Genomic DNA, 57,671 nt, shown 5'->3' with positions numbered 1-57,671 from the left:
GGGGGTACGGGTTTGTCCCAAACACATATTTCACACCTAAATATTGCTTCGCTTTAGTGATCAGAGCATCTGCATCGATTGGTTTGATAACTGGGATAGCTTCATCCTGACTAGCCGGCGACCAGACTTGTTGATCTAGACTGACATCGTCACTAGAATTGACGGGGTGTGTCGCTCCATCATCTCCAAAATCAAGCTCGGACGAGACCCCGCCTGAGTCTGTGCTGTCCTCCCGGTCAATCGTCTTCACAGAAGATGGATAAATGACGAGTTGTCCATCCTTCACGTTAAACGACATATCTTCTTTAAATAGATCTCCCAGTGTATCCGTTGGAATATAGGCAATATCCCCTTCTTTTACAAATGGCCGGCTCACTTGAATAGGATGACCTTCCTTGCTGGCATTCGTCGAATTCATGGTCATTTCATAATTGGCATCATTGTCGCCAATCAATAGCTTTTTATTGGATGCTTCCCACTTAGAACGAAAATCAAGAACTTGCACAAGTTCTGTCGCAGAAACGTAGCTGATATTGCCTATTGTTTTAAGGGGAATCACCGCGTTTTCCGTTTTCAGCAACGTCTTTACTTGCTCATCCAATGATAAGCTCTGACTCGTTTGACTGTCTGTATTCCCATGTTGTACAGAGGGTGATGATGCTGAAGGGTTGGGCAGCGTGTTGTCGCTCCCACAAGCTGTAGTCGTTGCTAAAATAACGACCATACCTCCTACTGCTGCTTTCAGCCTTTTCCACATGCGCTCTCTTCTCCTTTTGGGGACACGTTATTATCCTCTTTAGAGTGAGACAAGCCAGTCACAAATATGCATCAGCAAACAGCATTTACCTCATAGGATCCTATTGGGAATTCGTATTCAAAAGGGACTCTATGGTATGATGAGCATGTAAATACGATGCAAAGCTGGTGATTTGTTTGAATGAAAATAAAGCTGGTTCAACCTTACCGTTCTATGCCATTATTTTCGGCTTAGTTGCGGTTGCCCTCAATATATTCCTCATCCCTGTACCACTTGGCCTCCTATTTGGAATCGCGGCTTTTATATGCGGATTCATAAGTTTTATGCGCTATGGGAAAAAAGACGGGTTTGTTCTATCCTTAGTTTCCTTTTTACTGGTCTTGCTTTGGATTTGCTCCATAGTCATCCCCATTTGGGTAGATCCTACTTTACAAACCAAGTGGAGCTAACATTAGGAGAGTTTAAAATAGATGGACGATCCACTTCATATAATCTGCGGATTTAAAAAAACTAGCCAAAGATCAAAGCCCGTTAGGTTACTGCAACTGTATTGCGACGGCTGTGATTTCATTTTATAGATATTCCTTACAAATAGGCAATCATCCCTTACTGGACAAAGGTCGCGTTATTTATACTGTTGTTGTTGCCAGAATAAATAAGCATGACCTATTTTGTTAGGAAGGGATTGTTACTATGATAAATAAAAAACTAACTCTAAAAAGCAAAACGAAAATCAAACAGGCGCAAACGCATGTGCATGAGTTTGAAGGCAGTACTAAATTAGCAGAACAAGGCGCTGATCGCCACAATCATCGTTTTGCCGGGGTTACCGGGCAAGTCATCCCATTTGGGATAAGCCATGTTCATGAAATCGATCTTACGCACACTGATTTCTTAAACCATTTTCATAATCTTAAAAAAATTAGAACTGGACCCGCAATTCCGGTTGGAAATGGCAAGCATGTACACTTTGTTACTGGACTGACAACATTAAATGATGGTCATAGGCATAGATTCAACTTCGCAACATTGATTCAACAACCTCTCGTATGATCTACCAGTATTGAGTAAAAATATATGTTGGAAATCTTTTGCAGCGCTATGAAAATCGATTGCTCAATAAAAAACATCAAAGGAGCAGCTGCGGCGCTCCTTTGATGTTTTTATACAAATGTCGAACCAGACCCAGTCATGAATGGCATAAAAACAAAATGAAAAAATAAGGGCTGCCCCGGAGTCATTTTGTGACTTTGGGACAGCCCCTTTTTCAGAGTATTAACCGATGGAGCCTTCCATCTCGAATTTGATCAACCGATTCATCTCAACGGCGTATTCCATAGGAAGTTCTTTTGTAAATGGCTCGATAAAGCCCATAACGATCATTTGTGTAGCTTCCGCTTCTGTAAGACCGCGGCTCATGAGGTAGAACAACTGGTCCTCAGACACTTTGGATACCGTTGCTTCGTGTTCCAGCGTAATATTATCGTTCATGATTTCGTTGTAAGGAATCGTATCCGAAGTCGATTCATTATCAAGAATCAAGGTATCGCATTTGATATTCGCTTTGGAGCCTTGGGAGTTGCGTCCGAATGAAGCCAATCCGCGATATGTCACCTTGCCGCCATGCTTCGAAATCGATTTGGATACGATGGTCGAAGTCGTTTCAGGCGCCAGATGCGTCATTTTTGCACCAGCATCCTGATGCTGCCCTTTACCTGCTACAGCGATGGAAAGAACCATCCCTTTAGCGCCGCGGCCTTTCAGCACGACAGCCGGGTACTTCATCGTCAGTTTGGAACCGATGTTGCCATCGACCCATTCCATCGTTGCATTCTCTTCAGCAACCGCACGTTTGGTAACGAGGTTGTAAATGTTCGGCGCCCAGTTTTGGATCGTAGTGTAACGAGCGCGAGAATTTTTCTTACACACGATCTCAACGACCGCACTATGAAGCGAGTTTGTGCTGTAGATTGGCGCTGTACAGCCCTCTACATAGTGCACGAAGCTATCTTCGTCGGTAATGATGAGCGTGCGCTCAAACTGACCCATGTTCTCGGAGTTAATACGGAAGTAAGCCTGCAGCGGAACTTCACATTTTACACCTTTTGGCACGTAGATGAAAGAACCGCCGGACCATACGGCACTATTCAAAGCAGCAAACTTGTTGTCGCTTGGTGGAATAACCGTTCCGAAATATTCTTTGAACAGCTCCGGGTACTCGCGAAGAGCCGTATCGGTATCTGTAAAGATAACGCCTTGGTCTTCGAGTTCCTTTTGCATACTGTGATAAACAACCTCGGACTCGTATTGAGCGGATACGCCAGCAAGGAACTTTTGTTCTGCTTCTGGAATACCAAGCTTGTCAAAGGTTTCTTTAATTTCCGTAGGTACTTCTTCCCACGTTTTACCTTGCTTCTCTGATGGCCTCACATAGTACTGGATATCGTCGAAATCCAGGTCATCCATGTTTCCGCCCCAACGCGGCATCGGCATTGCAAAGAACTGCTCCAACGATTTCAAGCGGAATTGCAGCATCCAGTCAGGTTCGCCTTTAATTCGGGAGATCTCCTCCACGATTTCACGAGTTAAGCCTTTACCGGATTGAAAAATCGATTTGTGCTCATCTCTAAAGCCATACTTGTAATCTTCGAGATCTGGCATTTGTTTCGCCATGGTCATTTCCTCCTTCAAGTTTTGCTTCTGCAAAACGGACTCCTTAAGCTTTACTTATCCGTTCTGTTTGGATTGATCGATTCCTTTGCGAAGTGCGTTCCAAGCAAGAGTTGCGCATTTGATCCTCGCCGGAAACTTATTCACGCCAGATAACGCCTCAATGTCTTCATATTCGAACTCGGGATGCTCGCCTTTCATCAGACCGGAAAAATCTTCCGCCATCCTCAGCGCCTCTTCGAGTGTTTTGCCTTTCACAGCGTCGGTCATCATGGAAGCAGATGAAAGGCTGATCGAACAGCCTTCCCCCGTAAACTTCGCAATCTTGACGATGCCGTCTTCCACCTGCATTTGCAGCGAAATCTTGTCGCCGCAAGTCGGATTATTCAAATCGATGGTCACTGACTCATCCGACTCGAACTTTCCACGGTTGCGTGGATTTTTATAGTGATCCATAATCACTCTGCGGTATAAATCATCCAATTGTTGCATGACCGAAGTACTCCTTTGTTTTTTGTAAGGCTGCCACAAGTCGGTCAATATCGGCTTCTGTATTGTACAGATAAAAGCTCGCACGTGCAGTAGCGCTCACTTCCAGCCATCTCATCAATGGCTGGCAGCAGTGATGTCCAGCCCGTACAGCAACTCCCTCCGCATCCAGAACGGTAGCCACATCATGAGGATGGACATCGCCCAGATTAAACGTTACGAGTCCTGCGCGGTCTTTCATGGGGCCGTAAACCGTCAGATCTTCGATCTGTGTCATACGTTCCAGCGCATAGTTCGTGAGCTGCATATCATGTTTATAAATATTGTCCATTCCGACTTCCTGCAGAAAATCAATAGCCGCGCCAAGGCCAACAGCTCCAGCGATGATTGGCGTCCCGCCTTCAAATTTCCATGGCAGTTCTTTCCATGTAGCTTCATATAAATCCACATGATCAATCATCTCGCCGCCAAACTCGACAGGCTCCATATTCTCTAGCAGGGCCTTCTTCCCATACAATGCCCCGATTCCGGTAGGGCCACACATTTTGTGACCGGACAGCCCGTAGAAATCGCAATCCAAATCCTGTACATCAATCTTCATATGCGGCGTGCTTTGAGCGCCATCCACCACCATCTTCGCGCCATGCTTATGGGCGATGCGGGCGATCTCCTTGACCGGATTGATTACTCCGAGCACATTGGACACATAGACAACTGAAACGATTTTGGTGCGATCGGTAATGACCGTCTCTACGTCAGCAAGCGAGATCGTGCCGTCAGGCTGCAAGGGTATATATTTTAAGGTAGCGCCTGTTCGCTTGGCGACCTGCTGCCAAGGAATCAGATTTGCATGATGTTCCATCGGCGTAATGACGATCTCGTCGCCTTCCCTGAGCACCGATTGTGCATAGCTGCTCGCTACGATGTTAAGAGCTGTTGTTGTCCCTCTGGTAAAAATAATTTCCTGCTCGCTGGACGCGTTGATGAATTTGGCCACTTTTGCACGTGCCCCTTCATAAGCGTCAGTCGCACGAGATCCCAGTGTATGAACCCCACGGTGAACGTTAGAATTGTCCCACTCATAATAATGCTTCAGTGCTTCAATCACCGAGATAGGCTTCTGGGAAGTAGCTGCGCTGTCCAGGTAAACCAGAGGATGACCGTTCACTTCTTGCTTTAAAATAGGGAAAAGTTCACGTATCTCCGAGGTATTCATTGTCCCAGCTTCCTCTCCACTAAGCTTTGCAGTTGCTCTTCAATGCTCTTGATTGGAATTACAGAAACGACTGGCGCTAAGAATCCATAGATAATTAAGCGTTGAGCCTCTTCTTTTGTAATACCACGAGACATCAGATAATGCACCTGTTCTGCGTTAACTTGGCCTACGCTCGCTGCGTGACCAGCTTTTACATCATCTTCATCGATCAGTAGAATCGGGTTAGCGTCTCCACGTGCTTTTGGACTCAGCATCAACACTTTCTCTGTTTGCTGACCATTACAGCCTGTCGCGCCCTTCTCGATCTTCGTAATTCCGTTGATGATCGCTGTTGCGCCATCTCTCATGACTGCGCGAGTAATCATATCACTCGTCGAAGCTTTCCCCCAATGAACAGCACGTGTGGTCAGGTTCAGCTTCTGTTCTTCAGTTCCAACACAAATGACTTTCGCATCGGAATCAGATCCATTGCCTTTCAAGATTGACGTCGTATCGGACAACGAATTCCCATAGTTCATTTCGCCTACAACCCACTGAATGCTGGCGTCATTATCAAGAATCGCGCGGCGGTAAGTCAAATCCGTAACGGAATCTTCAAAATTATGCACGGATGCATAACTTACTTTAGATCCTGGCTTCGCGAAGATTTCAACGATGCCGTTCTGTACCAAAGAAGCGCCAGAAAGCGAAGAAACGAAATTATCTACGTAAGTTACTGAACTGAAGGACTCAGCTACGATCAGAACGTGCGGAGCAAAGGTCGCTTCCGCATCGTCAGCAACGAACAGAGCTTGAAGCGGAATGTCAACTTGGACATTCTTTGGCACATAAATGAAAATGCCTCCGTTCCAAAGTGCAGCATGCAGAGCCGTCAATTGATTCTCATTCGATTCAACAGCTTTCATGAAATAAGGCTTCACTAAGTCCGCATGCTCTTTAAGAGCCGTTTCCAAATCAGTGAATATAACGCCTTGCTGCTTCAACTGCTCAGCAACTTGCTTGTGCACGATGCCGGAGTTTCGTTGCACGATTAAGTTGTCTGGACTTGCCAATCCTTTAGCTGCTTCAGGCAGCTCATCCAAGGAAGCAAGCGGGGCTTGCGCTTTATAGGAACCGTAAGAAGATATGCTCCAACGGTCAATTCTCGTCTTTTCAAGCTTCGGTAATTCCAAGGATTGAGCTAACGAAAGCCCCTCGGAACGAAGGGAAGTCATCCAGTCCGGCTCTTGCTTGCTGCGGGAAAGCGTGATGACCGCGTTAGAATCTATGGAGAGTGTAGTTTGAGTGCTCATGGTTTCCTCCTGATTAGTACTTCGGCGCAGTCGTGTTCATAGGAACTTTGAATTCTTCCGCGTCTTGACCAACGGTTTCATCCACGATGCCGAGCTCTTCTTTGATCCAGTCGTAGCCTTCCGCTTCCAGACGCTCAGCAAGCTCTGGACCACCGGATTTCACAATACGACCTTGCATCATAACATGTACAAAATCAGGATTAACATAGTTCAGCAGGCGCTGATAGTGCGTGATGATCAGGAAGCCGCGCTCTTCGCTGCGCATAGCATTAACGCCTTCAGCTACGATGCGCAATGCGTCGATGTCGAGACCGGAGTCAATTTCATCCAAAATAACGATCTTCGGCTCGAGCAGCAGCATTTGCAAAATTTCATTCCGCTTTTTCTCGCCGCCGGAGAAGCCTTCATTCAGGTAACGATGCATGAATTCCGGATTCATTTCCAGTTGTTTCATTTTCGCTTCCATTTGACGGATGAACTTGATCAAGGAAATTTCATTGCCTTCGCCGCGACGCACGTTCATCGCGCTGCGCAGGAAGTCAGCGTTCGTTACGCCAGTAATTTCACTTGGGTACTGCATCGCCAGGAACAAGCCTGCGCGTGCTCTTTCATCAACAGCCATATCGAGAACATCTTCGCCATCTAACGTTACTGAACCCTCAGTTACTTCATATTTCGGGTGGCCCATTAATGCGGAAGCAAGCGTACTTTTACCAGTACCGTTCGGTCCCATGATCGCATGAACTTCTCCACCTTTGATCTCAAGGCTGAGGCCTTTCAAAATTTCCTTTCCTTCGACGTTCGCTTTTAGCCCGTCTATTGTAAATGTTGGTGAGTTTGCCATTTCTTAAGCCTCCATAAAGTGAATGTACTTTTTTAAATGAAAATCATTATTAAATGATTCTCACTGATTCTCATTAGAATAATTCTATTATAACTTACTCCATCAAATCAAGAAAGGGCATTTCCATGAAAAAAAGCACTTCTTTGAAAATGTAATTTCTATGACAATAAAGTAAGGCTTTGCTTGATTTGAGCGATTTGCTGAGCAAACTCCTCATCATCAAGTACAGGGGTCATTTCGAGTTGTGCAGGGAGATCAGCCTGAATCTCAATCCATGATTTGCAACCCAGATAGGCCTGTTCGATTGGTATCGTCAAGGGACTGTCCAGCTTATATACTCTCAGCACCATAATATGCAGCGGGTTTTTACGCTTCCACTTCAATCTTTCCTCAGTGAAATTCTCCGTCCAAATATGGTAGGGATACAGCTTATTCAGCTGATCCTGATCAATGATCTCGATATCTTCTACCAGCTTGGCGTAAAGATAAACCTCGACGTTCGGATTCTCAGGATTCCAACCGGCGAGTGATTCGTCGATAACACTTTGGTAGCTAAGCTTGAGCAATTCCTTGCGCTGGTGCTCGTAAGTCGGGTAGAGGAAGAAAGCCTCAGACTGCACCTCAAAATCTCTGGTTTCTTCAACAATTCCTCCCTTCCTCATAATAAAAGTTTGTGCGCCATCCGCCAAGGCTTTGACCGCTGACGCCCACTCTTTAAGAGCTATTGGTTTCGTATCCATATTTTATACACCTCACTACTCGCATAATTGTTTAATTATATGAAATCTTAAAAAGTAAAACAATTATGAAAACAAAACAAAAGGACGGCTCTACGGCCATCCCGTTGTTTTCTTATTTAGAAGTTTCCGCGTAAAAGGCAGGCTGCGTGCGGGCGAACTGTTCTTGATTGGACTTCATCGGATTCGGATCTTTTGGCGTGCCAGGAGAATCCGCATCATAAGCTACGAGGAGCAGTACGAGGCAAGCGGCGCAAATCAGCAGAAGATTTAGGATTTTCATCACGATAGAATCCTCCATAACTCTTTTGCTTTCAGTATAGCCGGGCACCATTAACCGCATGTTCGCGCAGATTAAAGAATTTGTAAATACGCCTTCATCCGAGGAACGATTGCAGCATCCATCGATGCTTTTCTAAAGCTGTTTGGATGGCTAGCAGCATGTCGGAGGTTGTCTCATCATCAATTTCTTCACCTATTTTAATTCCGGCTTTCAGCTCTTCAATCACAATACTGAAATCTTGAATAGTTGCTTCCACCATCTTCGTTGCAGTTTCCGCTCCAGAAGCCTCTTTCAGCGTGGATAGCTCCAAGTAAGCTTTCATCGTTGCGGCAGGTTGGCCGCCAATCGCGAGCAGACGCTCCGCAATCTCATCCACATGCAAAGCAGCTTCATTATAGAGTTCTTCGAATTTAACGTGCAGCGTGAAAAATTGGTTGCCTTTCACATACCAGTGGAAATGATGCAGTTTAACATAAAGCAATCCCCAATTTGCAATTTGTTGATTCAAAACGACCTGAATGGATTGTGATGTTGCGACTGCCATTCGTTACGCCCTCCCTCAGTTGATTCATCTTCTTCTGATTTGTGAAACATAAAACCATCGCCATACATGCTAATTTGCCAAGATGGGCCTGATAATATGTAAATTGTGTTGCTTTTCTGAAGTAACTATTTAAAGCTGGCACTTTTTATCATATACTAGGAAAAGATGAACAAAACATAGTAAATTGGTTGGAATTAAACCAAAGCATAGAGGAGGCTCTTCCCATGTCCACATATCACCCGCTTACCGAAGTGCAAGCAATTGAGTACGCGCGCAGCATTCCAGACTTGTTCCAAGCTGGTTCCGAGCTTGCTAGCCGTGAAATTGGCGACGGTAATTTAAATCTTGTCTTTCATATTTCCGAGCCAGCCACTGGCAAAAGCATCATCCTCAAACAAGCGCTGCCTTACGCCAAAGTCGTTGGGGAATCCTGGCCGCTAACGCTTGACCGCGCACGAATCGAAAGCGAAGCACTGCAAATTGAAGAGGCCCTCTGCCCTGATCTTGTGCCTCATGTTTATGCCTACGAACCAGACCTTGCTCTTACCGTCATGGAAGATTTGAGTGATCATATCATCATGCGAAGAGGGCTTATTGAACGCAACCAATACCCGCTGTTTGCTGAGCATATTGGACGTTTTCTTGCTAACACGCTGTTCTTCACTTCCGACCTTGGAAAAAATCAGCAGGAGAAAAAAATCCAGCTCGGACGTTTTATTAACCCTGAGCTATGTAAAATTACGGAAGATCTGATTTTCGACGATCCGTATCGCGATGCGGAAACCAATAACATCGAAGCTCACATCCGGGATGCTGCCGAACACATTTGGCAGGATCGCGAGCTTCATCTGGAAGTTGCGATTCTACGAAATAAATTTTTGACCAGCGCGCAAGCTCTGCTACATGGAGACCTGCATACAGGAAGCATTTTCATAAAAGCCGACTCCACGAAGGTTATCGATCCGGAATTTGCCTATTATGGTCCGATGGGTTTTGACATTGGCGCTGTTTTGGCTAATCTGTTGCTGAATTTCGCCGCTCAAGAGGGCTGGAGTCCGGATGAAGAAAGCCGTGCATCCTACCGCCAATATTTGCTGCAAACGGTAAAAGACGTATGGTCAAAGTTCGAGGCTCACTTCCGCGCTTTGTGGAATGAGCATGGCGTTGACCGTGTATTCCAATCACCTGGCTATCAGGATTATTTCATAGCACAACTGCTTCAAGATACCTTCGGTTTCACCGGCGCGAAAATGGTACGCCGCGTTTACGGGCTTGCACATGTAGCCGATATTGATAAAATTGAAGATGCAGCAGCTAGAGAGCGCGCAGGACGCCTTGCGCTGGCCATCGGAACGAAGCTAATTCGTTTCAACCGTCAAGCATCATCAATTGATGAATTGATTGAAATAGCCACCCAAGAATCGACGAAAGAAAGAGGATCAAATCAATGAGCGATGGAGTAAACGAAATAACGAGCGAGCAAGGCGCTTTGCAATCCTTGCGCTGGAACGGCCAGCAGCTTGATCTGTTAGATCAGCGGTTGCTGCCGGAGGAAATCGTCTATTTGCCGCTGGAAACACCAATTGAAGTGTGGGAAGCGATTCGACACTTGAAGGTTCGCGGAGCACCTGCGATTGGGATCGCCGCCGCGTATGGCGTGTACTTAGGTATTCGCGGACTGGACGCGGATACGGCAGGGCTTCTGACAGAAGTCCAGAAGCAAGCGGACTATCTGGCGACGTCGCGCCCGACGGCCGTGAACTTGTTCTGGGCGCTCGACCGCATACGCGCGAGAGCAGCAGCTTTAGCGGCAGCCGGAGAAAGCCCGGATGCCTTCAAGCAGGCGCTCCTGGACGAAGCGCGGAGCATCCAAGCGGAGGACGAGGAGACGAACCGTCTGATCGGCGAACATGCGCTCACGCTGTTCGAAGACGGTTTCGGCGTGCTCACGCACTGCAACGCCGGCGGTTTAGCGACAGCCAAGTACGGCACAGCGCTAGCGCCGTTCTACTTGGCGAAGGAAAAAGGCGTGAACATCAAGGTGTTCGCGGATGAGACCCGGCCCGTGCTGCAAGGCGCGCGGCTTACAGCCTTTGAACTGCAGCAAGCCGGCGTCGATGTGACGCTGATCTGCGACAACATGGCCGGCGCGGTCATGTCCAAGGGCTGGATCCAAGCCGTAATCGTCGGTACAGACCGCGTTGCGGCAAACGGTGATGTCGCCAATAAGATCGGCACCTACAGCGTCGCTGTTTTGGCTAAAGCGCATGGCATCCCGTTCTATGTGGCATGCCCGTTGTCTACGATCGATCTGAACACGCCGACAGGCGCAGATATACCGATCGAAGAACGCCACGAAGACGAGATTACGCAAGGCTTTGGCAAACGCACAGCGCCTAAAGGCGTGAAGGTATACAATCCGGCTTTTGATGTCACGCCTAACGAATACGTAACTGCAATTATTACCGAAAAAGGCATTCTGCGAGCGCCTTATAACGAGAGCTTGCGCAGCCTGTTCGAATAAAAGAAAAAACTACTCGCCCATGCTTCATAGGGCGAGTAGTTTTTTGTATAAGAGCCATTTACTTCGCTACAGGGACAGCTTTAAAATATTCCTCCAGTGTACTCCCTTTGTCTGCAATCTCTTTAGCTATCTCTGTTCCGACATAGCGAATATGCCACGGCTCATACTGGTAGCCTGTAATGTCTGCCTTGCCTTTCGGATACCGGATAATGAAACCATATTCCGCAGCATGCTGCTCGATCCATTTGGCTTCTTTGGTGCCCCCGAAGCAGTCCTCTGCTGCGCATTTGCCATTGCTTCCCGCCACATCGATGGCGAGTCCCGTTTCATGCTCGCTCGTTCCGGGAACAGCGCTGTAGGTTTTAGCTTTCTCCTCCCCGTCTTTCGCTACGTATCTTTGGAAGACCGATTTCTGGGTTGCATACGATCGATAAGCAGAAACGCCAGCTAAGTGAATCCCGTCCTTGTCAGCTCCGGCAAACAGCTTTTCCAGGGCATCGGCAGCGGTTTTGCGCATTTTTCGCTTCTCCATTTTTTCTGAAAAAACGAACGGCACGTCCGGATACACTAAATCCGTCGGTTCATAGTCAGAGGGAAGTGAATTTTGTTTGTTCACAAGCGCGGTCAGGCTCTCCGGCTTCGCGATAACCTGGACAGCTCCATTTTTCCCCGTCCCTGCTGGAGCAGTTGGTGAAGCTGTTGGCGGTTGGGAAGCTTTCGCTGCTGGAGTCCCGCTCGGTGCCTTCGTTGCAGTCGTTGATGGAGTCGAAGCGCTTGTTGCGCTTGCCGCAGGACTAGCTGTGGCTGATCCGCCAGGCGTAGGTGATGGTTCACCCTGGTGGTTTGCACACCCAGTCAATATCGTAAACGCCGCAGCCAGTGCAAGCGTGCATGTCATCTGATGGTTCATGTTCGTAAAAGCCTCCTCGAAGTTTAAAAAAAGCAATCATGGAATAGACTGCTCAGATCCTGAAAAAGTTTAATTGCCCCCATAAATAGAAAAAAGCTGCGAATCAGCTTATTGCGCTTCATTCGCAGCTTTTTCCTTTTTTCATTTTATGCCTTCGCGCGGAAGCTTTCAAGTTTAGAATGCCTTTTCTTTGCGCTAGGCTTGACTTGCCTGAATCGCCTGCTCTAAATCAAAAATAATATCTTCAATCGCTTCTGTGCCTACAGATAGACGAATAAGTCCTGGCGTTACACCCGTTGCCTCTTGCTCCTGCTCATTCAGTTGAGAATGCGTCGTGCTAGCCGGGTGGATGATAAGTGATTTGGAGTCTCCGACATTAGCCAAATGAGAGAACAATTGGACGGCATGAATCAATTTCTTGCCGGCTTCAGCCCCACCCTTGATACCAAAACTAAGAATAGCGCCTTGGCCTTTAGGCAAGTATTTTTTCGCTAACGAATGAGAAGCGTGGCTCTCCAATCCTGGGTAGCTTACCCATTCTACGGACTCGTGCGCTTCCAGGTACTGGGCAACCTGCAAAGCATTCGAGCTGTGGCGTTCAACGCGCAAATGCAGCGTCTCAAGGCCTTGCAGCAGCAAGAACGAATTGAACGGTGAAAGCGCAGCACCCAAGTCTCGCAGCAATTGAACGCGCGCTTTTATTATATAGGCGATTGGTCCAACCGCTTCTGTGTACACAACCCCATGATAGCTCGGATCCGGCTCGGTCAAGCCGGGGAATTTCCCGCTGGCTGCCCAATCGAACTTCCCGCTGTCCACAATGACACCGCCTATGGAAGTCCCGTGACCGCCAATAAATTTCGTGGCCGAGTGCACGACGATATCCGCGCCATGATCAATCGGCCTGAGTAAGTATGGGCTTGGGAATGTATTGTCAATAATTAAAGGAAGGCCATTTTCATGCGCAATAGCTGCCACGGCTTCGATGTCGAGAACATCCCCTTTGGGATTGCCGATCGACTCCGCAAAGATAGCTTTTGTCTGATCCGTTATCGCGCCACGAAAGTTCTCCGGATTGCTCGGATCGACAAATTTGACCTTGATGCCCAGTTTCGCCAATGTTATCGCGAACAAATTGTACGTCCCGCCGTATAAGCTGGATGCCGAAACGATTTCATCGCCTGCACCGGCGATATTCAAGATGGAATAGGTGATGGCGGCTTGACCAGACGCAACACCAAGCGCGGCCGGAGCTCCTTCCAGTGCTGCAACTCTCTGCTCAAATACATCCGTCGTCGGATTCTGAACGCGGGTATAAATATTGCCGAATTCTTTGAGCGCAAATAAATTGGCTGCGTGCTCCGTATCGTTAAACACATAGGAGGATGTTTGATAAATGGGCACCGCACGCGAATTTGTTGTGGGATCAACGCTTTGCCCCGCATGAATGGCTAGAGTTTCAGGTAAATATTGACGTTCTACTTTATCTGACATTTGACATTCCTCCTCGATTTTTTAAGCACATTGGAATCCTTATAAATTTCATTAGCGGAGCAAAAAAAGACAAAGTCCATCTTGTTTCAGATAGACTTTGTCTCCAGTGAACTGGTCAACAAAATGGGTCGGTATGAACGCCCGAGAACTAAACTTGATTATTCCTACTGGATTAATATACAATAATCATAATGGAACTTTATTCATAAAGTCAATACACAATTCATCAAATATTCAGATAGGATGTGAGCTTCATGCTGTTTAGCCCTTATACCATTAAGCAAGTCACATTAAAGAATCGGATCGTGATGTCGCCAATGTGCATGTACGCGTCAGACGAATCCGGTGAAGTCAAGGATTGGCATCACATTCACTACGCCACGCGTGCCGTTGGTCAGGTTGGTCTCATCTTATTGGAGGCCAGTGCGGTAACCAAGCAAGGCCGCATCTCCACGAAAGACTTGGGGATTTGGAGCGACGATCATATAGAAGGCCTTAGCCGCGTTGTCGCGAGCATCCATGGGCATGGCTCGCACGCAGGCATCCAACTTGCTCACGCAGGGCGGAAAGCCGCATTGGAGGGTCCCATTCTTGCCCCGTCTGCGATTCCTTTTTCAGATGCGTACAAAACGCCAGATGCCGCAACACACGCGCAAATTCAAGAAACCATCAAAGCATTCGCCGATGCTGCATACCGCGCCAAAGAAGCTGGCTTTGACATTATTGAAATTCATGCGGCTCATGGTTATCTAATTAATGAGTTTCTCTCCCCGCTCACCAATCACCGCGATGATGAGTACGGCGGGGATCGCGATCGCCGTTACCGCTTATTAGGCGAAGTGGTTACGCGCATTCAAGAGCGCTGGGATGGCCCTATTTTTGTACGTGTCTCCGCACATGAATATGATCCAAATGGCTTGACACCAGAGGATTACGTATATGTGGCATCCAAGCTTAAAGCGCAAGGCGTCGACTTCATCGATGTGAGCTCCGGCGCCAACGTTCCCGTCGTCCCGCAAGTATACCCAGGGTATCAAGTTCCATACGCTGAGACGATTCGCTCCAAAGCTGCAATCGCCGTGGGTGCTGTGGGACTCATCACAGAGCCGGAACACGCGGAAGAGATCCTGCGGAATGAACGGGCTGACCTTATCTTTCTGGGCAGAGTTCTCCTCCGAGACCCCTACTGGGCTAGAACCGCTGCGCTCAGATTAAAAGCCGAAATCACTCCGCCTACGCCGTATACGCGGGGCTGGTAAGATCCTAACGGAGTTTGTCCTGCTCGTTAAACATGGTCTGGCGAAGCAGGGCAATTCTCCCGTCTTCAACCGTGACTCGAATTTCATTCGTGTTGGATGCGCAAGATCGATTCAAGGAAGCCGCCTCATCATTTGAATAATCCTCATCTGTTCTACTTTGGGCTGCCTGCCACTTCTCTTTTCCATCACGGGTTATCGCCCAGTTGTACCGACGGAACTACGGTGCGTTATCCCTTTAAATTCCATGTTTTTTTACCATGACGAGGAACTCTGATGCGTTAAACAGGTGATTGCTAGCGTGAAATCCCAAATTTCAGATGCATAGCGTACTGTAGTTCCGCGAAATGCCCATTCAAGCCAAAATGACTAGCCATAACGCACCATAGTTCCGCTAGCCCACTCATGATAACGTCAAAGGAAGATCGACAATCGATCTTCCTTCCTAAAGTTTCCCCTATAATACTTTTGAGAGAAAGGCTTGAGTTCGCTCCTGCTTCGGATTTTCAAAAAGTTGCTCCGGTGTCCCCTCTTCAACAATAACACCTTGTTCCATGAACATGACACGGTCGCCAACTTCACGGGCAAATCCCATTTCATGGGTAACGACAACCATGGTCATGCCTTCTTTAGCCAACTGCTTCATAACAGCTAAAACTTCACCGACCATTTCTGGATCGAGTGCCGAGGTAGGCTCGTCGAAAAGCATGATTTTCGGCTCCATAGCCAGTGCTCTGGCGATGGCTACTCTTTGCGCTTGGCCGCCTGATAGCGAGTCCGGGAGGGCATTCGCTTTATCCGAAAGGCCAACTTTTTCTAACAGTTCAAGGGCTTTCTTACGCGCTTTCTCAACAGGCCATTTTCTCACCTGAATGGGTGCATGAGTAATGTTATCGATGACCTTCATATGCGGAAACAGATGAAACCGCTGAAAGACCATCCCCAGCTCCATGCGTATTTCATGAATCTTGTTGCCAGGATCCATCAGTGACTTGCCTTCAACAAGAATCGTCCCCCCATCCGGCTGTTCCAACAGATTCAAACAACGAAGAAATGTGGATTTCCCAGAACCGGAAGGACCGATGACAACCAGCACCTCTTGGCTCTGGATATTCGCATTTATATCTCGGAGGACGACATTGTCGCCATACGCTTTTTTCAAATTTCTGACTTCGATCATGGCACTCATGCTCCTACACTTTCCTTTCCAGATAAGCAAGAAGCTTGCTTAGGGAATAAGTAAGAATGAAATAAATCAAGGCGGCTGTTAAATAAGGTTCCCACACTTTGAAATATTGGCTGCGCATTGCATTCGACCAGTACATCAGCTCTGGCGCCGCAATAATAGCGAATAGCGATGAATCTTTTACGAGCACAATAAACTCATTGCCGAACGGAGGAATCATGCGCTTGATGGCTTGCGGCAAAATAATCGATTTCATCGTTTGCACATGCGTCATGCCAAGCGAATAGGCCGCTTCCGTTTGTCCCTTATCAATAGACTGAATCCCCGCTCTAAAAATTTCCGCCATATACCCGGCTGAGTTCAAAGAAAGCGCAACGATAGAAGCGACAATCGCATTCGTCGTTCCCAGGAATAAGGGAACGACGCCAAAATGAACAAGAAGAATTTGCACGAGAAGCGGCGTGCCGCGAAAAAAATTCACATACATGCTTGCCGGCAGGCGCAAATACCAGCGTGCAGACAGTCTGCCTAGACCGACGCCTAGTCCAAGAACAGACCCGAATAAAATCGATAGAATGGAAATACCTATAGTCCAAAGCGTACCCTTTAGCAATAAAGGAATGTATTCAACAATGATATCAAAACGAAAATCCATACACACTTCCCTCTCATGACCTATTGTGCTGTTTACAGAACAAAAGCATGCGCAAGGTTGAAGTCGCGCATGCTGTCGCAGTTCTTATTTTTGTTCCAGAAGCTTCTTGGTATCCGGTTCTTGCCCAAACCATTTTTTATACACTTTCGCATAGGCACCGTTCTCAATCACTTTTTTAATCGCCGGATCAAGCTTAGCCTTCAAGTCGCTTCCCTTAGGAAGCAAAATGCCATAGTATTCGGAATCAAAGTTTTGAGGATCCAAAATCGTGACGAATTTCTTCTTCGGGTTATTTTTCACATATTCGCGAACGATGGCAATATCAGCAACAACCGCGTCAACGCCATTCGTATCAAGCTCCATCAAAGCAAGCGTGTTATTGTCCAGACGCTTCAATGATTTATTGTCTGCGCCCATAATGTTGGTCATTAGGGTATCAGCCGTCGTTGAAATTTGAACCGCAACTTTCTTGTCCTTTAAATCCGCAGCGCTCTTAATCGGGCTTCCTTCTTTAACCAGAATCATATTCGTGGATTCGAAATAAGGAATCGTGTAATCGTAGCTTTGTTTGCGTTCGTCCGTTATGGAGACAGAGGAAATGCCCCCTTGATACTCTTTACCTTGCTGAACGCTGGTTAACATTGTATCCCAACCCGTGTTGGTTAAATCATATTGAAGTCCGGCTTCTTTCATGACCTCAGCAAGAAAATCAGCATCAAAGCCAGTCAATTTGTCTTTATCCATAAATTCCATCGGTGCATACGCCGCATCTGTGGCAAATTTGTACTTGGGGCCACTGCTTTCTTTAGCGCCACAACCTGTAATAGCAAGTATGAAAACAAGCGCCAAAAGTAAACTATTCATTTTCTTCAACTTAAGAACCTCCGCTAATTAAATGTATGAATTTATATTTTAACCTGTGGTTAATAAATTGACAACAGGCTGGGCTTACTTATTCTTGAGGAATATACAGGAAATAACCTGTTCCCATCACGCAAAACACCCATCTTGAGTGCTTTTGACCTTCATCAGGTTTAACAGATGGCCCAAAGATGAACTTTCATACAAAAAACGCTGGAATCTGCGGATTCCAACGTTTCTATTTTGACTATGAGATTGACGATTACATCATTTTCAAAATGGCTTCCCGACCTGTCATTCCAGCTTCAATGCCTAAATCCTCGGCCGTATGCGTCACGGATTCAAGCGGTGCATCCAGGAGCTCTTCAATCGTCCGAACACCCGTTGCCCGTGCTGCCACAATGTTTCTATCCCTCAACCGTTCGTTTAGCAGCGCAACGTCCAACGCCCCGCACATGATATATCCTTTATCCGTTGTGACAACAAGCAGCGTTGTCTTGGGCAGCTTCACTTCTATAGCGATAGCCGTATGTCCTTCAAGGAGAATGGGTTCTACGCGCATCATGCTCTGCACAGCTCCTCTTTGCAGTCTTACGGTAGTATATGCGGAAGGAGCCCGTACGGTGTAAAGGAAAGCACTTAGTTAACGATAATCTGAACCTTTGTTCCATCTGGATACTTTTCAAGTTGTAGGCCCATATATTTACAAATCCGCAAAATTTCCAAAATCCTGTGAAATCCGAGCTGTTTTTGGTTATAATATAGTGATATAGTTACATAATGAGAAAAATTATTTGGGGCAAGGAGGCCGTATGAGTCAAGCTAAAGCAAATACGAATCAGACTGGACATTTATTCACCGTAGAGATATTAATCGAAGATGCCACTAATGGCCTTGCTTTGGAAAAGCTCCTCCATCTTTTAAACACGGACACAATTAAAGATTATCAAATTATAAAAGGAATCGAACTCGGCAAGCTGATTGAGCTCAATGTTAAACATGTTAGCGATATCCCGAAAGACGCTCCCAAAAAAGCACCCATGCCGCCAGCTCCGGTTCCAGCTCCTGCCGCGGCTTCTGAGAGAATCATCGCCCAGTTGGAAGAATTCAAAACGAATAACACACTGATCCGGTTAACGGTCATTAAGGGCCAGGGCATTAAATTGAACCTGCCTTGCCGCATTTTAAATTATGACAACAGCAGCCAGAATATCACAGTGTACCATGTGGATGAAAAGAAAGTATATTTGTTCAAACTAAACGAAATTGACGATTACGTGGCTTTTTAATCACCCAAAAAGAGTGTATCCCCTGACTGCAACAGGGGATACACTCTTTTTGGGTTTACTCTGTGGAAACTGCTGCTTGATCGCTTTTGAGAAGCATGCTTTCCAGATGGTCGGCGGTTACTGGTGGAGAGAACCAGTAGCCCTGCACTTCGTTGCAGCGATTTTCATGAAGGAATTGAAGCTGATCTTCCGTCTCTACACCTTCGGCAATGACCTTCAAGTTCAAGTGATGAGTCATCGCAATGATCGTTGCAACAATGGCAGCGTCATTCGGATCTACCATAATGTCACGGACGAACGATCGGTCAATTTTGAGCTTATCAATCGGGAATTTTTTCAAATAATAAAGCGAACTGTAGCCTGTTCCGAAATCATCGATGCTGACGTTAACTCCCAGTTCTTTCAGTTCAAGCAAGGATTGGATCGCATGATCGACATCCATCGTCATGCTCTCTGTAATCTCCAACTCCAAATATTTGGGGTCAAGTCCGGTTTGCTCCAACACGTAACTGATTTTCCCAATCAGGTTATACTGGAAAAACTGCCGCATCGAAAGGTTAACCGAGATCGGAATCATCGGATAGCCTTGATTCTGCCAAGCTTTGTTTTGCTTGCACGCGGCGCGAAGCACCCATTCTCCAATCGGTACAATAAGACCGGATTCCTCTGCAAAAGGAATAAAATGATTCGGCGCCACAAGTCCACGCTCTGGATGATTCCAGCGAATCAATGCTTCAACGCCGACGATGCGCCCCGTTTCGATCTCTACCTGCGGCTGGTAATAGAGAATAAATTCTTCTCCGGCAATTGCCTTGCGAAGTTCATTTTCAAGCTTTAAACGATCTAGGGAAACCGATTTCATATCGGAGTTAAAGATTTGAAAATCATTGCGGCCCTTTTCTTTCGCCCTTGCGAGAGCAATATCCGCATATTTCATTAGCATTTCTGCATCCTCGCCATCATCTGAAGAAATGGCAATTCCGATGCTTGCTGTTACATGAAGTTCGTATTGTTCAAGCCGAAACGGCTCCTCCAGGACGCGATTTATCCCTGCAATTATCGCTATAGCATCGTTAGAATCGGCTACATTCGTGTAGTAGAAAGCAAATTCGTCACCTTCTGTACGAGCGATGAAATCATTTTCCGTTACACATCGCGTGAAGCGTTCAGCCAACTGAAGCAGTAGCATATTACCGTAATCATGCCCAAAACTGTCATTGACTAACTTGAAACGATCAATGTCCAAATAGAATACAGCAACTCTTTGCCCAACTGCCCTCGTCAAGGTTAACGTTTGATTGAGATGATCTCTGAACATTCGGCGGTTAGGCAGCCCCGTCATATCATCATAATAAGCCATGTACCGGATTTGCTCATCTCCGCGCTTACGCTCTGTGATATCTTGACAAATAAGAATGCTGCCGTTCACCCCGGGCTGGATACCAACAGGAACCGCTGTCGCATGCAGATCCACGCGATATCCCGTCTTATGCAGCACCGCTGTTTCAAAGGTTACTGGTTTGCCTCCCATCACTTGTTCCAGACTGCTCTTCGTCACTTCCGAAGATTCTCCAGTTACATACGATATGAAAGACTTATGCATAAGCTCGTTCGCCGTGTAACCCAGTATGCTCTCTGCCGCATAATTAATTCGAATGAACTCGCCATGCTGGTCGGTAATGCCAATCGCATTCGGGTTATGCTCAAATAACGAATCCAGAACCGATTGATGATCATGATTTTGAAGCCTCTTATATTCTGATGTATTCGTATTTGCAACGTTCCTAAGCAGCAAGATGAGCAGCATCAGGGAAGCAAGGATACAGATCCATGCAGCATACGGCTTTATGTATAGGCTTCCGAAAACGACGAGAATGAGATACCCGCCTATATATACCCGCTTTTTCACAGTTGTCCTCCTTCTGCTGCTCCATCATAGGTGAATGGGTAGGATCACAGTTACTATTGTGCCTTCACCGACTTTGCTTTCTACACGTAAATATCCCTGGTGGTCTTCAATAATTTTGTGTGTAATCATCATACCCAGCCCCGTACCTTTTTCCTTCGTCGTATAGAAAGGTTCACCCAATCGTTCCAACACTTCATCCGGAATCCCGTCCCCCTCGTCCTTAATCACGATACGGATATGACCGTAACCCTCATCTTGTAAAAGAATATGAATTTGACCGCCGGTCGGCATCGCTTCCATCGCATTTTTAATGAGGTTGATAAAAGATTGCTTTAATTGATTTTCTTCACAAAGGATCAGAGGCAAATCGCGGTCAGTTTCTACAATGATTTGGATATTGCTCATGACCGCCTGTGTTTCCAATAAAGTAACTACACTGTTCACTATCGTCTCGATGCTTCTCGGCTGGCGGCCTACCATCTGCGGCTTTGCCAGCACAAGCATCTCTGTAATGATCAATTCGATGCGGCTTAACTCAGCCATCATAATTTCATAATATTCCTGTTTATTTACAGCCCCTGATTGCATAAATTGTATGAAACCTTTAAGCGATGTCAGGGGATTGCGAATCTCATGAGCAACGCCGGCAGCTATTTGTCCAACTACGGACAATTTTTCTGATTTTCGCAGCATTTCTTCCGTTTTACGGCGCTCTGTGATGTCTTTAAAGGTAATCACCATACCCACGACACTTCCGTGATCGTATATAGGCGATGCCATGTATTCAACGGGGAAGGACTCGCCATTCTTTTTGTAAAAGATTTCGTTGGCGTCGTGATCATAGACCCCGTCCAACATACTTGTATGCAGAGGCGAGCGGCTTGCCAAATTCAGCGACTCTTCGGCTTCACACGCATGCGTAAGAATCAAATAGGGATTTTTACCGATCATCTCTTCATATGAATAGCCCGTCAGACGCATCGCGGCATCATTCCAGAAGATCGTTCCGAACTGCTCGTTGATCCCAAAAATACCGTCTGATACCGCATTCAGAATGAGCTGATTTTTTGTATGTAATTCGTCAATTATGGCTTCGTTCAGCTTGCGTTTTGTAATGTCCTTCGCGATGACATAGATACCGCTTACCTGCTCATGAATGATCATGGGTATAAAACCCACTTCAAGAATTACAGTGTGACCTTGTTTATGTACCATCTTAATTTCGGCGTTTCCAATTAAACCCTGCTTCGCTTGATGGAGCATGTCCCACAATTGCCGCCAATGCTCCTGCATCACGATGGACAGAAGTGAGCGGCCGACAAGCTCATGCTTATGATAGCCCGTCAGTTTGCTCGTTGCCGGATTCACACTGATAATGGCCCCTGTTTCTTCGAGAATACAAATAATATCCGGATTATGCTGCAGCAGAGATTGGTAGCGCAACTTGCTCTCTTCCAGCTTCTGCTCCATCCATTTACGCCCGGTAATATCTTGAAATTGGCACACAAAGTACAGCGGGCTTCCTTCCCTATCCCGGATCAGCGAAACGCTAAGAATTCCCCAAACCAAAGATCCATCTCTGTGAACATAGCGCTTTTCCAATTGATAATTTTCTCGCTCACCCTGTAACGCTTGTCTCTGCAAGCGCTGATCAACCTCCAGATCATCTGGATAGGTGAATTCACTGAAATGGACGCCTACAAGCTCAGCTTGAGTGAAACCGATCAGGTTGCAAAACATCGCATTCACCATAAGGAGTCTGCCGTCCTGACTGACAAGCGCCATTCCGATCGCCGCATAGTCAAAGGTGTGATGAAACAGGTCCTCACTTGTAAGAAGTCCAAGCTCTTTTGGAATCATTTTCCTAATACTCGATGGATTCCCTGTGAATTCAGTCAAGCTACCCATCCTTTCGATAAGGAAGAATGAACTTTTCAATTGTTAATAAATTCTACGTGAGTCACGGTTTCTCCTGCTTGAATCAAGAAGAAATGAAAAAAGAGTCGGATTATCCCGACTCCTGTCATTCGCTATTGTGCAGATGTTTACTTATATGCGGCAATTGCCAAAAGAACCCAGCCTACCAAGAAGCTAACGCCTCCAAGCGGAGTAATCGGGCCGAAGAATTTGATCCCTGTTAAGCTCAATGCATACAAGCTGCCTGAAAACAAAATAATTCCGATAAAGATCAGCCAACCAGATGCATTCACCAAGGAACTGTGGCCTAATTTATCCGATAATATCGCAATGAGGATAAGCCCTAACGCATGAATCATGTGATATTGAACGCCTGTGTGGTAAACCGCGAGCTGATCCGCCGTTATCTTTTCTTTTAAATAATGGGCACCAAAAGCACCAAGTGCTACAGATAAAAAAGCATTCAGACTGCCCAGCAGCAAAAATAATTTCATCATATGCGGCTTCTTCTCCTTCAACGATGTAGATATTTCTTCCTAATCATAGCTGATTTGCAAGAAGGAATCCACCTCATGCATGAAGTCCATATGATATTGTTTAGCCGATTTCGCCAATATCATGCTGCCCGACGATGAGTCTGACCGGTTCAAGGAACACGCTGGATACCGTCGGTTGTTGAATGAGATCAATTTCAATATCTTCAACCTTGTAGCGGACCGTTTTTCCTTCTCTTTTGTCATACACGACATCGAACTGCCTCAAGCCTAGCTGATAAATGACAACGGAGGAGCCGATCGATAGAGCGGTAGACTCATATTCTCCATGTTCAAACAAAACTTCGGACAAAATTTCTTCATTCATATCTACAATAGTAACCTTTTGACAAAATTGGTATCTCATTAACGATCCTCCTCAATAAGTTATATGTGACTGTATTCGAGGAAACTTGTCGAAATTCCTGCAAAAAATAAATTTATCCGCTATCATTCACATAAAATCCAATAAATAGATAACAATCGGCAAGGTAAACATGCTGAATAATGTCGAAGTGAAGACGGCTTGGGAGGAAAACTCCGGTTCATTATTATACTCTATCGCAAGCAGCACACTACTAAGTGATGTGGGTACGGCGCAGGATAGGACGAGCGCTTTGGCGGTAAGCCCTTCAATACCTAGCAGCCAAACAATAAGGAAGCCAAGCGCGGGACCCGCTGCAAGCCTCAACGCATTCGAAAGCAGCACGTTGGAGAAATGAAATTCCCATTTCATGCCTCCCAACTGCACGCCTAGCGTCAGCAAGGCTGTCGCCATGAAAGCGCCTGATATATACTGCAAAGGCAAATAAACGGAATGCGGCACAGGCAGGTGAAAGTAACGCAGCAGCAGAGCAACAGGGATGGCATAGATAACAGGGAGCGAGAAAATCGTCTTCATCGTCGCTTTCCAGGTGGATTTGTGCGCATTCACCGTGTAAATGCCGTATGTATTCGGAATCAGCGTTTGCATGATCATGATCACGATTTGAATGGAGAGCGTGTACGAATTGCCGGCAAAAACCGTCTGATTCAGCGGTATCGCATAGTTCGCACTATTGTAGAAAATAACGCTGTTGCGCATTGCGCTGCGCATGCCTCCCTGCATCTTTCTCACTCGGATTACGACTTCAATGAGCGCAAAAAGCAAGGAGAAAAACAAGACGAAAAATAAGAGAACCTGCATGAGAACGTGTAAGTTCATCTCGGATTCATAGAGCTTCACGAAAACTAGCGCAGGCGAAAACACGTAGAAATTCAGCTTGGATAATGTTCGAATATCCACTTTAAAAGCCCGATACATCGCGGCGCCGATAGCAATCATAATAGAAATTGGCACAATATTATTAATAAGAATGTAGAGGAAATAAGTCATGTTGGCCTCTCTTTTTTCTAGTTGTTAGGATGACCTCTATTGTAACATACCTATTTTGTAAAAAGGCCCCCAGACAGAAATTATCTGCCTGGAGGCCAAAGGTTTTGACTAATTTTGTGCTTGCAGCAAATTATAGATAACCTGCGCGCTTTCCGCGCGGGTCGTTTGGCCCTGTGGCGCAAACAAGTTGTTGTCTCTGCCGTGAAGCAGTCCGGCGGAAACTGCCTTCTTCACGAAGCCGTCCGCCCAGGCGCTGATAGCTGCTTGATCCTCGAAGGATGCGTTCGCCGCTTCAGCTGCCGGATGACCCGTTTTGAATTCATAAGCGCGGACGATCATCGCGGCCATTTCTTCGCGTGTGATGGAATCATTCGGCGCGAAGGTTTGTTCGTCGCGTCCACTTACAAGGCCCGATGCATGGGCTGCCGCAACTGCACCGGCAAACCAGTCTGCTGTGTTCACATCTGTGAATTTCGAAGATGCGCCCGTTTTCAGCCCTAATGCTCTCACCAGCATCGCGGTGAATTGTGCTCTGGTGACCTGCTGTTCAGGAGCAAATGAATCAGCTGTAGCACCCTCGATGACATGCTTCGCCGTGAGCGTTCGGATGACGGGAGCAGCCCAGTGGTTAGCCTTTACGTCTTGGTAGGTTTTGGTATAGGCCAGTGCAGCATATGAACTAAAGTGGAAGACTTCAGCCTTGATTACACCGTCAACCAGTGTTCCTCCGACATATTCCAACTGTCCAGCGTCGGAGATGTAATAAATGCCGACGAGTGACGAATCAACGCCAGGAGCAACGGTAAATGTCAAAGTAACTGGTTTTTCAAAGCGCTCCAGCTTCGTCGCTTTTCCATCTTTACTTACGACCGATAGCGTAAATGTATAGGCTGTGCTTGCAGACTTCACAAGCTCGCCTGCCTGAAGAGCCGAACTATTTAATAGTTTCTGGACATCTTCAGCTTGAATCGGGCTAACTTTAAATGATAATTGCGCGTCTTTCACTTGCTCAGCAGGAATCAGTTGTTGCAGAGCTTTCAATACCTGAGCAGGCAACTGTGCTGTAAGATCGCCTTGCTTGATTTGCAGCGAATTAGCGTCTAATGACCTGATATCATCCAGCGATACAAGTACCTCTTTCTTGCCTTTCTCTACTTGAATAGATGCAGTCCCATTTCCGTCTTTCTTCAGCGATCCGGATGGAACGACAAAGGTATCGGCAGATGAGCTTGGCGCAGCTGGCGTGCCTCCTCCTGAGGAGACGCTTCCGGTTGACGGGCTGGATGGATTTGTATCCGTTGGATCGACTGTATGCGGCACCAAGACAATTGTACCGCCGTCATCACGGCTTGGCAGTTGTACTGTCACTTTCCTGTCTCCATCAACTGTCAGCACTTGATTGCTGTAAGCATCCAACACGCTGCTTCCGGCAGCAAATGGAACAGTAAACTTGATGGTTTTAGCTGTATTCGTTGTATTTAATCCAATTGCGAGCTGTTGATCTTCGTAGTTTTTAGCAAACACGAGATAACCTTCTGCATTCGAGCCTGCTAACTTGGTTCTTGTGCCCTTCGAAATAACTTTGGAATATTTCGCACGAATTTGCAGCAATTTCTGGTAGTGATCGTGCAGCGCTTTTTCTTTGGGATCAGATAATTTATCCCAAGGCATATCATTGCGGTTTCCACTGAATTCACCCTTGCTGAAATCACCGCCTGTCTTACCGGATTGCCCTAATTCTTCCCCATAGTAAATGACAGGCTGCCCTTTGGAAGTGATTTGCAGCGATGCGGCTACTTTCAATTTTCCTTCGTCATTGCCGATTCTTTCGGAGAGGAATCCGTTCTCATCATGACTGCTTAGGAATTGTCCCAACATCGCCGTGTTGTTTATCTTCGTATCGCGGTCTTCCAAATAGGTCTCAACGCCGTCAACATTGCCATTTTTGACAAAATCCTCTGCTTGCCCTTTAAATGCAAAATCCAATACGGAATCCATTTGACCGCTCTTTAAAGTTCCACCATTATTCTCCAGACTGGCTCCGAAATACTCGCCGATCATTTTGAAATTTGGATTAAGCTTTGTTAAAGCGTTCTTGAATGCCTTCCAAGTCGTATTATCTACATTGGATACCGTATCGACGCGGAAATAATCAATGGTATTGCCACGATCCGTGGTGGCACGTTTTAACCAACTCGTTTGCCATTCAATGAGCTTGGCGCGAACGGCAGGATCTTCCGTTTTGAAATCAGGAAGCCCTGCAAGTTCGCCCTGAACCGCCGCTTGAACGCCATCGGTCCTCAGCATGCCTGCAAATCGGTCTTTATCTGCTTGCGTAATCCCTTCTCTGTTGTCACTTTGCTTTAGACCGTATCCGGTATGATTCAAGACTACGTCAACCATAATTTTAATGCCCTTGTCATGCGCAGTATCGATAAGCTCTTTAAACTTGCTGAGATCGCCAAGATGCTCATCAATTTGCGTAAAATTCTTAGCCCAATAACCATGGTATGCATACTGAGTATCCCCGAAATCCACACCTTTGTTAAAATCAATATTATCAACAATCGGTGTGATCCAAATCGTATTGATGCCCAGATTTTTCAAATAATCGATTTTATTAATAATGCCTTGGAAGTCGCCCCCATGATACGCCTCTGGATGCTCTTTCTTTACATTCTGGTTATTCGTGCTGTCCCCATCGGAAAAACGATCCGTCAACATGAAATAAATTCGTGCTTCATCCCAGTCGAAATCCAGACTTCCGCTTGCCGTTTGTTTGGACTTAATCGTGACAGGAACAGTCTTATGTGTCTGATTGCCATACTCGTCGATAATTGTTACCGTCAAATTCTTTAGTCCTGCCGGTGTACTTTGCGTAGCCGCAATCGTCAGTGCTTGAAGTTCCTTATCTATGGCTACTTTGGATGGGCCTCCAAGTGGAGTCAAGTCCACATACATTTCCTTATAATTGACTGACTCTGAAGACGACAGCTGCACGTTCAGGACAGCATTTTGATCGTACGAAAACTCATTCGGCGTTACCGCAGCGTTAACTGTGATCACTGGATTGTGATATCTGACCGTCGATACGCCGTCAACCGTGTTCTTGGGATCAGTAATTTCCGTTGTTTGCCCTGCCTTGGTCACAAGGAAGGTATACGTATATGTTCCAACTTGTGCATCTGACAACGTATAACTAAAACGTTCCTCCGCTGTGCTGTACGCCATCGGATGCAACTGTCCATTGATTTTCACCCCAACACCCGTAATATCACTCATTTGCCCACTCTGGAACAGTGCGTCATCTCGGTAGTAGAAGGTAATCTTATGATCCGATAGCACAGGTCCTTGAACGGAAGGTAGGATGTTCAATTCATTGACCATACTGGTCAAAATAACTTTGGTATACACATCATCCGGATTAACAAGGATGGAACGGTTATCTGGGATGTCTTGTTTCGCTGTTGCCCAATCCGTTCCTTTGCGCAGAAGAAAGCCGACATTCGTCGTTTCAGGTGCGACTTCAATCCGTGCAATGTCAACGCCGTTTACAACGCGCTCAAAATTGATCTGACCGTCGCTCGCGCCAGTGTTCCATACCCATAAGTTCCAGTCATCATATTTCTGATCCGGCCTTACATATTGAACTTCAATATAATGCTTTACATTTGGCTTAACTTTAATTTGTTTAGTTGCTGTGATAACTCCGGCACCGCTTCCTGCAGAGGCCTTAATCGTCACAATGCCCGCGCTTTGCCCCGTGACTAACCCACTGGCATCCACCGTTGCGATACTACTGTCCGAAACTGTCCATGTAGTGTTCTCTCCAAGCATATCCTGACCGAATTGATCTTTCACCTTGGCTTCAAGCTGTAAAGTTCTAGTCGCATAGACGGAGCTGCCGCCTGAAACGGAGATGTTCGTTGGCACAAGCGGTGCCACATGGACAGTAATCGTTGCGGTTGAGGCACCGGCGATTGCTGTAATATCTGCAGAGCCGTTTGCGATCGCGCTAATTTTCCCGTTGCTGCTAACGGTTGCTACCGCTGGGTTGGAAGAGAGCCAGGTTACCTGCTGCCCAATCATGGCCGCCCCTGCCTGATCTCTTACGACTGCGCTTGCGAATTTGTAAGTTCCCGGGCTCAGCCCTAGTCCTTCAGGCGTTATACTGATGCTTGAAGGGACGGACTGCGAGCTGGTTTCTTCGTCGTATAGCACCGTCATAGACAACCCGGCAGCGTCAATTGAGCTTCCACTTACTGTGCGAAGCGTTGTATTGCCTGCTTGATTTCCGTCGGCAACGACATGCCAATTGGCCGCAGATGGAAGTGCCACAGGCGAAGCTGTGTTGTTCCCATTATAAATAACTACAATGTTTTTCCACTTGTCGCCGCCTGCGTTGTTCTTCAGTTGGAAGGCTACGACGTTGCCATCTTGTCTCAATATTTGCAGGTTTTGATTAATAGCTGCTTTCGTGTCCAACCGGAAGGCTGGGTGTGATTTTCTAAGCTCAATTAACCCTTTGTAGTAATCAAACACGGGCTTATACTGTTCCTTTTGCGCCCAGCGAATCTTATTGATTTCATCCGAGCTTGCATAGCTGTTTCTATCGCCGAACTTACTGCGCAGGAGCTCATCTCCCGCGTTGAAGAGCGGTACGCCTTGGGATGTAAGAACAATTGAATTCGCTAAGAGTGAGCGTTTGACTGTTTCATTGTCCATCACGTGAGCCGCGTCCACGGTGGCGAATGGATTCGTTTGCGCGTCGATTCCTTGCGTCGTCAATACCTTATCCCACAGGTTCAAATTATCGTGAACCGTCACATAGTTAACCGTTTCCGTAGGACTGTTCGTGAAATCTTCGATAGATCCTCTGACCCCTCTGACAATCAACGCCTCTCTGCCGGGCTCGCCCGTGGCAAAGCCTTTGCGGGTACCATCATTGTCGCCTTTGATCGCATCGCGGAAGTTATCGTTGAACACGGCAAAATCCGTATCCTTCTGAGCACCTTTGAGCGTTTGCATGGATATCGGCAGCGCTGTATTCCCGCCCGTCCATGGCTCACCGTAAACGATCATCGTTGGATCGATCTGGTCCTTCAGTTCACTCGTTATTTGCTTCATAGTCGTTGTATCAATCAACGCGAACAAATCGAAGCGGAAGCCGTCCACATTGTACTGTTCAGCTAGATATTTGACCGAATCCTTCATATACTTCCGCACCATCGGTCTTTCAGACGCCACGTCGTTTGTCACACCCGAACCGTTCGTATAAACGCCTGTCTCATCAGTTCGGTAGTAATATCCGGGGACAACTTTGTCAAAGACCGAATTGTCCGTAGACAAGCCGGACTGTCCTGTTTGGTAGGTGTGGTTGTAAACCACGTCCAACACCAATCGTATGCCTTTGTTATGCAGCGACTGAACCATCGCCTTGAGCTCAGTGATCCGTCTTGCCGGATCCTCGACCGCCGATTGGGTCGCATAGGATCCTTCCGGAACATTGAAATTGACGGGATCATATCCCCAGTTGAATTTGCGTTCCGTGCTGTTCGGATCATCCACCTTGAACTCGTTGACTACGCCGAAATCATAGAACGGAAGCAAGTGCACATGGGTGATCCCCAGCTCTTGCAAATGATCGACGCCTGTTTTGACATCGGGATGTCCCGTAAGCGTTGTGCCCGTTTCCGTGAATGCCTTGAATTTGCCGCGATCGATCGCAGAGATGCCGGAATTCTCATCCATGGAGAAATCGCGCGTATGCAGCTCATAGATAACAGCATCCGTCGCATTCATCGCCGGCGGCTTAAAGCTTGGATTCCAGCCGGCTGGGTTCGTCGCCGACAGGTCGACAATGGCCGATTTAACGCTATTGACCGACGATGCCTTCGCATAAGGATCGAGTGGGTACGTTTCTGTTCCGTCGGCAAATGAGATGTGGTATTTGTAATACGTACCGGCCAAATTTTTATTGACAACGGTCGACCAAACGCCATTATCGGCTCTTGTCATTGCTTGATCTGTACCCGAGGCATCCGCTGCTGATGGATCCGTGTACAGCTTAAGCGTAACGTTCACTGCCGTAGGCGCCCATATTTTAAACGTGCTTGCGGCGGCGTTATACGTCACACCGAGGTCATCACCGCTATAGAAATAGCGAGGATCATCCAGGATGTTCCGCATTATGACCGTCTTCGCTTGAAATCTGTCATTCGCTACCTGATACAAATGTCTGACATCGAAAGCGCTCGTATCTGAAAGCGTCAACTGCACTTTGTTATCGCCGATTTTGCGCGCAACTAGTGGGAATTGTTGGTCATTGGCGCTTTTGTCAATAAGTTTGAACGTGTTCAAATCATCCTCTGTCACAGGCGATGAGGTAAAAGCATGAATCGTGTTCGGAGAATCCATTAAAGCCGATGTTAAGCGTCGATCCACGATCGTGATCTGTTTTTCATAAGAAATATGATCCTTGGTTGCCAACAAAACGAACGTATCTCCGTCGTTCAGCGTCGATGCACGGTCAATGGTCAGCTTGTCGTCTTGAATGCTGACACCCGAGACAGGCTGCTTCAGCGACCATTCCGGTGTAACGGAAGAAGCATTCCCTTGACTGTCATACGATGTCCCCTTTAACTGGACCGTATCCCCTTTCGTTGCTGTGGATATATTGGTCGAGATGCCCGGAAGGATCAAAACAAAATTCCCACCGTTGTTCCCTATCCCATTATCCCAAGACTTGGATACAGGCACATATTTATATTCGTGTCTCCCCGCACCCAGGAATAATGTTTTTGTAAAATAGCCATCCTCGCCTTTGGTCATTTCAATCCCTGTGTTGTCCCAGTTATTAAATGAGCCGACTACGAACAGCTTACTGCTGTTGTTCGCATAACGGAACGTATAATTCCCATCATTCGTACCACCTACAACTGAAATCTCTTTTTTCACCGTAACGCCCTGATACACAGCGGAGATCGTTGCCTTCGATCCGATAACGGCATCCGCAGCTACAGAAATAACGGCTCCGTCGATCGTGACTTTGGCAGAGTCAGATGACCATACGGCATCGGCTGTTAAATCGACTTTGCTATTGTCTCCCAGATAGCGGGAGGCTTTCACTGCAAGTGTACCGCCTGGTTTGACTTGGGCTGACCCGGCCTCCAGATCCATGAAGTGAACAATCGAATTTCCATCTGAGGTTTTACTCGATTGGTTGCTTTCATCCGCATGCCCGTTATTCCAGCTTGCCCCTTGGAAAAATTTATAGGCCAAGCTTCCATTCGTCTTATTGAGATCATCTTTCGTAAACGTATAAGAAAGCACATTCTTGATTGTGCCATTATCGTCAACCAGACCGGTGTAGACCAATGGTTTGAAATTCTCAGCGGACCAATCAACAAAGTTTCCGTTCACATAAGTATCGTATGTAACAGAGGTTACAGAAACCGTCACGCTACCATCTTCGTTAAAAATCGGACTTTGAACAGTTGATGACGCGACCGCCGATGCGACCGGAACTGCTGCAAGGTTTGCAACCAGCCCGAACAGCATCGAAAGCGTTAACAAAACAGAAATGCCTCTAAGCCGAATCCGCTTCATAAGTGATACTCTCCTCTTCATAGTAGACTAAATAACATCTATGCAAACAAAATGCAAACGTTTGCATATAAACCTGAGCTCTTTCCACCTCCCTTGAAAAATAAAAACAACCCCGCTATCTCAAAAAGAGATAACGGGGTTGTTTTCGGTCAGCATCCGAAAATCAGTGCCCTTAGGTTGTCAGTATTCTTATTTCAAATATAGATTGAAAACGCTTTTATGTCAATTTCGTTTTCTTTCCTTTTCGCTTATTTGATGCCCGAGCTTTTCACATATTCAAGCCATTGTTTTTTATACTCCGCCTGAATTTTCTCTAGACCGGCTGCTTTTGCTTTTTCCATGAAGGTTTTAAGTCCGCTATCCACATCAGCAACCAGACCCGCTTCAAGCGGATAGAGGTATTGCTTCTCCACTTGCTCAAGCGCCGCTCTTTCAGCTTGGTAGCTTGTATAGTCTTCAGCGAAGCCGGTGTATTTGTCAGGCGACTGCAGTTTATCGAGTTGTTGGAAAATTTGTTTCACGCCGTCATAACCTTTGTCGAACAGCATGAATTCAGGATTTCTCCATGCCCAGCCTTGCATGGATTCTCTCGGGAAACCATTGCTGTTCGTATCGCCGATCATCGTGTAGTAGCCATTATCGACCTTATAGTTCTTTCCTTCGATGCCATATTCGGTTAATTGATTGTAGGTTTTATCCAGAACCATTTTCTCGTAGAATGCCAGTGCTCTTTCCGGATTTTTACTTCCTTTAGGCACTGCGAAGCCATTGTGAATCGGATGGACAGGCTCTGCATGCCCTTTAATCAGCGGTGCGGCATAGTATTCAAGCTGCCAATCCGGATGTGTGCCGGCAACTTTAATCTTTTGATCATTGAAGCGGCTTGGATTATCGCCTATATTAGCTGCGGCTTTGCCGCTTGTGATCAAATCTGTCATCGAATCCTTGACATTGAGCACGTTTTTCGACATATAGCCGCTATCCTGCCATTTTTTCATCGTTTTCAGCTCGTTCAGGTGCTCCGGGGAACCCCAATACGAAGTTACTTCACCAGGATTTTTATACGGAATTTGAATGCCGTAAGGTAATGCTCCGATAGGATCGACGTTTAAGTTTTTGTACAGGTCGGACAGATTTGTTTTAACATCGCTATTAGCGGCGAGCGGAATGATATCGGGAACATTCTTCTTGATACCTGCAAGATACGCCTCAAAGTTGGCAAGCGAGTCCGGTTTGGGAAGATTGAATTTCGCTCTCAAATCCTCCCTCCAGACAAAGCCTGTTGTCACGTATTCTTTGTAGGTTGCTGGAACTGTATAGATTTTGCCGTCGATCTTCACTGCATCCCACATATCTTTCGGAACAAAACTGTTTAATTTCGGCGCTGCTTTGGGAAGCAGGTCGTCTAGCGGCAGGAAAGCCCCTTTCTTCGCATAAGCCTGGTACTGCGTCCAGTCCGCTGTGAAAATTAAATCAACTGGTTGGCCTGAAGACAGCAGCAGCTTATACTTCTGATCCCAATCTGTCCATGTGGTGAAATTAAACTTGACTGTCGCATTCAAATCTTTCAGCGCCAACTTATTAATTTCAGCTTCAATAACAGGTAGGTCCTTTGGCGCATCCCCTAGCATATAAAATTGCAATTCGACTTTCTTCGACGTGTCAAGACTGCCAGGTGCTTTCGTAGCCTCAGCCGCACTCGTGGTTTGTGCTGTCGTTGTTGCGCCAGGACTTGTCGCAGGAGCCGTTGTGCTGCTGCATCCGGCAGCAACGGTGCCTGCGAGTGCGAGTGTCATCGTAACGCTGTACATCTTTTTGGCTTGGCTTTTCATCTTAATCCTCCCTTTTATATCATACCTCATCTATGTTAGCTGACGGAATAAATCCGAATCAGTTCTAACCTTTCACAGCGCCAATGGTTAAGCCTTTGACGAAAAACCGTTGAACGAAGGGATACAGGAATAGGATCGGACCTGTGACAATCATAGCCATCGCAAGCTTCGTCGATTCCGATGGAATTTCATGTCCTAGCGACACTCCTGTGCTTACGCCCAGCTGGGATATAAAAGAGGCAGCATTGATGATGTTATACAAGAAATACTGCAACTCGTATTTATTCGGATCGTTAATGAATAGCGAAGAAGAAAACCAGCTGTTCCAATAGTGCAGCGCTAGGAATAAGCCTACTGTCGCTATGCCTGGCATCGATAATGGAAGCACAACACGATAATAAATCGTGAAATCATTCGCCCCGTCGATTTTCGATGACTCGGTCAGTTCCTCCGGTATCGAGGACTTTATAAAGCTTCTCATCAAAATAATTAAGAATGGGGTCATCAGCCCTGGAAAAATAAGCGCCGCATACGTATCCGTCAGCTGCAAATATTTCGTCATCATGATGTACCAAGGAACAAGGCCGCCGCCGAAAAGCGTCGTAAAATAGATATAAAATGAAAGCTGATTCCGATATTTGAAATCTTTCCTTTGCAGCACGTATCCGGCCATCGTCATCATAAACAAGCCGAGCGTTGTACCGACAACAGTAACGATAATCGTTACGCTGTAAGCCTTTAACACTTTCTGCGGGAATGTGAGAACGGCGTCATAGGCCGCCAAAGAGAACTGTTTCGGAATCAGATGATAACCGTCGCGAATAATGGATTCATTATCGGTGAACGACCCCGACAGCAGCAGCAAGAAGGGAAATATGCAAATCACAGAGATAGCCATGATAATGAGATACGAAATGATGTTGAATGCAAGAGAATCAGTGCCTTTAATCTTCATTTGGAATCCTCCTTCCTAAGGCTAGAAAAGCGCGTAATCTTCGTTCGACTTTTTAATCAGATAATTCACCGTCATGATCAAAACGAAACCGAAGAAAGACTGGAACAGACCGGCAGAAGTTGCCATTCCGATATCAAAGGTCACTTTGAGCGAACGAAAGACGTACGTATCCAAAATATCTGTCGTGTTGTACAAGATCCCGTTGTTGCCAATAAGCTGATAAAATAGATCGAATTGACCTTTCATAATCGTGCCCAAAGCAAACAAGAGCAGAATAACAAATGTCGGTTTCAACATCGGAAGCGTAATCGACCAGATTCTCTGAAAAATGTTCGCTCCGTCTATTTTGGCCGCTTCATAATATTCGTCGCTAATGCCTGTAATCGATGCCAGATAAATAACCATGGTATACCCCAGATTTTTCCATACGTAGAAGATAACCAATAAAAAAATCCAGGCAGCAGGCGTGTTGTAAATATCAACGGGGTTTGACTGAAGCGCTTTCAATGTTGTGTTAATAAAACCTGTTTCATAATTGAACATGTTGTATGCGATCGCATTCACGAGGACGAAAGAAATAAAATAAGGTAAAAACATAACCGATTGCGTAATCTTTTTAAACACTTTGCCTCTCATTTCACTTAGCACAATTGCACAAAAAATCGCTGCGCCATTCACCAATAAAATGAAGGCAAGATTGTAGCTCACCGTATTTCTTGTCAATGTCCACAGCGCTCCTGATTTCCACAAGAACTTAAAGTTGTCCAGTCCGACAAATGGACTCCCGAACAATCCTCCGCTGAAATCAAATCGGGTAAAAGCGAAGTAAATCCCAACCATAGGTACATAAGAATTAATGAAGAAGAACAGTAAGGTTGGCGCTATCATGAGAAACAAAATTTTGTTTTTGTTTAGCTCGTATAAGAAACCATTCTTCCGTAGCATGCTGCGAAACCTCCCCTATCTCATTTTATAGATGGTGCTGTTTGTGTGCCATGCTCGCATTATATCCCCATCGATTCCATTCGCGAAACTGAAGTTATTCGCACAAATATGAACGATTTGCAGACAGAATCATTCATCAGGCTATGCACATTTTAAACATTCATGGATTTATCGGATTTTTATACGGTTTTTCTGTTATTTTACCGCTTGCTCTCCATTGCAACCGTAAATTGGGTACGATATACTTTTCCTACGAACCAGGGGGAGGCTGTTCATATGGGCAAGCGCACTAGGGACAATAAGCGGGTATATCGCAACATTTTAATGAGCATTGTCTTATCCATAGCTATCACCCTTCTTGTATCCTCGACGATTCTATACGTGAATTTCGATCATATTGCGTTAAAGCAAGTGTACGAATCCGACTCTAACAGTCTGACGCAAACTTCTCAGGAGATTCTGAAAGTGACTGAAACGGCAACTTCTCTCTCTTTCCAAATTTATCGGGATTTCGTTGTGACCAGGTTGTTGTTTTATGACAAACCTGATATCTATGACGTCACAAGCGCCATGACTCAGCTTAATAATTATCGCTTGGCCATGCCGTTTATCGATTCCATCTATGTGTATAATGGCAAATCAGAGCTCTTCTATGTCAGCTCCAACAATTTTCAAAGCGGGATTCAAACCAAATCCACCTTAGGCGACCGGAGTATGGTCGATATTCTGGATCATTTCCAGGATTACACACCTTTTGTGCCTGTACCGAGGACATTCAATCCCACCAATATCGATCAGCCCACGGTTTCAAAAGTCGGTATTTATTCCTATCTTTGCTATGATGCGATAAACATAAACAAATCTCTAAACTCAGCCATTATCGTAAATATCTCGGAATCGTTCATTAACAATTCCCTGAAAAACATGCCAAACAGCCATTTCAATAGCGAATTCATTATAGATAAGGAGGGCCTGCTCCTTTCGACTGATGGTACTAATCCGGTATTAAGCGATTATTCGAATAAAAATTATATCCGCAAGATCAAGGAAAATGCCTCCTTGCCCGGTTATTTCGTAGATAATGTAAACGGTGTCAAATCATTAATTTCATACACTGCTCCCGATACCTTGGGTTGGCGCTATGTGCGAACAACGCCTTACGCCATTATTACCCAGGAAATTACAAGCATGAGAGCCAAGACGATTTATATCGGCTTAAGCATTTTGCTTGCCGGATTGCTCATTTCGATTTTCACTTCACGGAAGCTGTTTGATCCGATTGATAAAGTGATACGCAAGTTGAAAACGCTGGAAATCGAGAAAAGGGATCATTTGCAAATCCTCCGTCAGGATTTTCTGCGGAATATGTTCTCAGGTCGTGAAATTTACGACCCTGTGGCTTTGCAAGGGAAGCTGCGTTATTTTGGCTCAAGCATCAATATTGCTCACCCTTCCCTGTTACTGTTAGTCAAAATCGATCAATTTGCCGAAAAAGTGGAGCAATTTCAAGATCAGTTTAAATTATTAAGATATGCCGTGATGAATATTGGCATTGAAGTCAGCGGCCCGACCTTTCAAACTGAAGCCATTGACATGGGCGATGATCATATCTTGCTGCTGCTAACGGCTCAAGATGCCGAATACGAGTGGCATCACGACGCTTTTCTTGACATACTGCACAGTATGCAAGCTTCCATTGCTACTTATATCAAGTTGTCTGTCTCCATCACGATAAGTCCTATCCAGGCACATTTAGGAGCTTGCACGCATCTCTATAAACAGCTTTTGGAAGCCTCTCACCATCGATTATTCAAAGGCCATGGCTGCATCATTTGGTCAGAGGAAATCATGAGCTACCGGTCCAAAGAGTATAAATTCCCCGTGCAAAAGGAGAAGCAATTGATTGATTGCTTAATGACCGGAGACTCGACCGAAGCAGAACATATCTATGCCGAAATCGTACGGGAGACCGCCGACTACCCTTATTCCGTTATTCAATTAGCGATCTCCCATTTAACCTTAACCGTCAATAACGTGCTCACGACGATCAATAAAAACAATGCCATCGCCGGTTACCTCTATTTGGATACGACGATAGCTTCTTTGAATCAAGTCGAGACGATCGAAGAAATCCATGTGCAATTCCGCCGCTTGTTCGAGCAGCTGCAAAAAAAGTTGGATGAAAAAAGAAGCCTGAAGCACGTGGAATTAATTAAAAAAATGAATGATATTATTGAAAGAGAATATGCCAATCAGAATCTTTCCTTGAATGCCATTGCCGATGAACTGGATATGTCGCCGATTTATATCAGCAGGCTATATAAACAGCACACGATGATAGCGCTTACAGATGTTATGGCTGATGTACGCATGAGAAAATCTAAAGAGCTGCTCATGCACTCAACTTTCTCCGTGGCTGAAATAGCGTTAAAGACGGGATTTACCAGCGATTCTTATTTTTATCGAATGTTTAAGAAGCATAACGGCATTACGCCCAATGACTTCAGGAGACAGTACACACAGCATTCGGGATGATTTCCCTAAAATAAGAAGGGCTGATCCGATAACAGATCATATCTGTCGGACCAGCCCTTCTGTATGAACAAAACCAACTACTACGGCATTGCATTGTTTTCGCCTGCACGTTATTTATCCGCAGGGCTTTCCGTTAATATAATACGCCTCTTTCTCATAGGTGGTAAATGCGACTTCAACCTCCGGAATGCCCAGAGCACGTACATGGCCTGTTATAGAACCGGCCACCAGGTCGCGGATCGCAGAACCCCTTTCGAACCAGGCAACTTCGATAAATGGATAGGTTTCGCATCGTTTCCCGGCAAATACCGAAGTATGACTGACACATTCCAACGTAAAATTATCGGTTTCGCAATCGCATATGCCCGCAAGCTGTTCGATCAATGATTCACTTAGACTGCAAACCTGTTCCACCGTTAATCCTCTTACCGTTATTCTCGGCAATGAAAGCCCTCCTCCTGCAGCAAAAACTAATTGTGCGCATTTACACTGTTGATAATTCGTTTCAGCTGATCATTAAAGCTATATATTTCTTCGAGCGACAATCCACAGGAAGCAAGCAGCGCCTGCGGGATGCACAACGCTTTCTCCTTGAGGGCCATCCCGGTCTCCGTAATCCGTATGTTGACAATCCGTTCGTCTTCCGCTGATCGCTGCCTCAAGACGAGCTGCTGCGCTTCCATCCGCTTCAGCATAGGGGTCATCGTGCCTGAATCCAAGTCAAGTTTCTCGCTCAGCTCTTTGACGGTACTTTCCTTCTGATCCCACAAAACCAGCAGAACTAAATATTGCGGATACGTAATCCCCAGCTCCTCAAGATATGGCCGATACATCCGCGTAATTGCCCGCGAGCTTGCGTAGAGACTGAAACACAGCTGATTTTCGAGCTTCAAAAACTCATTGCTGCTCATAAGATCTGTTTCCTTTCCAAGAGTCATATTGTGAACAATCGATTTGTTTCAAATGTATAGAATAATCGAGCCTCTGTCAATGCGATGCATATTGTAATATTGGACAGGCCATCCGATGACTTTTCAACAATTTTAACGTATGCTTGAATAGATGTATGCATATTTTGGGAGACCCAGCATTGCCAGGTCAATAAAGTTAATCATGCAAGGGAGTGCAAATGGATGAGTAGTCAAGTAGATAGATTCGATAACATGCTGAAGATTACAACAGAACTTTTTTATCCGATAGAGCAGGAATTGTTTCTTTCTGCGATTGATCTTCATGGCAAAAGGATTCTTGATGTTGGCTGCGGCAATGGCGCTTACATGAACAGGATCCATGACAGCTTTCCGTCCGCTCGACTAACAGGCGTCGAATATGAGGAAAATATTTACGAGAGAGCTGTACGAAGAACGAATGAGAAAATGACCTTTCACCATATGAGCTATGAGCAATTACCAGTGAATCAGCTCTTTGATGTCGTTATTTTAAGACTGGTTATTCATCACATTCCAGATAAACATCACTTTTGCAACTGGCTTAAAGGTGTTACTCATGATCAATCCAAAATCGTTATTCTAGAAGTCGATAATGAACAATTAAATGATAATCATCAATTGCCTTTGTTCAGCACGCATTACAAAAAATCACGTCAAACGCTTCGAAAAAACCATTTCCTCGACGTAAAAGACGCACTTAAAATTGAAATGGAGCACTTTGGACTGCTTCACCAACGAACAACCACTTACCGTATTGACGCTTCGACTTCCGGCAACAAGATTAAACTGTATGATTACATGTTGTTGGTAGCGCAGAATAATGTTACCTCTTCTGTTCCCAATGATATTTCTGAGGAACTTGCTGTATGGTTTCATGATTTATCCAGCACGCATGAGATACATATGTTTGGTATGGTGTTTCAGAATTTGTCGAAAAACTTAAAATAATGATAGATGTCCTTGGTATCTCATGATATGATTATCCACATAGGTAAATATACCCATTTTTTTAGAAATAAATAACGTCTGCTGATTCAAAACACAAGTACAAGCTTCTCCTCTAGAAAGGAACTGATCACAGATGAACTGGTTCGATGCCTACAGACCTCAACTTTCTGAAGTATTTAGTGGATCTGAAATTATCATTTCCAAGTTTCCAACGCCTCTGGACCGGCTTGGCCTCGATTATCTGGCCAAGTTCGATGCTTGTAAAGAAGACAGCACGAAAAATTATATTTGCTATCTACTGCCCTTTTGGATGGAAGACTTGGCCCCATTACCTGCGGAAACGATTAGAAAGCTTTCCATTGCAAACGTTTTTGTAATGCTCTACTTCTTCATCCAAGATGACATCATGGATTCAACGACGCACGAGCATAAAGCCAAACTTCCTCTTAGTAATTTATTCTACTTACAGTTTCTTTCTATTTATAGGGAATTGTTCCCCCCAGATTCGACTTTCTGGATCTACTTTGAGGAGTACATCATCGAATGGTCAGAGGCAGTTACGAATGAAAACAACGCTAACTATTTTATTGACGACATTGGCAAGGTAGCTAAGAAAGCGAGTCCTATTAAATTTGCTAGCACAGGAGCCTTGCTGCTTTCCAATCAGCCCCATTTGATCCCAAGTACCAGCCGCGCTATCGATCAAGTGCTTGTAACTTTGCAAATGCTAGATGATTGGGCAGACTGGCAAGAGGATTTGAAAGACGATGCTTATAACTGTTTATTAGCCATGTTGTCATCCCATCTTCAACTCGCTCCAGAAAGCCAACTATCAGCTGAAACGGTCAAACAATATGTGTATGTGCATGATTTTCTGCTACACTATTCCCAAATCGCCTCCTCCCAACATCAGCAATTCATACAGTTGGATCTTGAAATACCTCAGTTATGGTCGTTCCATGATTCGTTAGTCAATAATTTGCTGACCGCAGCAAACACAATCAAAAAAAACAGGAAAACGCTGTCACTTGGAGGACTTTACTATTTTTTGTCGAAAAACAATGAAAATTGATAGATGATATTGGAGATTCATGGTATACTTTTATTTGTAGGCAAATATACCCAATTCAGGAGTGATCATGATGTCAGCAGAAGAAATTTTAAAAGAAAAAATTATTCAAAAAGCTTGGGAAGACGAATCCTTTAAAAAACAGCTTCTCTCTGATCCCAAAGCCGCTCTAAAAGAATCCTTTGACATCGTGATTCCAGATAACATCAAAATTAAAACCGTAGAAGAAACTACAGAGCAACTAGTTCTCGTCATTCCTGCGAACCCGAAAGTAGCGTTAGACGGTTCAGTTCGCACATTAGGAGAATGGTAGTCATCGCATAAGCAAAAAAAAAAGAGGTAACTCACAAATTATTGTGGATTACCTCTTTTATTTGCTCGGACTATGATTGATTGCCGGGAACCGGATAATAACCTCTGTCCCTAAATTCTTTTGGCTTTTAAATTTGATGCTTCCTTTCATAACTTCGATAATTCGAAAGGTAACCATTAATCCTAGCCCAGTCCCCTTAGTTTTCGTAGAAAAGTATGGTTCACCTAATTTGGCTAATTTGGACGGTTCAATCCCTTCTCCGTTATCTTTTATATGGATGAAAACCTCACCACTCTGCCCATACGCCCAAATATGAATCTGACCTTCCTCACGAAAAGCCTCAATACTATTTTTAATAATATTGATTAGCGCTTGCTTTAATTTTGATGAATTCCCACGAATATGAAGGTCTTGCGGAATGTTTAAAAACACTCCTCCTCCATTCAAGGTTGCTAATGGAACAATAATTCCCTCAATTGACTTCAACTCTTTCGAAATGTTCAGTTCCGTCGTTTCCTCTAACTGCGGCTTAGCAAACGTTAAGAAGTCTGTTATGATAAGTGAAGCACGATCCAACTCTTCAATAGCAATTCCCATATATTCTTTGTTTTTATCGTCAGTCTTCTCAGCAACTAACTGTAAGAAACCGCGAGTGACTTGAAGTGGATTTCTTACTTCATGTGCAACCGATGCCGCCAAAGAGCTTATCATCTCCATTTTTTCTGAAAGCTGTAGCTGATGATTGTAAAATTCCAGTTCTTTGGAATAATTGACCATGAGATCTTGATAAGCAGCGAATTTTCTGCCTAGAATAACAATGAGGGTAAGAATAAATCCCACAATGCCCCATTTCCATAAAAAGATCTGATAGGTCTGTGAACTAAGATAAAACCAAATGAGATCAATAATTGCCATAAAGGAGAATATCGAAAATCCGCATGATAAAATAATCGCATCTTTATTTCCTCTTACTGCATGCAGAATAGAGTAACCTATTAGTAAAATAAATTGAACCATCATTATGCAGCCTAATATCGTGACAGTAAAAAAGAAATAGCTCTTGTAAAACTTGAAATCATAAGCAACATTAGTGATTGTACACAAGATAGCGAATATGGAGTATACAACTTGAAACTTTCTAAACCTTCGAATAATTGTAAGCTTGCCACCTTCGAAAACTTGTTCAAAAAAGAAGCTCAAGGTAGGTAAAAAAACAGCTAATGATATATCAAACAGAACATGTAATAACATTCCATATTCACTGAAATTTGCAGTCATAAATGGAGAGTAAGTAATAAAAATGATTCCCATCGCCAATATGACTACACTCAAAGAAATCCAAATAGGAATCTGATTTTTCTTCAACAATATGGAACAAATCAGCATAATCAATGCTATAAAAAGAAAACCAAACCCGAGTATAACACTACCCAAATCCTGAGTAACATATTCCCGTAAGCTTATTGAGAAATCATCGATTTTTATTTCAGAATGAATCCCCAAGCGTTCCATTGTGGTTTCCATTTTTAGGTAGATTGTTTTACCAGCATCTTTACTACTAAGCGGAATAAAAACCCTCTGCACATCCTTCGGAAAATGATAGTTAGTTTCATCAACTAGCTCACTTCCTATGTACACCTTAAGATGTTGTGCGAAAACTTCACCTATCAATAAAGCATAATGATTCGGAATTGTTGGCGGAAGCTTCAATCTCACCCAAGCGGAAGATACATCTTCCGGATTCATTGGGTACGATTTAGGATCAGTTACGGTCATCCATTTCTCAGACGGAAAATCCTTAACTAATCCCTCTACCGACTCTGGCTCATCCCCCCACATGATGCTCCACTCCGGTATTGTCTTACCTACCGTTTCATCCTCGGCGTAAGCCTGAGGCAAAAATAAACCGCCACTAATAATAACAACTAAAACAGAGATCCAGAATAATTTATATATCGATTTCACAAACTCTCACCTACTCAAGAGAATTACAAATAATAACAAGATAATCTAAAATTCGACGTTTTTCGCCACAATCCTGCTAATGATTAAGTAAACATTAGGAAAACTATACTAAACAACCCCCTGCGGGAAAATTCGCAGGGGGTTCGCTTTATTGCTCAATGAAGTTATTCTGTAATTATAGCAGAAAACAACTCACTTGCAGCAGGTTTTGTTGCTGCCACAACACGCCCGTGGCTCACGACATACCGGCATGCAGGCTGCTGCCGCACAAGATCCATCGCACCGCTGCCAGCCAACAGAATAAAGCTGGCAGGGTTCCCTACCTCAACGCCATATGTCTCTATCTGCAGCGTTCGTGCTGCACGCATTGTAATCATACGAACAAGCTCCGCTACGTCCTCGCGTCCTGTCATATGCGCGAGATGCGCAGCCATATGGGCGGCTTGCAGCATATTGCCGGTACCGAACGGATAAAACGGGGTCTGAATATCGTCGTGCGCGATACTCACATTAATCCCCGCTGACCACATTTCTTTGATGCGTGTAATCCCGCGCCCTTTGGGGAAGCTGTCGAACCGTCCTTGCATCGCGCTGTTAATGAGCGGGCAGCACACCACGTTCATTCCCGAGCGCGACAACAAGCCAAGCAGCTTCTGAAAATAAGCCTCGCCATAGTAGGCTGACGCGCTCGCATGCGCTGCGGTTACGCGTTCCCGCAATCCTGAACGAATCGCGAGGTGAGCAGCCGCTTCCAGAAACATGGACTGCGCATCGTCGATTTCATCGCAGAAAATATGAACGAAGCAGCCGTATTTCTCAGCAAGCTTAAAGCAAATATCAAGCGAGGCGATGCCCTCCTCGCGTGTCGATTCCAAATGCGGAATCGCGCCGATGCCATCCGCGCCGAGCAGCAGCGCTTCTTCCAGACGCTGCTCATTATCCGGACATGCACGGATGCCGTCCTGCGGGAAGGCAATGACCTGCACGTGCATGTAGGGCTTCACGCGCTCGCGCAGCGCAATGAGCGCGCGCAGTGCGGTAAGCTTCGGGTCCGAGATGTCCGCTTGGGTTCTCACGTGGAGAACCCCACTGATCATCTGCATCCGAAGCACCTGCCCGGCACGATGAAGCACGTCCTCGTAGGTGAGTACTTCTTTGCGCTTTTGCCAGAGGCCGATGCCTTCGAAAAGCGTGCCGCTTTCGTTCCAGGCGGGCTCTCCTGCCGTCAAGACCGTGTCGAGGTGAATATGCGACTCGACGAAAGGAGGGAGGAGCACATGCCCGCTCCCGTCAATCTCTCTTTTCCCAGCTGCTGCAACGCTGCCCAACATCACAATTCGGCCATCCTTAACGCCGACATCAACAAGTTCGTCATTGTCTAACAGCTTAGCTTGGCGAACCACAAGATCCAACATGTATCTCACCCTCTTTACCTCGCGGCTCATTAATTGTCGCGTTTCATTTCAGATTCGTGCCAGGAGCTTAATACCCATTTGGCAAAGGCATTGACCAGCAGAAAGAAGAGAATGCCGAGCGCAGACGCCGACAATCCGCAAGCGAACAGATAAGGAGTTTTCAAACGGGCGGCTGCATACGTAATCGCATAGCCGAGTCCGCCTTGACCGCCACCGATACCGGCGATATATTCACCGACAATGGCCCCTACAACTGAAAGCGTACAGGAAATTTTAAGACCTGCCACGATATAAGGCAAAGCGGCTGGTATACGCAGTTTCCACATCGTTTGGATGGGATTGGCATTGTACAAATAGAACAGGTTGCTCATATTTTGATCCGTCGAGTTCAGACCAATCAGCGTGTTGGAAAGCATCGGGAAAAACCCGATCAGGAACGTAATAATAACAATCGCATTCATACCGGCATCGAACCAAATCACGATCAATGGAGCTATAGCGACAATAGGAATGGTCTGTAAAATAATAGCGTAAGGATACACGCCCTTCTCGATCCATTTGGAAATCGCCAGCAAAATAGCTCCTGCCACGCCCAATATAATGCTCAGGAAAAATCCGAAAACAGCTTCAAGAGTCGTCGTGGATACCGAAACCCATAATGCGCTTCTATTTTCGATGGCTGCCGTAACAATATCCGACGGCTTAGGCACGAGATACACAGGGGCCTTGACCAAATAAGCAATCAACTCCCAACCTCCGATGAAAACTATAAACGCTATCAATGGCGGAGCGATATGTCTTAAAAACAAGATAAAAGCACGCGCTGGCGAAACGCCGTCCTCAAATCGATTCGCCCAAGCCGCTCGTTCCCGGGCCGGGAAAATTTCATCTGGCAAGATTTGCAAATATTTATGATCAACGGCCATTTCAATCCTCCCCTTTCATTCACATTTCATAAATGATTTTCCCTGGATTCAGCAGCCCTTTAGGGTCATTCTGGCGTTTTTTCCGTTCCATGCTTCCCACTTCTCCGCGTCCGCCATGATCTAATACCCACGTATGGGGATCAAATATTTCCACGCCAATGGATTCGCAATAGTCAATAATTTCATACAAACGTTCCTCGCTTTGAAAACGGACGATTGGCAGCGCAGTTGGAATAAGGGCTCCCCCGCCTCGCACCCACTCGAAGTGTAAATAGACTTCATCTCCATACTTTGCTTTGATCATGCGCACTTGCTCCAAATAGCTGTCCAGTTTGAAGCCCGCTTGCAAATACGTCATCGCGGGGTCTGTTTTCATAGCCCATAACGTCGTGTGGTTCCATGTAAAGTCGGAAACGCCAATTGTTTTGCGATATTTATCCGCTTCAATGACATGTCCGAGATGGCCATCAAAGCGCTGAGCCAGCTCTTGAACTTGCGCCAGCGCGGATTCTGCGAATTCCAGCATAACCGCAGCCCGCCCCTCCTGAATGACCTTGCCAAACGGAACAAAGTAGGAAGGGATCGGCCATTCCACCGGTGAGATGAGGCGTTTATGAATGGAGTCCTCTGCCGCTAATGCCTCGCCAAAGCGCATAGACTGCTCGAAAGATTCGAATTGAGCAATCGCTTGCGCCCACTCCGTACGGGGAGCCAGTGGAATCGTCACCTCCGTCATAATGCCAGTTGTCCCGTAATTATGAATGTAGTCGAATAAGTCCGCCCCTTTTATAACTTGGCGCTGAGGCTTTTCTTCCATCGTATAAATGACAGCTTCCAAGACATTGCTATCCCATAAGTTACCGTAAGAAATGGAACCGATCCCGCCGGAACCGCCGCTGACAAACCCGCCAACCGTTGCCTTCACATAAGTGCTTGGATAGATACGAATTTCTTGTCCGACTTCACGGGCCGTTCTATCGATCGTAGCCATTCGGACGCCGCATTGCAGCCGAGCATAGCCAGGGCCGATTTCCATAATCTCATCCATTCGGCTTAAATCCAGCACGATGCCTGCTTGCAGCGGAACCGCCTGACCGTAATTGCCAGTACCCGCTCCGCGGACCGTGACCGGAATTTGGTTCCGGTAGCCGTAAGCAAGGATTTCAGCAACCTCCGCTTCATTTCTAGGGAGCGCTGCAACATCGGCAGCTTTATTGTTTTTCAACTGGCGATCCAAGACCGGCGAATACCAATAATAGTCCTTGGACAGCTTTTCTCTGGTTTCTCCATCCAGCCGTATAATCGCATCGCCCAACTGGTCCTGCATCTCTTTTTCCCAACTCATATTCACAGCCATCAGCCTCTTCCTCCTTGACTTAATGTTCTAAAGCAGCCGAAACTTCGCGAACGAGTTCACCGAATTGCGCATTCGTCCGATAGCTTTCATCCCGCGGGAAAGGAACAGGAATGTCAATCATCGCGGAAATTTTGCCGGGACGCGGCGTCATCACCACAACGCTCGTTGACAAAAATACCGACTCGAACACATTATGCGTGACGAAGAGTACGGTCATTTTCTTATCCTGCTGCCAAATATTGAGCAGCTCCATTTGCAGCGTTTGCCGGGTAATCTCATCAAGTGCCCCGAAGGGCTCATCCATGAGAAGCAGCTTCGGTCTGGATATAAGTGCGCGCGCGATGGAAACGCGCATTTTCATGCCGCCCGAGAGCTGTCTCGGCAATACCTTCATATAATCCTTCAAGCCGACCAGTTCCAGAACGCGTTCCGCTTCTTCCTTTTGCGTCTTCTTATCGACGCCCTTCAGTTCAAGCGGCAATCTCACATTGGCTTCAACGGTCGACCATGGCAGCAGCGTGTGATCCTGGAAAACGAACGCGATATCGCTTTGCTTTCGTGCCTCTTTAGGGGTCGTTCCAAACACATCCAGCTTCCCGCTGCTGGGGCGCCCGAGGCCTGTGATCATTTTAAAAATCGTCGATTTCCCACAACCTGACGGTCCAACGAAACAAAGAAACTCGCCTTCGTTGATCGTTAAGTTAACATCTTGCAGGGCAACCGTGCCATTCGGATACGTTTTCGACAAGTTTCCCATGGATACGAAAGCGGAATTCGATAACGGGCTGCCGTTTGCTCCAATCAATGAAGAGTTCACGCTCATCTCCATCAGCTCCTACTCTAAATATTCGACTACTCTCCTGTGTTCATTTGTGCCTTCAGCGTCTTCATGTCAAATTTCGAAAATTCAAGCAAGGCCTCCGCCATATCTGCGCCGAACTTTTCGACCATCGCCTTGCCTTTTTCACTTGTCGCTTGCGTAGCGTCACCTGAGATGCCCGAGTCGGACAGATCCTTCATAATCCAAGCAAAACCACGGCTTTTCAGCGCTAAATAACGCGATTTCGGGTAATTGGGAAACTCTTTCGGAGCCACCTCCATATGAACCCAATGTGGCATTGCGGACTTCACAACGGAGGTTTCCATATCGCCGGCATGAATGCCGAACTGCTTCTCTTGCAGGCTCAACCATTCATCCGCAGAACCTAATCCGCCTGGATCCAGCCGAAACACGGCCATTCCCGTTTCAATGCGTATTTCCCGGGCCATCATGCTAAGCAGGTCGGCATTGCCACCATGCGTGTTCACTAACACCAGCTTCTCAAATCCGCTGACGCGCAGGCTTTTGGCAATATCCATCACGACCGCCATCAGCGTTGTAGCCGATAAGGATATTGTTCCAGGCTGACCCAGATGTTCCGTGCTTTTCCCGTAAGGAATGGCCGGAAGCAGCCATATATTCGCCTCATCAGGCAGCTGTTCGAAAGCCTCTGTTAGCATCACTTCAGAAATCAATGTATCTGTAAAAACCGGCATATGCGGTCCATGCTGTTCAATCGCTCCAACGGGCAATACGATTAACGCGTCTTTTTTCGGCATTTGAGCCACTTCCAATTTACTCAGACGAGGGAAAAAACAGAGATCCCACGCTTTGCCTACACCTGTATATCGTCCGAATGCCAATGTCAACGCCTCCATTATCTGTTAGAATAAACGGACATTTCGCCTATAAGAAAAAGATCCTGCTGCTTTATGGAGCGGATCTTCGGCTTTCATTGTTATTGCATGCTTGCCTGTTGTGCTATGCCTGATACATCTGTAAAGCAGCAGCTACATGCGCAACCTTTTCGCCCAGCCGTGCCGCCATCAGCAATTCACGAGGATCCGGAGATAAAGAGCTGTCTGGTCCCGCTAATGTGGATGCGCCATAAGGTGAGCAACCGATAGCATCAGCTGTTAAATATTCGGGATTTTCCGAATAAGGCAGCCCCACAAAAATCATGCCAAAATGAAATAATGGCACCATGGATGTTAAAATTGTCGCTTCATGCCCCGTGTGAATCGAAGCCGTGCTATTGAAAATTCCTGTCGGTTTTCCCGTAAGCGAACCGTCAATGCACAGGTCGCCGGCGAGTTCAAGGAACAATTTAACTTGCGAAGGCATCATGCCGTAATACGTCGGAAATCCCCAGAGAATGCCATCTGCCCAACGCAAATCGTCATTCGTTGCCCAAGGTATATCCTGTTGCAAGATTAGGGTCGCCTCATATTTGCTGTAGCGGTCGGTCAAACGAAACTGCTTAGACAATGTCCGGGCGGAGACCACATCTTCCTCTTCTGCCTCCTGTCGATTCTGATCTCTCTGAATGACCCGATTTTCGCTAGCTGCCAGTTCAGGAATTCGAACGATTCGAACCTGATGCTGACTCGACTTCCCCGCTCCCTCCGCAACAGCTTGCGCCATTTGGAATACATGCCCGAATGCGCTGTAATAGATGACCAGAATGTTAGCCATAAGCGGTTGTTTCCCCCTTCGCGAATTCATGTTTGCGGAAAGTCACCGTCTCACTGGCCTCGTTCCAATATGCCGCCAAACTTGGATGCTGCCACTCCGCTTTCTTTGCAGCCATTCGTACCCAGCTTCCTTGACTGAATACCCACCTGCGTTCCGACATCAGCGTGAACAGCTCTTCAGGTGACTGACCGTCAATGATAACGAAATTCGCCGGATTGCCAACGGATACGCCATAATGTTGAAGATCAAGCACCTTGCTTGGAATATCTGTGATCATATGCAGCAGTGTGCGAAGATCCGCCGGTCTTCCCATGTGAGCCGCATAAGAGCTGATTAATGCGATTTGCAGAAGATCTCCGCGCCCAAAAGGGTGAAACGGATCATGAATGTTGTCTGAAGCGACAGCAATCGGAATCCCCGTTTGCCATATTTCTTTCAACCTTGTGACACCGCGTCTAACCGGGAACGTGTCCCGCCTGCCCTGCAGATACAGGTTCACTGCCGGCAAGGAAACTGCCTTCAGTCCGGCATCGGCCATTCTTCCGATGATGCCATGCGCATCCGCGTCTGTCATCGAGGCTAACGCACATAAATGGTCGACGGTCACTCGGCCCCCATACCCTTCTTCCTTCGTACGCAGAGCAATATGCTCGATCGTACGCATCGTAGGGTCATCCGTTTCATCGCAGTGGAGATCAATGGGCAAATCATATTTCTCAGCCAACTCGAAAATGCGATTGATATCCTCCTTGGGCGTTGCCGATATATGAGGGGCGCCGCCAATGCCATCAACCCCCATTCGCAAGGCTTCTTCCACAACCTCGACATCCGCATCCGTCAAATAGTAGGGACACATCGGGAATAGTTGAAGCGTCATGAATGGCGCCAACATTTCTTTGGCCTCCAAGGCGGCCTCAACCGTACGCAAAGCAACTTCACGGGAAGCTCTTAGGTTAAAATCCAAGTGCGTCCGAATATGAGTCGTGCCAAAGGACAAAGCTTGCATAGCAGAACGAATAATCCTTGATTTTATTTCAGATTTGCTAAAAGAAGGAGCCGCCTGCGAATAATTGCGAACCGCTTCTTCTAGCGTACCGCTACTATTTCCAACCGAAGTCAATGAAAAGGATTTGTCCAAATGCATATGCGCATCGACGAAACCCGGCAGCAGGATTTTCCCCTGAAGGTCAATCTGGGCGATCTCATCTCCCATCGCTCCCTTCTGAGGCTCCCACTCCTCCAATGTGTGAAAATCAGGTTGGGCGGCATAAGCCTCCTGCCTCTGAATACGAGTCCAAGCCCCACCCCGAACCGATATCTGGTACAGATAGCCTTCATCCTCCATCGGCAAACGAACATTGTTTAGCTCCATATTCCGTATCGATGCCATTGCCGCCACCCCCTGATTGCTAGTTATTTTTTAGGCAAAAACTGTGTCGTGAACACTTTATTAATATCTTCAGCCGACTTCAGAATACCTGCATCGACGAGTTGCGTTTGCACTTCGGTCCAGCGCTCTTTCGTCATAATCCCTGTCCCCTTGGTCGCCGCATCGCCGCCAAAAGCAAAATCCATTTCTTTCGCTGCGCTAAACTTCATCATATCAAGACCCATATCCGGATTCTTCTCTTTAATAGATGGATTAATTTCTTCGGAATGATCCTTGTAATAATCCCAGCCTTTCACTGTGGCTTCGACAAACGCCTTCACTTGATCCGGATGTTCTGCGATCATTTTCTCCGTGGTGAAGTACACGCCGGCATAAATGTTGTATCCTGAATCGGCATTCAGAAGGGTGCCGTATTCGACCTTTTGCTGGTCCAGCGTGAAGGGTTCGGAGGTCACATAACCTTGTGTCAGCGCATTTTTATCGCTAACGAAGTTAACTAATTGGCCTGTATATTTCATCTCTTGAGCGCCATCTAATTTATACTTTTTCTTCATAAACTGCCAGAAGCTTGCCGTAGATGCCACGTATACCTTATGGCCATTCAAATCGCTGAAATCTTTAATGCCGGAGTCCTTATGGTAGAATAGCGCCTGCGGACTCTTCTGAAGCGATGTCGCGATCGCCACGATCGGAATGCCTTCTTGTCTGGCTACGAGAATATCATCTCCATTCGCCATCCCGAACTGCGCTTTGCCAGAGGCAACAATTTGTGTAGCAGAAGTGGACGGACCGCCAGGCGTGAGCGTGACATCCAAGCCAGCGTCTTTGTAAAACCCTTTCGCGACAGCTGCGAAATTCCCGCCATGCTCAGGCTCTGCGAACCAATTTAGAATCAGCGTAGCCGGTACGGCAGCTTTCGGAGCCGCAGATGCCGCAGGTGTCGCTGCAGTTGTTGCTGTCGCAGTCGCCGCCGCTGTAGTCGGGGCTGAAGTTGCGCCGGATGAACCCGCGCTGCTGCCGCAGCCCGCGAGCAAACTCATGGTCAAAACCAAACCTGTTGAAATAACTGCCGGACGTTTCGGCGTAAACGGGATAGCGTGATGGATTGATTTCATATTCAACTTCCCCCTCTAATTGGTTTTCTACACAAAGCTTTTCGTTCATGAATTCAATATAGAATTTATGTCATGTTTAAGTCAACGAAAGTGACAATGATTTGTAATTTCCCACAAAGAATGATCGGATTTTTATTGATTTTTAATTATCTTATGGATTTCAACGACAAAAATGACACGAAAATCCGAACATTCAAGTTCGTTTCAATAAAACAACTAATATTATGTTATGAAATATAACGAACGATTTAATCAAATCGTTCCTACCATAACACCCTATTCCCTCAATCAACGGCGATAGGCAATCGAAAAGCAGTCAACTTTATGATTGAGCTCAACCTAAATCGAGCGAAAGCTGCTCCGGCTTTTGCGTTTCGATCACTCACGATTAGGTGCTTCATACAGGGAACAGGGTTGGAGTTATGAAAAAAAGACTGCGTGAGCTTATTAGGCTCACACAGTCTTTTTCCATACTATCTCTCTAAATCTTCAATCGGTAAATCGCCTTATTCTCCAACCCTCGGATCATCGGAGTCCACGGTTCGCTTGCTGGCGTAAGCTCTAACGCATCCTCGACCATTTGTAATTTCGCATCCAGCGAGTCAATATAATGCAGCGCGACGGCCTCGGCGATCTGCGGCTGCACCGGGCTCCCCCATTCCGCCAAGTTGTGATGGGCTAGAATGATATGCTGCAACCCGATGACCAGATCGGCATTCAGATCGATTTCGTGATGAATCGCCGCCTCCGTAATCCAATTCGATGCCATCGAAATGTGCCCGAGCAGCTTTCCTTGCACACTGTAATCGGTCACGATGCCAAGCTGCGCAATCATTTCCTCGGGCTTCGCAATATCATGGAGAATAATCCCTGCTTTGATCAAATCTTCATTCAGGAACGGGCGCTGCTTGCATATAAATTCGCCAAGCTCCAGCATTCGAACGATATGATAGGCAAGCCCCGCGAAATAAGCATGATGATGGGTTTTGGCAGCGGGATAATGCGTCAGTTTCTCATCCACTTTGGTGACGCAATAGGAAACTAGCTTCTTAATAGTAGGGTCAACGATGCTTTCCATCACCCCATTTATCGTTTGAATAAGATCATTCGGACTGATCGGGGCTGAACGTATAAAATCTTTGATGAATACCCCATCCTCAGGTGCAGCTTTACGCAGTCGTGTGATTTTTACCTGCAGTTTCTCCCGATAGGTCTGAACGATGCCTTGTACCTTGACCAATCCCATGGGGAAAAAGGTTTCTTTATCTGTCGCGCTAGCGTCCCAGTACTTAGCAGAGATCTGTCCACTGGCATCGCATAGGACGATATCGAAATAATCTTTGGCAGGCGTTGCATTGGTTTGTTTGACCTCCAGCTCCTTCAGGAGATAGAAGCCGACGAATTCGTCTTGCGCGATGAGTTGTTTGATTAAAGTCATTGTCGTATAGTTCCTCTCATATATATACCTCCATTATATATCGAAAAACTCTTTTACAATAGCATTGCGTTGTCTTTACATACAATATAAAATTGTATGTAATTGGAATTGCTAGAAAGCTGATAGCGTCAAATCCATATCACAATCAGGGAGGTCAAACTATGGCAATCGTTAAAGATTTTAGCGCTGATATTAATGTTCCTTATTATTGGCCCTGTTCTTTCCCTCTCGTACATGCCAAATTGGAGCACGAAGGCAGACAAAGTTCGCAAAGCCTGCAACTCAATCTATGCTTGTTCAGCTTGCCCTCCTATGCTAAAAATTCGCATGATTCCAGTAGTTTTGTTAGCATCTGGGAGGCTAGGCGTCTTGGCTATCTAGGTGCAGGCAAGTATCTCGGTTACACGTTTAACACGAAGCAATACGATACCCTGGAATCTGGCATGAATGTGCTTCATGCAGCGATCGAGCAGCAAAGGCCTTTCATTGTATGCGGTACGACTTACCACATCCCCCATTCAAAAGACTACCATAGTGAGGATTATTTTAGAGATTATATGAGCCTATTTCTGTATCCGAACGCTCACTGGATTCTCGTGTATGGCATCGATGACCAGGATGTTTTAGTTTATGACCCAATACCAAATAAATACCAGGGAAGGATGCCAATCTCGGATTTCCAAAAATTCTGGGAGGGCGACCGCGTTATTCCGCAGCTAATTGATTATCCAGGCATAGAGCAGCTGAGCATTTTCGGAACAAGTGAAATTGAAAGCATTCCCGGACATATCGATTTGCCATTAGAATATCTCATGCAGCAATGTTTGAAAACAATCGCCTACGAGTATATGAACGGGGATTCCGTCATTGAAGATGGTATTCGTTATTACTTTGGCCAGCAAGCCATGAAGCAATTAATCGAGGATTTGAAAGCACATTTGCATTCCGCCGATCCATTGTCGACACCCATATTCCAGATGTATGATAAGTGTATATTCGAGAATCGTTTCAGCCGTTACTTCTTAAAAGATTTGCTACAAGAAATGTTGGATCTGAACTTCACCTATGTTAGCGAGCTATATAATGAACTGGATTCCCTCATAAAAACCATTGAAAATATAGGAAATGTTTTCAAAGTTAATGTTCAGCGCAAGCGATCTAAGGAGAAAGTAATTACTGCTTTCATCGAAAGTGCGGAAGCGTTTCTGGAACAGGAAACCGATTTCCTGAAGAGAGTCTTTGAACAGTTCCAAGAGCTGCCGCTTCTTGAGAAACGTCAATCAGCCTTGGCAGTCATTTAATATGCATAAAAAGCCCGAATTCTAGCTCGGGCTTTTTATCTATCACATATTTGATTTTCGTCCTCTTTTATTACCCAGCTTGGACATTAATCTTGATTCTGATTTTGCTCCACGTTTGGTTCTACTCTTTCTACGCGCTCTTTTCTGCGGAAAAGCTTTTTAATAAAGGTCCCGACTGCTCCGAGAGCAACCAATACTAGGAGGAAGAATTTTTTGCCGAAAAGCAGAATCGTAGCTATCAGCCCGACTTTCTTTGCAACGACAAGCCCGGCGCCGCCTAGGATTAGACCTGCTAAACCATACTCAGATATTTTGTCTGTAGACGCGTTAAAGTCTTCATATTTCTCTCCAGCTTTAACCGCTAACTTCGGCAAAATTAGTTCAGTTAATTTCTTCTTGTCAGCCTCACGACTTTTCGGATCTGAGATCAGGATGGCGGAGATATAACCTTTTCGCGTCAGCAAGCGTACATTGTAATTAACCAACTGTTCCTTATTATCACCCTCGGCCAGCATCGACCAAGTCAGATTATGTGTATTTTTATCGTAAAAAGGCTCTACATCCCAACCCGTCACATGAACTCTCGCTCCCTCCGGACGTTCCTTATTAGCCTTCTCTGTCCCTTCCTTATAACTCTTTAAGATGGCTTTGGCATCGATTTTCTCTTTCTCCGCATCTTTGATATAACCTGTTTCTTCATAGCGGAAAATAACTGTCCAATATTCATTCTCATCCTTAGGAAAAATACTGCCAAGTTCATTTCCCCTAGGCTTCTCATTATTATCGCGGCTCATCTTCATTGTATCTTCCGCATTCAGAAATAAGAGAGAGGGATCAAGGTCAACTGTAGCTACCTGCTTCAGGTCGACCTTTTTCCCGCCTTCAATCCAATTGTAATCCTGAGCGGCGGATACTGTGCTGCCTCCTAACAAGATGAGTGTCAAACCGATACTGATCCAAAGCTTTTTCATCCAAACTGCCTCCTAATTATGTATGTTTCATATTACATAGAACCCGCAATAACAAAGCTTTTATCCCGATATTATATTAAATGAATTTCTTTTGTATTTCTGTATGTTTTATTACATTTTTCAACATTATTTGACAAATATAATATAAAAAAGTCTGCCAATCCCCATTCCATACATTAGGAAAAGAATAAGCAGACTTTATAAACTTCTTTTGAAATCACTGGTTCGCGATTATTTGTTGAAAAGCACCCTTCCCTCTTGTTGATATGAAACTTCAGCAAGCTTGGAAGAATCGAATCTCCAATCAACTTCCTTGTTCTCATAAAACCAGATCATTGCGGATATTTGCCGATAACGATTCGAAGCAATCTCTTGAAACGCATTTTTAATCCAATTAGCTTTATTGCCCCCATTTTCAGAACTCGACAACTCAGTAATCAAAATCGGTTTATGGGATATGGACTTCAACGCATGGTAGGAATTACCGAAAACTTCCCCGAACGTCCTCCAATTTCCTGCTTTCCGACTTTCCCCCCAGTTATATCCATCAATTGAGAGCATATCCACATAATCATCACCAGGATAGGCACCAATAAAAGAAGCACCCTTCCCAACATTCTCGCAATTCACATTATAAATAAATTTGACATTCATCGCCTGTTCATTTCGAAAAATCTGTACCATTCTCTGATAAGCGCTTTTGTAAGTCTCGTTTGTATTTTCCGTATGATCACCAAGACCCCAACTATACCAATTTCCGTTCGCTTCATGCATAAACCGGATCCAGATCTCTGAGCCATTTTGCCAATTTTTCAAATCATATGCCATTTTATGAAAATAATCATCTAGCGCACCATTTGCAATTTCAACCGTATTGTATCCGCCACCGCTCTTTTTAATAGGCTCGAGCGTCAATAGATTAATAGATCCATAATCGTGCACATAATCGATCGCTGCCTGAAAGTGAGATAGATTATGATTCGTATTCACAAAAGTATGAATAATATCCATTTTTCGAGTCGTTTTCGCCTCATACTTTTCCAGATTATGAAGCGAAGCATTAGGCCACTCGCCGATCCAAGCTCCTTCCGCTATGTTCTCACGCATTCTAAATGGCGCCACCAAGAGAATAGAGAGAATCGACGTTCCCAGCAGTATTACGACTAAAAATCGACGAATCATAAAGCTAATCACATCCATTTAGAATTGGAAATAAATAAATGGCGAACTATTCGTTAGTGAGAAGAAGACTAATGCAAGTAAGATCACGAACAAAATAAATAAGCCTCGGAATGTATGAAGAGGGGCTTGAAAGTATCCCTCTTTTTGTTTACCGTACAAATGCGCCGCTATAACGATCGGAAGAAGCACCATTAGCGATA

Annotated in this window: 50 protein-coding genes (2 of these 50 running past the window's edge); 11 read left to right on the top strand and 39 right to left on the bottom strand. The window is 45.7% G+C overall.

Going from position 1 to position 57,671, the window contains the following annotated elements; translation table 11 throughout:
* Positions 1–757, bottom strand: partial view of a C40 family peptidase gene (locus ABRS97_RS03685; RefSeq protein WP_367811551.1) — the 5' portion only. It extends 320 nt beyond the left edge of the window; the window shows 757 of its 1,077 coding nt (coding positions 1–757); its start codon is at positions 755–757; its stop codon lies beyond the left edge, outside the window.
* A gap of 176 nt (positions 758–933) precedes the next feature.
* Here ABRS97_RS03685 and ABRS97_RS03680 point away from each other — a divergent pair, with 176 nt between their 5' ends.
* Together ABRS97_RS03680 and ABRS97_RS03675 are read left to right on the top strand one after the other, a co-directional pair.
* Positions 934–1,206 (top strand): hypothetical protein, encoded by a 273-nt coding sequence (locus ABRS97_RS03680; RefSeq protein WP_367811550.1) that lies wholly within the window; start codon positions 934–936, stop codon positions 1,204–1,206.
* 244 nt (positions 1,207–1,450) lie between these two features.
* Positions 1,451–1,810 carry a YmaF family protein gene (locus ABRS97_RS03675; RefSeq protein ID WP_367811549.1) on the top strand — a complete coding sequence of 120 codons (360 nt, stop codon included), beginning with the start codon at positions 1,451–1,453 and terminating at the stop codon, positions 1,808–1,810.
* 222 nt (positions 1,811–2,032) lie between these two features.
* On the opposite strand, the gene sufB is transcribed toward ABRS97_RS03675, so the two are convergent.
* The 8 genes from sufB to ABRS97_RS03635 all read right to left on the bottom strand — a co-directional run bounded on the left by sufB (position 2,033) and on the right by ABRS97_RS03635 (position 8,832).
* Entirely contained in the window at positions 2,033–3,430 is a 1,398-nt protein-coding gene (sufB, locus tag ABRS97_RS03670; RefSeq protein ID WP_367811548.1) for a Fe-S cluster assembly protein SufB, read from the bottom strand.
* A gap of 54 nt (positions 3,431–3,484) precedes the next feature.
* Complete coding sequence (gene sufU, locus ABRS97_RS03665; protein WP_367811547.1) at positions 3,485–3,919, bottom strand: Fe-S cluster assembly sulfur transfer protein SufU; 435 nt, start codon at positions 3,917–3,919, stop codon at positions 3,485–3,487.
* Entirely contained in the window at positions 3,903–5,132 is a 1,230-nt protein-coding gene (locus ABRS97_RS03660) for a cysteine desulfurase (protein WP_367811546.1), read from the bottom strand. The genes sufU and ABRS97_RS03660 overlap by 17 nt, the downstream gene beginning before the upstream one ends.
* On the bottom strand, positions 5,129–6,424 hold the full coding sequence (sufD, locus tag ABRS97_RS03655; protein ID WP_367811545.1) for a Fe-S cluster assembly protein SufD: 1,296 nt from the start codon (positions 6,422–6,424) through the stop codon (positions 5,129–5,131). Before sufD ends, ABRS97_RS03660 begins: the two co-directional genes overlap by 4 nt.
* A 13-nt stretch (positions 6,425–6,437) precedes the next feature.
* Positions 6,438–7,268 (bottom strand): Fe-S cluster assembly ATPase SufC, encoded by an 831-nt coding sequence (gene sufC / locus ABRS97_RS03650; protein WP_367811544.1) that lies wholly within the window; start codon positions 7,266–7,268, stop codon positions 6,438–6,440.
* Positions 7,269–7,426: 158 nt separating this feature from the next.
* The gene (locus tag ABRS97_RS03645) at positions 7,427–8,008 is read right to left on the bottom strand and encodes a DUF1802 family protein (protein WP_367811543.1); all 582 of its coding nucleotides are present in this window, start codon (positions 8,006–8,008) and stop codon (positions 7,427–7,429) included.
* A 112-nt stretch (positions 8,009–8,120) separates the two neighbouring features.
* Positions 8,121–8,291 carry a hypothetical protein gene (locus ABRS97_RS03640; protein WP_367811542.1) on the bottom strand — a complete coding sequence of 57 codons (171 nt, stop codon included), beginning with the start codon at positions 8,289–8,291 and terminating at the stop codon, positions 8,121–8,123.
* A gap of 91 nt (positions 8,292–8,382) precedes the next feature.
* Positions 8,383–8,832: a Dps family protein gene (locus tag ABRS97_RS03635; protein WP_367811541.1), complete on the bottom strand. Its 450-nt coding sequence runs from the start codon at positions 8,830–8,832 to the stop codon at positions 8,383–8,385.
* A gap of 224 nt (positions 8,833–9,056) precedes the next feature.
* Between ABRS97_RS03635 and mtnK the strand changes: the two genes are divergently transcribed.
* Together mtnK and mtnA are read left to right on the top strand one after the other, a co-directional pair.
* Entirely contained in the window at positions 9,057–10,283 is a 1,227-nt protein-coding gene (mtnK, locus tag ABRS97_RS03630) for an S-methyl-5-thioribose kinase (RefSeq protein ID WP_367811540.1), read from the top strand.
* Positions 10,280–11,356 (top strand): S-methyl-5-thioribose-1-phosphate isomerase, encoded by a 1,077-nt coding sequence (gene mtnA / locus ABRS97_RS03625; RefSeq protein WP_367811539.1) that lies wholly within the window; start codon positions 10,280–10,282, stop codon positions 11,354–11,356. The genes mtnK and mtnA overlap by 4 nt, the downstream gene beginning before the upstream one ends.
* A 58-nt stretch (positions 11,357–11,414) precedes the next feature.
* Here the strand turns inward: mtnA and ABRS97_RS03620 are convergent, their stop codons facing one another.
* Together ABRS97_RS03620 and ABRS97_RS03615 are read right to left on the bottom strand one after the other, a co-directional pair.
* Positions 11,415–12,266: a M15 family metallopeptidase gene (locus ABRS97_RS03620; RefSeq protein ID WP_367811538.1), complete on the bottom strand. Its 852-nt coding sequence runs from the start codon at positions 12,264–12,266 to the stop codon at positions 11,415–11,417.
* A gap of 195 nt (positions 12,267–12,461) precedes the next feature.
* Positions 12,462–13,760: a homocysteine synthase gene (locus tag ABRS97_RS03615; protein ID WP_367811537.1), complete on the bottom strand. Its 1,299-nt coding sequence runs from the start codon at positions 13,758–13,760 to the stop codon at positions 12,462–12,464.
* Positions 13,761–14,005: 245 nt separating this feature from the next.
* On the opposite strand from ABRS97_RS03615, the gene namA reads away from it, so the two are divergent.
* Positions 14,006–15,019, top strand: a complete 1,014-nt coding sequence (gene namA / locus ABRS97_RS03610; protein ID WP_367811536.1) for an NADPH dehydrogenase NamA — start codon at positions 14,006–14,008, stop codon at positions 15,017–15,019.
* Between the two features lie 454 nt (positions 15,020–15,473).
* On the opposite strand, the gene ABRS97_RS03605 is transcribed toward namA, so the two are convergent.
* The 4 genes from ABRS97_RS03605 to ABRS97_RS03590 all read right to left on the bottom strand — a co-directional run bounded on the left by ABRS97_RS03605 (position 15,474) and on the right by ABRS97_RS03590 (position 18,283).
* Positions 15,474–16,196: an amino acid ABC transporter ATP-binding protein gene (locus tag ABRS97_RS03605; protein WP_367811535.1), complete on the bottom strand. Its 723-nt coding sequence runs from the start codon at positions 16,194–16,196 to the stop codon at positions 15,474–15,476.
* A gap of 13 nt (positions 16,197–16,209) precedes the next feature.
* On the bottom strand, positions 16,210–16,857 hold the full coding sequence (locus ABRS97_RS03600; protein WP_367811534.1) for an amino acid ABC transporter permease: 648 nt from the start codon (positions 16,855–16,857) through the stop codon (positions 16,210–16,212).
* Positions 16,858–16,941: 84 nt separating this feature from the next.
* Positions 16,942–17,721, bottom strand: coding sequence for a basic amino acid ABC transporter substrate-binding protein (locus ABRS97_RS03595; protein ID WP_367811928.1), 780 nt, complete (start codon positions 17,719–17,721; stop codon positions 16,942–16,944).
* Positions 17,722–17,980: 259 nt separating this feature from the next.
* Positions 17,981–18,283: a YunC family protein gene (locus tag ABRS97_RS03590; RefSeq protein WP_367811533.1), complete on the bottom strand. Its 303-nt coding sequence runs from the start codon at positions 18,281–18,283 to the stop codon at positions 17,981–17,983.
* 247 nt (positions 18,284–18,530) lie between these two features.
* Between ABRS97_RS03590 and ABRS97_RS03585 the strand changes: the two genes are divergently transcribed.
* On the top strand, positions 18,531–19,007 hold the full coding sequence (locus tag ABRS97_RS03585) for a hypothetical protein (protein ID WP_367811532.1): 477 nt from the start codon (positions 18,531–18,533) through the stop codon (positions 19,005–19,007).
* A 55-nt stretch (positions 19,008–19,062) separates the two neighbouring features.
* Here the strand turns inward: ABRS97_RS03585 and ABRS97_RS03580 are convergent, their stop codons facing one another.
* The 9 genes from ABRS97_RS03580 to ABRS97_RS03540 form a co-directional block, all read right to left on the bottom strand.
* Positions 19,063–20,916, bottom strand: coding sequence for a sensor domain-containing protein (locus ABRS97_RS03580; RefSeq protein ID WP_367811531.1), 1,854 nt, complete (start codon positions 20,914–20,916; stop codon positions 19,063–19,065).
* A 24-nt stretch (positions 20,917–20,940) separates the two neighbouring features.
* A complete protein-coding gene (locus ABRS97_RS03575) occupies positions 20,941–22,815 on the bottom strand; it encodes a PAS domain S-box protein (RefSeq protein WP_367811530.1) in 1,875 nt (624 codons plus the stop codon).
* Positions 22,816–22,961: 146 nt separating this feature from the next.
* Positions 22,962–23,327 carry a DUF423 domain-containing protein gene (locus ABRS97_RS03570; protein ID WP_367811927.1) on the bottom strand — a complete coding sequence of 122 codons (366 nt, stop codon included), beginning with the start codon at positions 23,325–23,327 and terminating at the stop codon, positions 22,962–22,964.
* 103 nt (positions 23,328–23,430) lie between these two features.
* Positions 23,431–23,733 carry a hypothetical protein gene (locus tag ABRS97_RS03565; protein ID WP_367811529.1) on the bottom strand — a complete coding sequence of 101 codons (303 nt, stop codon included), beginning with the start codon at positions 23,731–23,733 and terminating at the stop codon, positions 23,431–23,433.
* An 87-nt stretch (positions 23,734–23,820) separates the two neighbouring features.
* Positions 23,821–24,741 carry an AEC family transporter gene (locus tag ABRS97_RS03560; protein ID WP_367811528.1) on the bottom strand — a complete coding sequence of 307 codons (921 nt, stop codon included), beginning with the start codon at positions 24,739–24,741 and terminating at the stop codon, positions 23,821–23,823.
* 108 nt (positions 24,742–24,849) lie between these two features.
* Positions 24,850–32,349, bottom strand: a complete 7,500-nt coding sequence (pulA, locus tag ABRS97_RS03555) for a type I pullulanase (protein ID WP_367811527.1) — start codon at positions 32,347–32,349, stop codon at positions 24,850–24,852.
* A gap of 248 nt (positions 32,350–32,597) precedes the next feature.
* Positions 32,598–34,181, bottom strand: coding sequence for an extracellular solute-binding protein (locus ABRS97_RS03550; RefSeq protein ID WP_367811526.1), 1,584 nt, complete (start codon positions 34,179–34,181; stop codon positions 32,598–32,600).
* A gap of 64 nt (positions 34,182–34,245) precedes the next feature.
* A complete protein-coding gene (locus ABRS97_RS03545) occupies positions 34,246–35,136 on the bottom strand; it encodes a carbohydrate ABC transporter permease (RefSeq protein WP_367811525.1) in 891 nt (296 codons plus the stop codon).
* Between the two features lie 21 nt (positions 35,137–35,157).
* The gene (locus ABRS97_RS03540) at positions 35,158–36,081 is read right to left on the bottom strand and encodes an ABC transporter permease (RefSeq protein WP_367811524.1); all 924 of its coding nucleotides are present in this window, start codon (positions 36,079–36,081) and stop codon (positions 35,158–35,160) included.
* A 276-nt stretch (positions 36,082–36,357) separates the two neighbouring features.
* Here ABRS97_RS03540 and ABRS97_RS03535 point away from each other — a divergent pair, with 276 nt between their 5' ends.
* Positions 36,358–38,616 (top strand): helix-turn-helix domain-containing protein, encoded by a 2,259-nt coding sequence (locus ABRS97_RS03535; RefSeq protein ID WP_367811523.1) that lies wholly within the window; start codon positions 36,358–36,360, stop codon positions 38,614–38,616.
* Between the two features lie 114 nt (positions 38,617–38,730).
* On the opposite strand, the gene ABRS97_RS03530 is transcribed toward ABRS97_RS03535, so the two are convergent.
* On the bottom strand, positions 38,731–39,060 hold the full coding sequence (locus tag ABRS97_RS03530) for a DUF1904 family protein (RefSeq protein WP_367811522.1): 330 nt from the start codon (positions 39,058–39,060) through the stop codon (positions 38,731–38,733).
* Positions 39,061–39,086: 26 nt separating this feature from the next.
* Positions 39,087–39,527: a MarR family winged helix-turn-helix transcriptional regulator gene (locus ABRS97_RS03525; protein ID WP_367811521.1), complete on the bottom strand. Its 441-nt coding sequence runs from the start codon at positions 39,525–39,527 to the stop codon at positions 39,087–39,089.
* A gap of 222 nt (positions 39,528–39,749) precedes the next feature.
* On the opposite strand from ABRS97_RS03525, the gene ABRS97_RS03520 reads away from it, so the two are divergent.
* The 3 genes from ABRS97_RS03520 to ABRS97_RS03510 all read left to right on the top strand — a co-directional run bounded on the left by ABRS97_RS03520 (position 39,750) and on the right by ABRS97_RS03510 (position 41,896).
* On the top strand, positions 39,750–40,514 hold the full coding sequence (locus ABRS97_RS03520) for a class I SAM-dependent methyltransferase (RefSeq protein ID WP_367811520.1): 765 nt from the start codon (positions 39,750–39,752) through the stop codon (positions 40,512–40,514).
* Between the two features lie 133 nt (positions 40,515–40,647).
* Positions 40,648–41,586, top strand: coding sequence for a hypothetical protein (locus ABRS97_RS03515; protein WP_367811519.1), 939 nt, complete (start codon positions 40,648–40,650; stop codon positions 41,584–41,586).
* 67 nt (positions 41,587–41,653) lie between these two features.
* Positions 41,654–41,896, top strand: coding sequence for an NHLP leader peptide family RiPP precursor (locus ABRS97_RS03510; RefSeq protein WP_367811518.1), 243 nt, complete (start codon positions 41,654–41,656; stop codon positions 41,894–41,896).
* A gap of 57 nt (positions 41,897–41,953) precedes the next feature.
* Here ABRS97_RS03510 and ABRS97_RS03505 read toward each other — a convergent pair whose 3' ends face one another.
* The 10 genes from ABRS97_RS03505 to ABRS97_RS03460 all read right to left on the bottom strand — a co-directional run bounded on the left by ABRS97_RS03505 (position 41,954) and on the right by ABRS97_RS03460 (position 54,017).
* The gene (locus tag ABRS97_RS03505; RefSeq protein ID WP_367811517.1) at positions 41,954–43,861 is read right to left on the bottom strand and encodes an ATP-binding protein; all 1,908 of its coding nucleotides are present in this window, start codon (positions 43,859–43,861) and stop codon (positions 41,954–41,956) included.
* Between the two features lie 164 nt (positions 43,862–44,025).
* A complete protein-coding gene (gene codA / locus ABRS97_RS03500; protein WP_367811516.1) occupies positions 44,026–45,276 on the bottom strand; it encodes a cytosine deaminase in 1,251 nt (416 codons plus the stop codon).
* Between the two features lie 29 nt (positions 45,277–45,305).
* Positions 45,306–46,202, bottom strand: coding sequence for an ABC transporter permease (locus ABRS97_RS03495; RefSeq protein WP_367811515.1), 897 nt, complete (start codon positions 46,200–46,202; stop codon positions 45,306–45,308).
* Positions 46,203–46,221: 19 nt separating this feature from the next.
* On the bottom strand, positions 46,222–47,559 hold the full coding sequence (locus tag ABRS97_RS03490) for an FAD-binding oxidoreductase (RefSeq protein ID WP_367811514.1): 1,338 nt from the start codon (positions 47,557–47,559) through the stop codon (positions 46,222–46,224).
* A gap of 19 nt (positions 47,560–47,578) precedes the next feature.
* A complete protein-coding gene (locus tag ABRS97_RS03485; protein WP_483312415.1) occupies positions 47,579–48,316 on the bottom strand; it encodes an ABC transporter ATP-binding protein in 738 nt (245 codons plus the stop codon).
* Between the two features lie 95 nt (positions 48,317–48,411).
* On the bottom strand, positions 48,412–49,242 hold the full coding sequence (locus tag ABRS97_RS03480) for a creatininase family protein (protein WP_367811512.1): 831 nt from the start codon (positions 49,240–49,242) through the stop codon (positions 48,412–48,414).
* A 118-nt stretch (positions 49,243–49,360) separates the two neighbouring features.
* On the bottom strand, positions 49,361–50,074 hold the full coding sequence (locus tag ABRS97_RS03475; protein ID WP_367811511.1) for an NAD(P)H-dependent oxidoreductase: 714 nt from the start codon (positions 50,072–50,074) through the stop codon (positions 49,361–49,363).
* A complete protein-coding gene (locus ABRS97_RS03470) occupies positions 50,067–51,464 on the bottom strand; it encodes an amidohydrolase family protein (protein ID WP_367811510.1) in 1,398 nt (465 codons plus the stop codon). The genes ABRS97_RS03475 and ABRS97_RS03470 overlap by 8 nt, the downstream gene beginning before the upstream one ends.
* 23 nt (positions 51,465–51,487) lie before the next feature.
* A complete protein-coding gene (locus tag ABRS97_RS03465; RefSeq protein WP_367811509.1) occupies positions 51,488–52,579 on the bottom strand; it encodes an ABC transporter substrate-binding protein in 1,092 nt (363 codons plus the stop codon).
* A 481-nt stretch (positions 52,580–53,060) separates the two neighbouring features.
* On the bottom strand, positions 53,061–54,017 hold the full coding sequence (locus ABRS97_RS03460) for a 3'-5' exoribonuclease YhaM family protein (RefSeq protein WP_367811508.1): 957 nt from the start codon (positions 54,015–54,017) through the stop codon (positions 53,061–53,063).
* 161 nt (positions 54,018–54,178) lie between these two features.
* On the opposite strand from ABRS97_RS03460, the gene ABRS97_RS03455 reads away from it, so the two are divergent.
* Entirely contained in the window at positions 54,179–55,318 is a 1,140-nt protein-coding gene (locus ABRS97_RS03455) for a cysteine peptidase family C39 domain-containing protein (protein WP_367811507.1), read from the top strand.
* A gap of 86 nt (positions 55,319–55,404) precedes the next feature.
* On the opposite strand, the gene ABRS97_RS03450 is transcribed toward ABRS97_RS03455, so the two are convergent.
* The 3 genes from ABRS97_RS03450 to ABRS97_RS03440 form a co-directional block, all read right to left on the bottom strand.
* Positions 55,405–56,289 carry a DUF2167 domain-containing protein gene (locus tag ABRS97_RS03450; protein ID WP_367811506.1) on the bottom strand — a complete coding sequence of 295 codons (885 nt, stop codon included), beginning with the start codon at positions 56,287–56,289 and terminating at the stop codon, positions 55,405–55,407.
* Between the two features lie 231 nt (positions 56,290–56,520).
* Positions 56,521–57,471, bottom strand: coding sequence for a glycoside hydrolase family 26 protein (locus tag ABRS97_RS03445; protein ID WP_367811505.1), 951 nt, complete (start codon positions 57,469–57,471; stop codon positions 56,521–56,523).
* Between the two features lie 18 nt (positions 57,472–57,489).
* On the bottom strand, positions 57,490–57,671 hold the end of the coding sequence (locus ABRS97_RS03440) for an MBOAT family O-acyltransferase (protein ID WP_367811504.1). It continues 1,231 nt past the right edge of the window; 182 of the gene's 1,413 nt are visible here — the last part of the coding sequence; the start codon falls outside the window, past its right edge; its stop codon occupies positions 57,490–57,492.

The organism is Paenibacillus tabacirhizosphaerae (genome assembly GCF_040812395.1).
GTDB lineage: Bacteria > Bacillota > Bacilli > Paenibacillales > NBRC-103111 > Paenibacillus_E.
The sequence above is the reverse complement of the archived record's forward strand: the minus strand, read 5'-3'. Positions and strand labels throughout refer to the sequence as shown.

What these genes read in the sequence shown, in the direction of transcription:
- ABRS97_RS03675 (WP_367811549.1), top strand. Translation starts at nt 1,451, where the DNA reads ATGATAAATAAAAAACTAACTCTAAAAAGCAAAACGAAAATCAAACAG.
- sufB (WP_367811548.1), bottom strand. Translation starts at nt 3,430, where the DNA reads ATGGCGAAACAAATGCCAGATCTCGAAGATTACAAGTATGGCTTTAGA.
- sufU (WP_367811547.1), bottom strand. Translation starts at nt 3,919, where the DNA reads ATGCAACAATTGGATGATTTATACCGCAGAGTGATTATGGATCACTAT.
- ABRS97_RS03660 (WP_367811546.1), bottom strand. Translation starts at nt 5,132, where the DNA reads ATGAATACCTCGGAGATACGTGAACTTTTCCCTATTTTAAAGCAAGAA.
- sufD (WP_367811545.1), bottom strand. Translation starts at nt 6,424, where the DNA reads ATGAGCACTCAAACTACACTCTCCATAGATTCTAACGCGGTCATCACG.
- sufC (WP_367811544.1), bottom strand. Translation starts at nt 7,268, where the DNA reads ATGGCAAACTCACCAACATTTACAATAGACGGGCTAAAAGCGAACGTC.
- ABRS97_RS03645 (WP_367811543.1), bottom strand. Translation starts at nt 8,008, where the DNA reads ATGGATACGAAACCAATAGCTCTTAAAGAGTGGGCGTCAGCGGTCAAA.
- ABRS97_RS03635 (WP_367811541.1), bottom strand. Translation starts at nt 8,832, where the DNA reads ATGGCAGTCGCAACATCACAATCCATTCAGGTCGTTTTGAATCAACAA.
- mtnK (WP_367811540.1), top strand. Translation starts at nt 9,057, where the DNA reads ATGTCCACATATCACCCGCTTACCGAAGTGCAAGCAATTGAGTACGCG.
- mtnA (WP_367811539.1), top strand. Translation starts at nt 10,280, where the DNA reads ATGAGCGATGGAGTAAACGAAATAACGAGCGAGCAAGGCGCTTTGCAA.
- ABRS97_RS03620 (WP_367811538.1), bottom strand. Translation starts at nt 12,266, where the DNA reads ATGAACCATCAGATGACATGCACGCTTGCACTGGCTGCGGCGTTTACG.
- ABRS97_RS03615 (WP_367811537.1), bottom strand. Translation starts at nt 13,760, where the DNA reads ATGTCAGATAAAGTAGAACGTCAATATTTACCTGAAACTCTAGCCATT.
- ABRS97_RS03605 (WP_367811535.1), bottom strand. Translation starts at nt 16,196, where the DNA reads ATGATCGAAGTCAGAAATTTGAAAAAAGCGTATGGCGACAATGTCGTC.
- ABRS97_RS03600 (WP_367811534.1), bottom strand. Translation starts at nt 16,857, where the DNA reads ATGGATTTTCGTTTTGATATCATTGTTGAATACATTCCTTTATTGCTA.
- ABRS97_RS03595 (WP_367811928.1), bottom strand. Translation starts at nt 17,721, where the DNA reads ATGAATAGTTTACTTTTGGCGCTTGTTTTCATACTTGCTATTACAGGT.
- ABRS97_RS03590 (WP_367811533.1), bottom strand. Translation starts at nt 18,283, where the DNA reads ATGATGCGCGTAGAACCCATTCTCCTTGAAGGACATACGGCTATCGCT.
- ABRS97_RS03585 (WP_367811532.1), top strand. Translation starts at nt 18,531, where the DNA reads ATGAGTCAAGCTAAAGCAAATACGAATCAGACTGGACATTTATTCACC.
- ABRS97_RS03570 (WP_367811927.1), bottom strand. Translation starts at nt 23,327, where the DNA reads ATGAAATTATTTTTGCTGCTGGGCAGTCTGAATGCTTTTTTATCTGTA.
- ABRS97_RS03565 (WP_367811529.1), bottom strand. Translation starts at nt 23,733, where the DNA reads ATGAGATACCAATTTTGTCAAAAGGTTACTATTGTAGATATGAATGAA.
- ABRS97_RS03560 (WP_367811528.1), bottom strand. Translation starts at nt 24,741, where the DNA reads ATGACTTATTTCCTCTACATTCTTATTAATAATATTGTGCCAATTTCT.
- pulA (WP_367811527.1), bottom strand. Translation starts at nt 32,349, where the DNA reads ATGAAGCGGATTCGGCTTAGAGGCATTTCTGTTTTGTTAACGCTTTCG.
- ABRS97_RS03550 (WP_367811526.1), bottom strand. Translation starts at nt 34,181, where the DNA reads ATGAAAAGCCAAGCCAAAAAGATGTACAGCGTTACGATGACACTCGCA.
- ABRS97_RS03545 (WP_367811525.1), bottom strand. Translation starts at nt 35,136, where the DNA reads ATGAAGATTAAAGGCACTGATTCTCTTGCATTCAACATCATTTCGTAT.
- ABRS97_RS03540 (WP_367811524.1), bottom strand. Translation starts at nt 36,081, where the DNA reads ATGCTACGGAAGAATGGTTTCTTATACGAGCTAAACAAAAACAAAATT.
- ABRS97_RS03535 (WP_367811523.1), top strand. Translation starts at nt 36,358, where the DNA reads ATGGGCAAGCGCACTAGGGACAATAAGCGGGTATATCGCAACATTTTA.
- ABRS97_RS03525 (WP_367811521.1), bottom strand. Translation starts at nt 39,527, where the DNA reads ATGAGCAGCAATGAGTTTTTGAAGCTCGAAAATCAGCTGTGTTTCAGT.
- ABRS97_RS03520 (WP_367811520.1), top strand. Translation starts at nt 39,750, where the DNA reads ATGAGTAGTCAAGTAGATAGATTCGATAACATGCTGAAGATTACAACA.
- ABRS97_RS03515 (WP_367811519.1), top strand. Translation starts at nt 40,648, where the DNA reads ATGAACTGGTTCGATGCCTACAGACCTCAACTTTCTGAAGTATTTAGT.
- ABRS97_RS03510 (WP_367811518.1), top strand. Translation starts at nt 41,654, where the DNA reads ATGATGTCAGCAGAAGAAATTTTAAAAGAAAAAATTATTCAAAAAGCT.
- codA (WP_367811516.1), bottom strand. Translation starts at nt 45,276, where the DNA reads ATGTTGGATCTTGTGGTTCGCCAAGCTAAGCTGTTAGACAATGACGAA.
- ABRS97_RS03495 (WP_367811515.1), bottom strand. Translation starts at nt 46,202, where the DNA reads ATGGCCGTTGATCATAAATATTTGCAAATCTTGCCAGATGAAATTTTC.
- ABRS97_RS03490 (WP_367811514.1), bottom strand. Translation starts at nt 47,559, where the DNA reads ATGGCTGTGAATATGAGTTGGGAAAAAGAGATGCAGGACCAGTTGGGC.
- ABRS97_RS03485 (WP_483312415.1), bottom strand. Translation starts at nt 48,316, where the DNA reads ATGGGAAACTTGTCGAAAACGTATCCGAATGGCACGGTTGCCCTGCAA.
- ABRS97_RS03475 (WP_367811511.1), bottom strand. Translation starts at nt 50,074, where the DNA reads ATGGCTAACATTCTGGTCATCTATTACAGCGCATTCGGGCATGTATTC.
- ABRS97_RS03470 (WP_367811510.1), bottom strand. Translation starts at nt 51,464, where the DNA reads ATGGCATCGATACGGAATATGGAGCTAAACAATGTTCGTTTGCCGATG.
- ABRS97_RS03465 (WP_367811509.1), bottom strand. Translation starts at nt 52,579, where the DNA reads ATGAAATCAATCCATCACGCTATCCCGTTTACGCCGAAACGTCCGGCA.
- ABRS97_RS03460 (WP_367811508.1), bottom strand. Translation starts at nt 54,017, where the DNA reads ATGACTTTAATCAAACAACTCATCGCGCAAGACGAATTCGTCGGCTTC.
- ABRS97_RS03455 (WP_367811507.1), top strand. Translation starts at nt 54,179, where the DNA reads ATGGCAATCGTTAAAGATTTTAGCGCTGATATTAATGTTCCTTATTAT.
- ABRS97_RS03450 (WP_367811506.1), bottom strand. Translation starts at nt 56,289, where the DNA reads ATGAAAAAGCTTTGGATCAGTATCGGTTTGACACTCATCTTGTTAGGA.
- ABRS97_RS03445 (WP_367811505.1), bottom strand. Translation starts at nt 57,471, where the DNA reads ATGATTCGTCGATTTTTAGTCGTAATACTGCTGGGAACGTCGATTCTC.